Here is a 57,671-nt window from a genome sequence, read left to right on the forward strand (position 1 = left end):
TAAGCGTAAGTGAGTTGAAACACGCGGTGGCAGTCACGGCAGCGAAATCTGTCATAGCCTTTAGGGTTCTGACCATGGCGGTAAACCTGAACAGACTGACAACGGGGACAATGAACGTTAACGCTGGCCATAAGAGAACCTCAAAAGCCCGCATTATACATCAGATTCAACCAATTAGAGGCATCACCCAAAATTGAACCACAGGGGCAGGCATCTCCCCTGTAGCGCATCAATCAGAAACGGTAACCGATACCAAGGTTAACGCCATTGATTGCCCGTTTGTCACCTTCAACCCGGGTTTGAGAACCTTCATATCCCAGCGTCACCGAAAGGTAATCCAGCGGATTAATAATGATACCGGCAGCATACGCAAAGGCATTACTGTTATCAGAGTAATTAAATTGTAGTGACCCACCCTGGCCATCATAGCCATTATAATGCCGCGACATTTTTGTGTGAGACATACCCGCCAGGGCATACAAGCTGAAATAATCATTCAGCCGGTATGCCGGTCCGGCTAATAATGAATAATACTCTGCTTTCACGTTATCGGTGGTTCTCAGTCCCAGGAACTGCGACTCGCTGTCATTGTTATTTTCAAGGGTAGTAAAGGATGCCACCACGCTGAGCGGTGAATCCCACTCATAGCGATATTGCAGATTCACCCCTGGCATATTTTTAAAATTCTCAACTTTACTTTGCGCGTAACCAATCGAAATAGTATTACTGGCCTGCACAGGACATGCGCCAGCCATCATAAAGACACAAAGTCCGGAAATCGCTAATTTTTTCATAAGAAAGTCCTGATAAAGGTCATAAAAACGCATAAAACCAATGCAACAATACGAATAAGGACACCGCTTAGCTTAAGCGCTGATTAGCATCACGCAGAGTCCCTGAAAGCCAGTATGTTATCTCACTGATAAACAAAGGTTATACATATAAATATACAACAGAACGCCTCGCATTCACGTCCTCTCAGGGCATGTCAGTACTGTTCTCCCCCCATTTCATCACCGATAAAAACGAAGGGGATACGAAGATAACTGTATACTGGATTTGGTTAAGCTGCTATTTAGTAGCATGAATGCGATATGGATTATCACCATCATGTTATTGAAACCGACATGCTATCAACCGATCTCTGTAATCAGCACGGCAGTCGGTTTCAGATAAAACTTGTTATACTGCCGGTATTCGCTTGCAAGGTTCGCCACCAGTAAAAATGGTTGTGAAAAAGCCTGGCTCAGCGCAACACGAAAGCTTTGGATAACACGCTCAGAGATGACACCATGAGACCTTCTGCCACCTCCGTTTTCCCAGACCTGTTGATGCTGGGGTTATTACTCATTGTTTATTACTTCTCCGGCTTGCTGTCGATAAGATTCGATGATCCCCAGATGCACATTTCGATCGTCTGGTTTCCCGCCGGTGTCGCCACCGCTGCTTTTTTGCATGCCCGCTGGCGACTCTGGCCGGCACTGACGCTGATATTCATTCTGCTCAACCTGCTGATGGATATGCCGACGCTGGACAATCTGCCGATTAAAACCCTGTATGCCATTCTTGCCCTTCCTTCTTCACTGGCTATCGCCTGGATTGTCAGACGTTTTGCCCGTCCTGGCGATGACCTGAATATTATCACCCTGTGGTTTGGCGCCACGGTCTTCATCAGTTTTCTGGATGCATTATTATTTGCTCTGGGTTTTTCGCTGTCAGGAAAAAATGATTTTTCCGATCTTTTCTGGACCGGTTTCGTGTCTGATATTACCGGTATTTTCCTTGCCACAACGGTGATCATGGGCTTTATCAACAGTCAGTTGCGTACCACGATAATGACCTCGTGGAAAAATATGACGCTGGGTGCCCTGATCTGGCTGGCACTGGTAGCAATAACATTATGGGTCTTTAGCGGTAATGCAAAAGCTTTCAGCATTGATAACATGATTACCCACGATGAGAGCCTGATTTTTGCTTTCAGCGGGATTCCGATTATTCTTGCCGCGTTTCTCACCCTGTTCTGGGGTAACCAGGGCGGCTCTATCGCCTTACTCAGCTTATCGGCCATCGTGATTTACTACACGGAAAAAAGCATCGGCCCTTTTTTTCTCAAAGGCCTGCATAGTGGTGAACCACTGCTACTGGTACAAAGTTATCTGACCGCCACCGCGTTGTTGTTGGTCTTTCTGCGGGTTATCACCCATAACATCGGCCGCTTTAGCCCGGAAAATGGTTTACAAATCAGACAATTTGCTATTTATGAGCTTAACCTCAGCAATGGCAAGCTGCGCTGGGACAATCTGCCGGCCAATCTGGCCAGTCTTCATCCGCAAATCCTCAATGACAAAAGAAGGCTGCTGGCACAGCTTCATCCTGACGACCAGCACACGCTGGCAGACCACTGGCAGGCGTCACCCCGACAGCAGAAATTATCCACTATTAGCTTCCGATTACAGGACGCAATGGGACACTGGCTATGGGTAACCGATAGCGGCGCGGTATTGCTTGAACATAATGGCGCATTAATTATCCTGGGAAACTGGTCAGTTTCGGCCTGAACAAGCTGACTGATTGCTTGTATGAGAGGGTTACAGTGATACAGATAGCGATGTTGTTACTTGGCACAAAATATATTAAGAAAAACGCCCGGTATCTTTCTGTTGCCGGTGGCCTGTGGGTCATCGCCGGCATCCTGATTTTTATTGATGGACTCGACAAGCAGCTCTATTTCCCGTTAAAGACCTTTGGCTTAATTCTGATGCTGGAAAGCGTGATCACCCTTAGCGTAGCCTCTAACGGAGTGGGCACTAAAAAGGGCATTCTGTTTTTTAAAGGCGGCATCTTTCTGTTTGTTGCGCTGATTATTCTGGTTAACCAGAAATACAGCAACGTACTGCTGGCGGTGATCTTCGGCTTTACCTTCTTTATTATTGGCTTCTTTACCAGCTTTTCCTCTTTTATCGTACGCTTTCCTCACTGGAAGCTGACATTGCTTTACGGTCTGGTGCTGATCGCCTTTTCCTTCTTCCTGCTGCTCCATCATGCGGCCACCGTCTCTTTCTTTATCGGTTTTCAGATGATCAGTAGCGGGCTGAGTTGCGTCGGTATCGCCCGCAAAGCGCTACGCATGAAAAATGGCACCTCCATTTTTCAGCTGATACAACCCGGTGATGTGTTATTAAGCAGCGTACCGCTTAAACACGATACCAGACCGGCCGTTCCGCTGGTAAATACAGCACCGGCTGCGCCGCTGGTGGTACATGTCTGGACACCGGAAGAGTCGGCAGAGGCACGGCCTATTTCCCGGCCGGTGATCAATCGCTACATTGCCGCCGTGGATGAAAATGGGGTGATTTCCACCGGACACGCCTCGCTGGAAGTGCCGGGTCATTTATATATCAGCCTTTACCCCGCCGAAGATATTGACCGCTCGCCTTCTGAATTTCTTCGCACCCTGAAAGCCACCCATGATAATGACGTCGCCGGGCGCTTTTTGCCGGATTACGCCACCGAATCAAGCGAATGGTGCCATTCGGTACGTCAAATTGTTTTTGAACATTTTAGCATGCAGAAACTGAATAGCTTCTGGGAGTCTTACCGTCATAATGAAACCTACAATCTGACCTATCGTAACTGTTCGAGTAGCGTCGCCTATGCGCTTGAAGCCGCTCTGGATGGCGTGCTGGAACAATATAATCAGCCGGGCCAGCTGCTGAAAACGCTGCTGGTCCCCGAACTGTGGATTGCAGCACAGGTACGTAAGCGGGCACAGATGATGGCCTGGACTCCCGGTCTGGTGATGGATTACAGCCGGGCGCTTTACGCGCTGGTCCATCCGGCCCCGCGTCCCTGGTACCGGCGGCTGCCCTGGTCATCAGTTAGCGAAAAATAGCGCCAGTCGGTGCATAGCAGCCAGCAGTTACAAAACGATTTTTTTGGAAGGCCTGGCGTTGCCGGCAATATTGCCTGATAAGCGGCGCCAGTGAGTCGCAAAATACCACCGGGAAAACTGATAATCATGCCGTCACTGTTTAAAAACGCCCTTTATTGTCTGTTACTGTGCCGTGCGACCCTGACCTGGGCTGACGGGATTACCGTCGGTGTCCAGGGTGAAGCAAACTTGACCCCCTATCGCCAGTACAAAACCCAGTACTCCGGGTTACCCTACATTGGCTACGATAATCGCCATGTCTATATTGATGGTACCGAAGCAGGTGCTTATCTGATTAATAATGACAGCGATCAGCTCAAAGCCCGCTGGTGGTATCTGGATAATGAATTCGACCCTGATAAGTCCGGCAATTCAGCACTGCGCCAGCTGCGCGTCCGCCACAGTACAATGATGGGGGGATTAAGTTATCAGAAAATTACCCCGGCCGGCGCCTTTCGTGCCGAATTTTCCGCCGATACCCTGAATCAAAGCCGCGGTTTGCTGGCAACGGTGGCATGGCTGGGACAGGTGTCATTTCTGCAGGTCGATCTATACCCACAAGCCGGGGTTGACTGGCTTAACAAGCAGCAGGCGAGTTATTACTACGGTGTCAGCGGTGAAGAAGCGGCCCGCACCGGCTTAGCCAGCTGGGCGCACCAGGGCGTAACGCCGTGGCTGGCGCTGGCGTTTGACTGGCATCCGGTTGAACCGTTGCATATCTATCTGCAACCCAAACTGACACTGCTCACCGGGGCGCTGCGCAGCAGCCCCATGACCGATCAGCACTATTACTGGGTACTCTCGTCAGGCATCACCTGGACATTTTAACGCCGGCGCTACGGCCGGGGCGACTGGCTGGCAGCGGCCATCACCCGCAGACAGCCGGCGCTAACATAGGCAATAAGCGCACTATTTCAGCAGCGGCGCCAGGGCGCCAGCCAGCCCAGCCCGGCTTGCGTTACCCCCCTCGGCTGATATTCACAGCCAACCCAGCCGCAGTATCCGAGATCGTCGAGTTGTTTAAACAACCACGGATAATTAATCTCCCCTTCATCTGGTTCATGGCGTTCCGGCACGGAGGCAATCTGAATATGGCCATATCTGCCGGCAAAATCACGCAACAGATGGGTCAGATTGCCGTCCACCTGCTGGGCATGAAACAAATCCAGCTGTATTTTCACATTCGGCCGGTCAACTTTCTCAACAATCTCCAGCGCCTGATACTGGCTGGAAAGCAGATAACCGGGACGGATTTTCGGACTTAACGCTTCAACCAGTAGCTGGATATTGTCTCCGGCACAGCGCCGCGCCGCGTAGCGCAGATTTTCGACAAAAACAGCGCAGCTATCTGCAGCACGCACACCATCCGGTAGTACGCCTGCCATCACATGCAGCGAAGGGACATGGAGCGCCCGGGCATACTGTAATGCCAGATCAATATGTCGCCGTGCTTGTGCCTCGCGGCCAGGCAGTGCAGCCAGTCCCCACTCCCCTTTCTCTACCTCACCGGGCGGGGTGTTAAATAACACTACCCGGAGGCCGGTTTGTTTTAATACGCGCGTCAGGTCGGCGATGGGGTATGCATAAGGAAACAGAAATTCAACCGCCTCAAAACCGGCATCAGCGGCGGCAGCGAAACGCTCAATAAAGGGCACTTCATTGAACATCATCGATAAATTAGCCGCGAACTTTGGCATGGTTAATTCCTCAGCTCAGCAACTTCTGTCGACGTCAGATAGCGAACAGGGCGATCGCCAAGCGTAAATATCAATCGCGCGGTTTCTTCCAGCTCCTCCAGATTATCCGCCGCTTCCTGCAAACTTTTCCCCACCACCACCGGTCCGTGATTGGCAAGTAAAAATGCCCGGTAATCCGGTGCTAACCGGGCAAGGTGCTCCGCCAGTCGTCCGTCGCCCGGACGAAAATAGGGAACCACCGGGACATCGCCAATGCGCATAACCACATAAGGGGTAAAAGGGCGAATACAGTTATGCTGATCGAGATTTTCCAGACAGGAAAGTGCCGTCAGATACAGGCAATGGAGATGGACAACCGCTTTACACTGCGGATTATTCAGGTAAAGCGCACGGTGAAAACTCACTTCTTTAGAAGGCTTATCGCCGGAAATCCATTCACCGTCAAGCGTCACTTTTGCCAGCTTCTCTGCCTGCAGCTCACCGAGACAGGAGCCGGTTGGCGTCGCCAGCAAGGTATTATCATCCAGCCGCAGTGACAAATTACCGGCTGAGCCGGTGGCATAGCCTCGCTGAAAAAAAGAGCGTCCCAGCCGCACCATCGCATCCCGCATTTGTTGTTCGTTCATGGCATAAACTCCAGCTGCGCGCGGGCAAAAAAGTTTTCATCACCAAAATTACCCGATTTTAGTGCCAGCGAAATGGGTTTATCGCTGGCGCGGACCCAGGGAATACCCGGTGAAATTGTCGGACCAATATGCAGCCCGGTAATATTCAGTGCCTGGGTGACTACCCCGGACGTTTCGCCGCCCGCCACGATAAAACGCCGGATACCCTGCTCAGCCAGTAACGGCACCAGCCGGGCAAACAGCTGTTCGATAGCCTGACTGCTTTCTGCCGCCCCATACTGCTGCTGGATCTGCTGTAGTTTTTCGGCATCGGCGGTGGCATACACCATCGGCGCCAGCGTCGCATTACGCTGAGCCACCACCCAGCGACAGATCTCCCCGGCATAGCCAGCGCTATCTTCAATACAGCGGACAATATCCAGGGCAAAATGTGCAGCCTGGGAGGCATAACGGGCGACCTGCGCGTTGGTCATGGTGGAACAGGAGCCGGAAATGACCACCGCCGGACCGGCAACCGGCAGACCGCGCTGCCGGTCGGGTTGACTTGCATGGGTGGCCGCAAAATAGCGGGCCACACCCAATCCCAGCCCGGAACCACCGGTCAGCAAAGGCATTTCGCCGCAGGCCTCCGCCTGAGTGAGCAAATCGTCTTCACTGATGGCATCAATCACCACATAACGCGCCTTTTGCTGACGTAACGCTGTCAGCTGCTGTCTGACGGCTTCGCTACCCTGGCGCACCACGCTCAGTGGGATCAGTGCAGCGCGTCCGGCCGCCTGCTGTTCCATCAGTCGTATCAGCTGGCTGTCACGCATCGGCGTGACCGGATGATGGCGCATACCGGATTCAGCCAGCAGCTGCTGATGGACGAACAGATATCCCTGATAAACCGTGCGACCGTTAACCGGCAGCGCCGGTGAAATAACGGTCTGACTTTCCCCCAGCGCATCCAGCAGCGCATCGGTCACCGGGCCGATATTCCCTTGGGCGGTACTGTCAAATGTCGAGCAATATTTAAAATAAAAGCGCTGACAGCCCTGCGCTTTCAGCCAGCGCAATGCCGCCAGCGAATCACTGACAGCCTCCTTTGCCGGACAGGATCGGGATTTCAGACTGATCACCAGCGCATCAACCGCAGATGGTCGCAGGGTTTCTGCCGGGATACCGTTATACTGCATCACCGACATCCCGTTCTGCGCCAGAAAACTAGCAATATCTGTCGCCCCGGTAAAATCATCGGCAATCACGCCCAGATAACACATTTGACCTCCCACCGTTTTGCCTCTGCCAGGCCTGTGCCGGCATAATATGTGAAAAGTTCGCAATACTCACGCTTATTTTGTGAATAATTAACATTTATAACGCTAAATTCGCATTAACTTCACACTTTTTAACAGAATATATCCTCTCGGCCGCATTCCGGTGTCACAATAAGCCAGCGCTGACGAGGCAGGGATAACCGGGTTATGTGATAATGCCGTCAGAGACAGCAACCGGCTTACAGCTTCAGGAATCGCACTGACATGATACCTCTTGAGCGACAGGATAAGATTCTCGCGCTGGTGGCAGACAGAGATGCCATCAGTATCAACGAGCTCGCACAACAATTGCGGGTCTCACACATGACGGTAAGACGTGATATCAGGAAACTGGAAGATGAAGGACGGCTGCTGGCGGTTTCTGGCGGAGTACGTTCAATGCAGCGCCTGCAACGTGAACCTTCTCATCTTGATAAAACCCTGATGCACAGCCCGGAAAAACAGGCGATTGGTCATTATGCAGTGCGGCAGATACCCCCTGACAGCTGTATTTATCTTGATGCCGGCACCACCACGCTGGCGCTGGCGCGTCAGCTCGGCGCGCGTAGTGACCTGCTGATCGTAACCAATGACTTTGCCATCAGTGATTTTCTTATTCAGCACGCTGAATGCCGGATGTTACATACCGGTGGCATGCTCTGTCGGGAAAACCGCTCATGCGTTGGCGAAGCGACTGCGCAGGCGTTGCGCAATATCTGCATTGATATTGCTTTTGTTTCCGCCTCCTGCTGGAACACCGGCGGCCTGTGTACACCCGATGAAAATAAAGTCGCAGTGAAACGCGCGGCACGTGCAGCCAGCAGTAAATGTATTTTACTCAGCGACAGTTCGAAATATGGCAAGGTCGCAACCTGGCGGGCGCTGCCGCTGAACGAATTCGATGAAATCATTACCGATCAGCATCTTGCCAGCCACGGACGGGATGCGTTACAGCAAACGGGTGCCAGAGTGGTGATGGTGCCAGTTGAACCGCCGACATCGGGCAAACCGGCGCAGTCTGACTAACCGGCCCGCAAGGGCAATGACGACCAGGGTACACGTATGAGCAAAAATCTGGCTACGGTCTCTCCCTTGACAGAAGAGCGCAATGTTTATCGTTTGTCTTCCGGCATCCGTTGCGATTTAGTGACACTCAAACTGTTTGTCGCCACCGCCGAACTGGGCGGCATCACCCACGGCGCCGCCCGCCTGCATCTGGTGCCTGCCGCAGCCTCCAGACGCATTCGCGAGCTGGAAGACCAGCTGGGCATTGCGCTGTTCGTTCGTTTACCGCATGGCATGGCACTGAACGATGCCGGACGCGCGGTTCTGGCCCACGCGCGTTCCATTTTACATTCAGCGGAACGGATGCAGGATGATATGCAGGCTTTCCTGCAAGGTAATCGTGGCGTGGTCCGCATCGCCGCCTGCACGTCTGCCGTATTACAATTCCTCACCGACGACCTGCGCCGAAGCCACCAGCGCTATCCCGATATTCACATTGATTTACATGAGATGAACAGTGAAAGCGTCATTCAGGCGGTCCAGCGCGGCGTAGCCGATATCGGGATTTATGAACAAACAGTCAGCCACGTGCCGCTTTCTGTTATCCCCTATCGCAAAGACCGGCTGTGCGTGGTCACGCCAGCCAGCCATCCGCTGGCACAGCGGGTCGCCAGCGGCCAGCCGCTGACCGCCGCCGTGCTGCTGGAACACGACCTGGTTGGCCTGACGGAGGGCGCCGCTATCTCAATTATGCTGAGCGCGCTGGCACGACGGCTGGAAATACCGCTGAAAATGCGTATCCGGGTTGGCAGCTTCGACAGTATGGCCGCCATGATTTCCTGCGGTATTGGTATTGGGGTGATGCCAGAAGCGGTTGCCCGCCAGATTATTCCTTCCCCCAACTTTGCCCATTTGGCGCTGCACGATCCCGCCGCCAGCCGCCAGTTTGTTCTGTGCTATCAGCCTCAGAGTAAATTAGCCATGGCAGCTGACTCCATCCTGACGCTGTTCAGCAACGGTGCCGTGGCGCCGTATTGACGAATTGTTAATGCTGTGTGTCTAAATAGCTAATAGCCCGCCGTTATTGATTGCCTCATAGTTGTCAGGGTTACGTACCCTACTGCTGCCCCAAAAACAACAATCAGGAGGCAATCTTGAAAAGTCAGTCCCATATCAGCAGAAATATGCTGATTATCTTCTGTGCAATGTCTTTTATTCTCTACCTGGATCGGGTTAACCTCGCCGCCGCCGCCGGCCCACTCAAAGCCGAACTGGGTCTGACCAACACCGAACTCGGCATTGCCTTTTCTGCCTTTGGCTATACCTACGCCATTTTCCAGCTGGTGGGTGGCTGGGTTGCCGACCGCTTTGGCGCCCGCCGGACCATTATCGCCTGCGGCATTATCTGGGCAGTCGCCACCATCTGTACCGGACTGATAGGCGGCCTGATCTCACTGTGTCTGGCGCGCCTGCTGCTGGGTATTGGTGAAGGTGCGGCGCTGCCAGCCCAGGCCAGAGCAATTACCAACTGGGTGCCAAAACCAAAGCGCGGAATGGCGCAGGGACTGACTCACTCCTTCTCACGGCTGGGTAACGCCGTGCCGCCACCACTGGTTGCCGTTCTGATCGCCTGGCACTCATGGCGGGCATCTTTTATTGTGGTAGGGATTCTCTCAGCCCTGTGGCTGGTAGTCTGGCTGGTTTATTTCCGCGAAACGCCGGACCAGCATCGCGGCGTGTCAGCGGAAGAACTGGCCCGGCTGCCTCAACGCGAAAACGTCCAGCAAAACGGGCATGCACTGCCGCATTCATGGTGGACCATTCTGCGACGGATGCGCGCCACGGTCGCCGTCTACTTCTGCATGGTCTGGTCAAACACGCTGTTTTTCAGCTGGATGCCGATCTTCTTTATGCAGTCACTGCACCTCGACATCAAAAGCTCCGCCCTATACTCCTCCGGCGTCTTTTTTGCCGGCGTGGTTGGTGACCTCACCGGTGGGGTGGTCAGCGACTGGATTTTACGACGCACAGGGCGTCTTGCGCTGGCGCGTCAGGGCGTGATCACCATCAGTTTGCTCGGTGGACTGGCCTTCTTTATTCCGGTACTGATCAGCCATGACGTGGTCACTATCGCCCTGTGTCTGAGCGCCGCATTTTTCTTCCTGGAACTGACCATTGGCCCCATCTGGGCGGTACCGATGGACGTTGCGCCAAAAGCAGCCGGCACCGCCAGCGGCATGCTCAACTTTGGGGCCGCGATGGCAACCATCATTTCACCGATTATTTTCGGCCTGATGATTGATATGACCGGGAGCTGGACTTTGCCCTTTGCCGGCGCAATTGGCTTTTTGATCCTGGGCATTGTGCTAACCCAATGGATTCGTCCGGACATCAGCGTCGAGCACATTGAACAGGCACAACCCGGCCAGCATTCGCTGGTGAGTTAACGCAAACATTATTCTTTTTTCCAACATTACCGGCAGGGGTGCGCCTCTGCCAGCTATGACCCGAGGAGCATCAAATTATGACGAGCGCAGCAGCCCGTTCCCCTTTCGCCACATCAGACAAACCACATATCGTACTGGCCGTAGGCGACCCTGCGGGAATTGGTCCTGAAATTATTGCGACCCTGCTCGCCGACCCACGCACTGCCAGCAAAGCCAATGTCACCCTGATTGCCAATATGCCGGCGCTGGAAGCCGCTGCCGCCAGCCGGGGTGTCACCCCGCCCGTGGAATCTGACTGGCTGACCATTCCGCAATGGCCTGGCTTGCAGCGCCACCTTACCCCGGCGGTGGTGGGCGCAGAAAACGGCCGTTACATTCTGGAATCGCTACAAATTGGTACCCGGATGGTGGCAAGCGGGCAAGCCGATGCGCTCTGCTTCGGACCACTGAATAAAGGGGCGATGCGACTTGGCGGTATGCAACAACAGGATGAAATGCGCTGGCTGGCCAATGAACTCCATTACGATGGCGTCTGTGGTGAATTTAACGTTCTGGATACGCTGTGGACGGCGCGTGTTACTTCACATATTCCCCTGTCGGCAGTCTCTTCCCAGCTCAGTAAAGAAAAGGTGGCCAGAGCCATTGGCATGCTCACCCAGGCACTGAAGGACGCGGGAGTTGCCCAGCCAAGAATTGGCGTCTGTGGCCTTAATCCACACAATGGCGATAACGGCAACTATGGTGATGAAGAAGGCCGGATTATTACCCCTGGCATTCAGCTGGCTGCCAGCCAGGGTTACCCGGCGGACGGCCCCTATCCGGCGGATACCATTTTCCTGCGGGCCAGAGACGGGCAATTTGATGGCATCGTTTCGATGTATCACGATCAGGGACAAATCGCCACCAAGATGATGGGCTTTGATATTGGCGTCACCGTACAGGGTGGGCTGCCAATCCCGGTTACCACGCCGGCCCATGGCACCGCCTACGAAATCGTGGGCAAAGGTATTGCCCGCACCACCGCAATGGAAAATGCATTCGATCTGGCCTGCCGTATGGGACTGAGCCACCGGCAAAAACAATTGCACAATCTCAGGTAAGCCCGGCCAGCGTAAGACGACAACGCGTCCGTCATCACCCGCGCTGTAACCAGACCCTGATGGCCGCCGGACAAAATGCAAAATGCCCGCAGAACATTCTGCGGGCATTTTTGTAGCCTGCGACAAAGAAGTGAAAGCAAAGGGGCTGAGCCAGTCCAGGGCGGCGCTTGAATTGGGTTTGAGCCTGCCAACAATCAAACGTAACTGAAACATCAAAGATGCGTAAAACTGTGTGATTCATAGTCATCGTTTCAATTTTCTCAGTGCTCGTTCAAGCCTGTAATTCTGTTCCTGTATATGCTCTTCATTGAGCTGATAGTTTGTCTGAACGACATCATCGTATGGTGTTTGCTCAGCAAGTTCGAAGTAGCGCTCTATCGGAGTTTTACCGTTGTGGGCGCTATGAGGATGAGGACGTTCCCACTTTGGGCAAGATCGGTCAGGCAAACTGGAGCGCCTTCGAGCATATTAAGCCGCACGGAGGAAGCCATGTGTGATAACAAAAACGATCGTTACGCCAGACGTTTTAAACTGGTCTTTGATTATATTGACTGTCATCTCGATGACACATTATTACTGGAGAAACTCAGTGAAGTGGCTCACTTCTCGCCATTTCATTTCCATCGTCAGTTTTGTAGTTATTGTGGGATGCCACCTGGTCGTTACATCCAGATGATGCGCTTAAAACGCGCATCTTATCGGCTGGCTTTTAATCCGTTAGAGAAAATCACCGATATCGCGTTCGACGCCGGTTTCCAGCATTCTGAATCATTTAGCCGAGCGTTCAGACAAATGTTTGGTCTCTCACCGACGCAATTTCGCCAGCAGCCCCTTTGGGTAGAGTGGCATAAGCGCATATCCGAACCTTATAAAGCCAGGAGACAAACGATGCAATACCAGATCAAGATCATCAATTTTCCCGCGACATCAGTCGCAATGCTGACTCATTATGGACAACCGGAGCTAATAAACAAAACTGCGGCGCGCTTTATTGAATGGCGAAAAACCACGGGTTATTCGCCTGTTGCCAGCAGCCAGACATACGGTATTGCACCACACGATCCTACCTTAACACCGCCGGATGAATTTGAGTTCCATATCTGTGGAACAGTGACGTCACCGATTGCCGAAGACAATCACTTCGGGGTGATAAATAGTGACATACCTGCTGGTCGATGTGCGGTACTGCACCATCAGGGATCGCATGATGCGTTAACCGGGTTGGCTAAGAGCCTGTATCGTGACTGGTTGCCTGAGAGCAAAGAGGAACTTCGCGACTTCCCGCTTTTCTTTCATTATCATAACTTTGTGCATGATGTAGCGGAACATGAATTACTCACGGATATCTATTTGCCGTTGAAATAAACTGATTTAGCGTCATGTTCATAGTCTCCTCAGGTGTGAGACGCGTCGGGTAATATCTGTAACTGGTGTATCAGAGCCCAGTTGCCCAAAAGCAAACACATTGCTTTTTTCATGGGCTAATGAACCTGATTATCGCAAGGTGCTACGCACTGTTGAGGGGATTTTTTTGCAGCGTCGTAAAAAACTGCCTGAACTTTAAGCAAATAACTGTCACTATCGTCTTGCGCTAACTTCTTCATTTCCTGCACTATATCCATTAATAGCGTTGGTTCCATCCTGGACGATTTTGCAAGAGAAATGAATTTGCTCTGCTGGCAAAATCGCAGCGAAGAGAAGCACGAAAGAAACGCCCTGCTGGTAATCTGAAATGAAGGCTGTAGCGGTTGCCACACTTGAGGATATTGGGGATGGAACAACCGTTGGTGTGCCTCTTTTGTATCACAGTCTGTGTCACATTTTCACCTTTAAAGGCCTGAGACACACCAACGTATTGTTTTTGAATGAGTCGAAGCTGACCGGTAAGCCGGGTTCTGTCGTGGACAGTCATTCATCTAGGCCAGCAATCGCTCGCTGGCTCAAGCAGCCTACCCGGGTTCAGTACGGGCCGTACCATGTGAACCCCTATTTGGCCTTGCTCCGGGTGGAGTTTACCGTGCCGCGAACTGTTACCAGCCGCGCGGTGCGCTCTTACCGCACCCTTTCACCCTTACCTGATCCCTTACGGGCCATCGGCGGTTTGCTCTCTGTTGCACTGGTCGTAGGCTTGCGCCTCCCAGGCGTTACCTGGCACCCTGCCCTGTGGAGCCCGGACTTTCCTCCCCGATATCGCTAAAAAGCAATAACGCGGCGACTGTCTGGTCAGCTTCGGCGCGAGATAATAGGGGATTTCCGTCGTTTTGTCACTCCCCTTGCTGCGCCAGCGCGAACTTATACAGGGCATTTTTTTTAACCCCATGAATTTCCGCAGTAAGTGCCGCAGCTTTTTTTAGCGGCAGCGCTGTCTGAAGTAACGACAGGGTTCGCAACGCGTCCGCCGGCAGCGCCTGTTCATCTCCCCGATAACCTTCAGCAATCAGCACCATTTCCCCTTTACGCCGGTTCTCATCGCCTTCAACCCAGGCAAGCAGTTCTGCCACCGGCGCACCGTAAATTGACTCCCAGGTTTTTGTTATTTCACGCGCCAGCACCACATAACGCTGGTTTCCCAGCTGTGTGACCATATCCTGCAGGGTCTCCAGTAAGCGATGGGTAGATTCATAAAAAATCAGCGTGCGTGGCTCCTGCGCTAGCGCCCGCAGCCGGTCCTGACGCCCTTTACTTTTGGCAGGCAAAAAACCTTCATAGCAAAAGCGATCGGACGGCAGGCCCGCCGCACTTAGCGCGGCAATGGCCGCGCAGGGACCGGGTAAAGGTACCACCCGAATCCCCGCCTCACGGCAGCGCCGCACCAGGTGATAACCGGGATCATTAATTAACGGTGTCCCGGCATCAGAGACCAGCGCCAGACTCTGCCCTTCCTGCAGTTTCGCCAGCAATACGTCGGTTTTTTGTTGCTCGTTGTGATCATGCAATGCGAACAAGCGCGCATTGATAGCGAAATGTTGTAGCAACAGTCCGGTATGACGTGTATCTTCCGCTGCAATGAGATCAACCTGTTCCAGCACCGTTAATGCACGCTGCGTTATGTCGCCCAGGTTACCAATGGGGGTCGGCACGATATAGAGCGTGCTGGCAGAAATCTCTGCCCGATGGTGTTGTTTCATTGTTTGATCCGCATTGCCGATTTAATATTGTGCATCTTGAAAAAAACCTCACTGGATACAGTATGCTTCCTTCAAAAGTCGTTCGTAATAAAGCAGGACGAGCCGTTCCGCTTCTTCTTGCCGCACTGATTTTTGCCGGTTGCTCCGGCCGGGGTCCGACAGACAATGGGGCAGATATTAAGGGACCGGCCACCGGTACCTCTGATTATTACCTGCAACAGATGCAGCAGAGCGGGGATAATAGCAAGCTTAGCTGGCAATTACTCGCAATTCGGGCGCTGCTTAACGAAGGTAAAACCGAACAGGCAAAACAGCTGCTGGATAAACTGCCTTCTCAGCGCGATGCCGATCAGCAGCAGGAAGTATTACTGCTGGGTGCACACTATTACGTACTGACCAAAGACCTGAAGGGCGCCAGTGCCTTACTCAATCAGGTGACCCGAGACCAGCTGTCTAAAGATCAGCTGGCACGCTATTATCAGCTGATTATTGCCGCCCAGCATGACACCCCTTCTCTTCAGCTCATCCGCGCCTATATCGCACAGCAACCCCTGCTGAGCACACCGCAGGATAAGCAGAAAAATATTGATGCTACCTGGCAGGCGCTAACCGGTCTGAGTAAAGCCCAGCGCGACAGTCTGGTGATTAATGCCGATGAGAACGTGCTCCAGGGCTGGCTGGACCTGCTGAATACCTATAGCGCTAATCAGAGCCAGCCGGACCAGCTTAAATCCGGCATCCGCGACTGGCAGACGCGTTATCCGGACAACCCCGCGGCGAAAATGCTGCCCGGTGCACTCAGCGGCGTACAAAATTTTCAGCCGGCCTCCACCGGCAAAATTGCCCTGCTGCTGCCGTTAAGCGGTCAGGCACGGGTCTTCGCTAACGCCATTGAAAAAGGGTTTGACGATGCGCGCAACGGCACGCTGGTCACCGCCGCCAGTGAACCACTGCAGCAGGCCCAGGCACAGTCCGGTGCCGGTCAGGACACACAACAGTCCGCCGGACAAACTCAGGCAGATGCCGCGCAACAGGATGCCGCTCAGTCCAGCAGCCTGCCGCCACAAGGCAGTGAGAACAACCCGATAGTGGCGCCAGAAGACGCCGCGCTGCAGCCGGATAACGAAGCAAAGCCGGCGGAGGCCAGCCCGTCAGCCGCACCGGCACAAAACAACGATACTGCGCCCCCTTCGTCTGCGGCGCAGGTGCAGCTATACGACACCAGCAGCCAGCCGCTTGATCAGGTGATTGCCCGCGCCCAGCAGGATGGCGCCACGCTGATAGTCGGGCCGTTATTGAAAAATAACGTAGATAAACTGGCCACGCTGCCAACCGCCGTTAATATTCTGGCCCTGAATAAACCCGAGCAGCTGCAGAACCGTGCAAACATCTGCTACTTTGCGCTTTCTCCTGAGGACGAGGCGCGTGATGCCGCGCAACATATCTGGGACCAGGGCAAACGCCAGCCGCTTCTGCTGCTACCGCGCAGTGCACTGGGAGATCGCATCAGCAGAGCCTTTGCCCAGCGGTGGCAACAGCTGGGTGGGGCAACGGTATTGCAACAGCGTTTTGGCTCCGTGGCTGAACTCAAGCAAGAGATTAACAGCGGCGCGGGTATCCGGTTGAGCGGCACAGCGGTAGACATGCCCGCGCAAGCCCCCCAGCAAGTGACGATTGCCGGCCTGACCATTCCGGCACCGGAAAGCGACAGCCCGGCAAACGTGGCAACAACTGAGGGTAATCCGGATGCGGTCTATGTGATTGCCACACAAAATGAAATGCAGCTGATTAAGCCAATGATCGCCATGCGTATCAGCAGCCGCGATAATATTGCCATTTATGCCAGCTCACGCAGCAATCAGGCTGGTGATGGCGCAGATTTTCGCTTTGAAATGGAAGGGCTGCAGTTCAGTGATGCACCGCTGCTAACCGGCGCGAATCCGCCGTTGCTGGCGCAGGCGGCCCGTAATTTTAATAACGACTATTCACTGATACGCCTGTACGCCATGGGCACTGATGCCTGGACGCTGGCCAACCATTTCAGTGAAATGCGGCAAAATCCCGCTTTTCAGATTAAAGGCAATACCGGTGTGCTGAGCGCCAGCCAGGATTGTGTCATCAACAGGAAGTTAACGTGGAGTCAGTACCGTCAGGGAAGAATTGTTGCGGTCAACTGAGCCGGCAACAACAGGGGCAACAATATGAACAACGGGCGCGCCGCTGGCTGGAACAAGCAGGTCTGCGTTTTATTGCCGCTAACGTCCGCTTTCGTAGCGGCGAGCTTGATTTGATCATGCGTGACCGGGAAACCATCGTGTTTGTTGAGGTGCGCTATAGACGCAACGACCGTTTTGGCGGCGCGGCGGCCAGCGTCACCGAACGCAAACAACAGCGGTTAAAGCAGGCAGCAGCCTGCTGGCTGGCGGGCGAAGGGGCCCGCTTTCACAGCGCCCCCTGCCGGTTTGATGTCATCGCCATTACCGGCAGTCAGATACAGTGGCTGCGCAGTGCTTTTTACGCGGACCTTTAACCCCGCGACAGATAACCAGGTGAATGACGTGCTGGAAAGAATTAAAGTCTGTTTTACTGAGAGTATTCAAACGCAAATCGCGGCAGCAGAAGCGTTACCCGATGCGATTTCCCGCGCCGCCGCCGCTATGGTACAGGCGCTGCTTAATGGAAATAAAATACTGAGCTGTGGCAACGGAACCTCCAGCGCCAATGCCCAGCATTTTGCTGCCAGTATGATTAATCGTTTTGAGACCGAACGGCCAAGCCTGCCGGCTATTGCGCTCAGTGCTGATAACGTACTGCTCACCGCCATTGGCAACGATCGTCTGCACGATGAAATCTATGCCAAACAGGTGCGCGCACTGGGCAGCGCCGGCGATATTCTGCTCGCCATTTCATCTCGCGGTAACAGTCGTGATATTGTGAAAGCCGTGGAAGCTGCCGTCACACGTGATATGACCATTGTTGCGTTGACGGGCCATGATGGCGGCGAACTTGCCGGACTGCTGGGACCTCAGGATGTGGAGGTCCGCATACCGTCGCATCGCAGTTCCCGAATTCAGGAGATGCACATGCTAACGGTGAATTGCCTGTGTGACTTAATAGATAACACCTTATTTCCCCATCAGGATGTTTAAAGGAGCTTAAATGAAGGCCTTATCTGTTTTTGCCATTGCGCTCTCTGCGCTGCTTTTACAAGGTTGCGCAGCGGTAGTGATTGGCAGCGCGGCAGTTGCCACCAAAACCGCGACCGACCCACGCACCATGGGGACTCAGGTTGATGACGGTACGCTGGAGCTACGCGTAAATAATGCGCTGGCAAAAGACAAACAAATCAAAAATGATGCACACATCAACGTAACCGCCTATCAGGGCAAAGTCCTGCTGACCGGTCAGGCGCCGGATACCGCCCTTGCCAGCAGAGCGAAACAAATCGCGATGGGCGTTGAAGGCACCACCGAGGTGTACAACGAAATCCGTCAGGGAGAAAAGGCCTCACTTGGTACAATGTCTTCTGACACCTGGATTTCCACCAAAGTCCGCTCACAGCTGCTGACCAGCGATCTGGTGAAAGTGTCAGATGTGAAGGTGACTACGGAAAACGGTGAGGTATTCCTGATGGGGCTGGTGACACAGCAGGCCGGTCAGGCGGCGGCTGAAATAGCCAGCAAGGTAAGTGGCGTCAAGCATGTCACTACCGCCTTTACCTACGTCAAATAACCCCTGCGCCTCCCTATCCAGGGAGGCCTTCTATAACCGGCTCAGGCAATCCATCGCCACCGCTTTAAAACGGCTAAAATCACCACAATCGCGCAAACGCGGCATGGCGCGCTCGCGCAAAAACGTTACGAATAAATCGTAAATTGCCATGGCTTCTTCGTAATCCTCTTTGCTGATAGCCAGCAGAAAGACAACATAAGCTACCTCATCGCCCCACGGGATACCTTGCGGAGCCAGCACGGTAAATACCGCGGTTTTCCGCGCCTGTAGCCCCAGCGAGTGCGGCAGGGCGATGCCATCACCGAGCAGGGTACTGACAATTGATTCACGTTCTTCCACCGAAGAGTAAAACGTTGCGTCAACAATGCCCTCCTGTTCCAGCTGGCGGCACAATCGCTGAAACAGCGTAGTACGGTCAACGGGCTGGTCAATGATACAAAAATGATCGGCATCGAAATAACGGGACAACATATAGGGCCGGGTGCGATCGATCAGCACCAGTTTGCCAATCTGCTCCAGCTGATAGTCGGTGGGAAAAGGCGATATCAGTACCACTGGCTTCTCTTTTTCGCTAATCCGCACCGTTGAAATGACAAAATCTGCGGCAATCTCACCCATCTGCTCATAATCACGCTGCGATACAATAGCCTCAACCACAATCTGCGGGTATTTACGCAGCAGCATCGCCTGAATCATACGCAGCGTCGAGTTGCCGGTATCACACACCAGCAGTACCTGCGGATGCCGCTGATATCCCACGTTATAATGGCGTTCAAGACCAACGCCAATATGCAGTACCAGGAAACCCACTTCGTTTTCATTAATCACATAGGGACTGTACTTTCCCCAGTGACTGACAGCGGCCAGCGTAACATCCCACGCCATCGGATAATGCTGTTTGATGTTGCTGAGCAGCGGATTAGGAAGCGTAATCTGGTAGCGTACCCGGGTGATCATGGTTTTAATGTGCGTCAGCAGGTCTGCCCGCAGCTGGGGATCGTTTTGCAGATTGTAATTGTAGTGAAGATTGATGTAGCTGAGGATATAGTCCACCAGCTGCTCGCTATCATCGGCATTGATTGCGCTTGGCGCCAGTACCTCAATGCGCCGGGCAGCAATGTTTACCCTTAAATAGGCCTCTTCGGCCGGCGAAACAGCTTTGCCGCATAGTGGTCGCAGCAAATTGATAATGTGGCGCGCCGCTTCACGCACGTCATCGTCGACATCTTCAGCAAAAAAATCGTGGAGCGGATAGCCTTCACTGATACGTCGCACGGCGACGGCACAATAGAGCCGCAGATAGCGCTCGCTGTCATCACTCATCCGGATACCGAAACGGCTGAAACAGTCCTGTAATAATGGCGCCAGCTTAACCAGCATCCCGCGATTCAGCGCCTCCTGATTTAACAGCGGATTGTCGCTATCACCCAGCGCGATGTCATAGAGCAGGTCAGTCAGACAGGTACGGATAGCCAGTTCGCTGCCAAAAAGCTTCATGCCGTAACGCGGCTTGGTTTCAATCGCCAGCTGATAAGCTGCCAGCGTTTCCCTCACCCCGGCCATATCGTTTTGTAACGTTGCCCGGCTCACCAGCCATTCGTCAGCCAGGTCTTCCAGTTTGAGCGAAAAAGCCGAGGTCAGAAAACGGATAAGCAGATAATTAACCCGTTCAGCCGAAGTCCGCGGGACGCGTAACTGCGCCGGCTGTTCGGCCTGCAGGCGACGGTAACGGTCGGCATCCTCAATTTTAATCTGATAACCTTCGCCACGGATCAATACCAGCTGAACGCCGTGTCCGGCCAGCAGCATATTCAGTGCGCTGATATCAGTACGTACCGTGCGGGTTGAAACGGCGAAACGCCGCGCCAGTTCTTCCTGGGGCAGCGTTTCATTTTGCAGCATTTCAAACAGTTGAGCCAGGCGCTGGTTAGGAAATCTCACCCGATAGTCCACCGTTGATTAAATTAACTCCATCCTGCCTTTTCCCTGCCAGCACGGAAAAGAAACCTGAGTAACGCGGCCCGCTACCCGGCGTTAATGCCGCGTGGCCTGCGGCTTTTACTGCCGGGCCGGGCCGCTATCCTGATGATGATTACCCCCTCACCGGGCCAACCGTCTTTCGCAACTGGCCGCACGCGGACTGGATGGCGGTCTCAGCAAAGGTGGCGACCAGTTTATCATCATCAACCATTTGCAACAGCGTCAGGTTGCTGCCGCCAGCGTACCCCATTCACCACTGTGCCCAACGTCATCTTCACGCAAGGAAGTGAAGACTAATCTATCCTTGAGCAATAGATGTGTATCAGCAATAGTGATTTGTTCTTTTTCAAGACCATGGGAATTAAAAAGCATATTAATATCGACCCTGGACGAAAGATAACTTTGCTTATATGACGAGGGTGACAGGTTGCTGATATCGTCGCCAAACTCAGTCACCGGCCATTTCAGATTAACTGCAATATCAACACCCTGATCCTTTTTCACTTCAAAACTGACCTCTGGCTTTCCGACCTTCATCCATACATTATCAACATGGATAAGATTCGGCTCCTTATGTGCAAACTGGCTAAAAATGATTTGCTGGAAACGCGAGGCGACGCTATCAGGGATCAAATAACGGCTCAAAGCCAGCATGCTCATTGGGTTATTTTCTACCATCAAGGATAATTGCTCTAACTGCTGCTGTTTCAGTGGCGATAACCCCGTTCCTTCCCCCCAGCTGCGGGTATATAGCGTAATAAATTGATTCCCCATATCAAATAGCCTCTGGCCATAGCTCAGATGACTGTTATCGATTTTAAGGTCAATCCCTTTTTTCAACGACTCAATAAACTCTCCGTCTGCCACCACAGTACCGCTGGTCTCCGGGTGATGTGCAGGCGCCTGCAATTGCGTATTTATAAAACTTTGTAATTCAGCGGGTGCGGGAAACGAACCGCTTTGCTCCACAGAAACGGCATTGATACCACCAGACCAGGTCTGCTCAACTTTAATCTCTTGTCCAGGCAGCCGTGTCAGTAAAGCTCTGACTTTTTCAGCCTCCTGATGCAGGGCCTGACGAATACCCTGCGGCAATAAATCAATATTTTGGTTCACAATAGCATTTTGGTTTGTGGTATGTCCCATCACAACAACCCGGGCAAAATCTTTACATGAGATATCTTCCGGAACGGCTAAGTCGCTGACACTACTCTTCTCGAAAGCGGTTGAAGCCATCTGTTCGGCATACGGAATCTGCAGATATTGTTGAATATTGTCGAGCTGTTGGTAGACAGTGCTCACCATGCCAGGAGTCTGGTTTACCACAAAATCAACCGTCTGCAATAACATGCCAGGTGGCGCAACCCTGGAATCGGGGTTTAATGTCTGATAGAGCTTCCACGCGACGATATGCTGTGCCCAGGTGCTTTCACGATATTCAGGTCTGTCAAGTATGGCGCGTTTTAGGACTGACATGAATGTGTTGGAAATCCATTTCTCCACTTTTTGCCCACAGACGCCGGATAGCGTATTACGTAACGCTAATTTAATCACATTTTCACCGCCATCAAATTTAGTTAATGCGGCTAATATGCGTTCAGCACAATGGTCCTGGGTTAACATCGGGCCAAGATACTGGGCCAACGTTGTTGCAATATTACATGCAGATTCACTCATTCCTTTAGATTGTAAAATGAGTTCGACCAGGGGGCCTAAACCGTTTTCAGCCTGTGCCCGGGTATTATCGAAAAACGTCGATCTGCCAAGCTCTACTATTTTTGCACTATTTTCACCGAAAACCTGGTTACTGATTGCATAGTTCTGCGCCAGGGAAACCGTACTTGAAATGATATTTTTAGCAAGGCTGTCCCGTGTAATGCTGCCCCGACTAATATAACTTACGCATTTATCCAGTTTGCTGCTGTTATCCAGGCAACTGTACGTCAAAAACTGAAAAAAGAGTTTGGTTGAGGAAACATTATTCATAGCGGGAAACTCTTCTTAAAATTTGGGGTTAAAGAATAATCCAGTAACTGATTCTGCGTTGCCTGAGCTATTTGAGGTAAGTTTTCCTTCCAGTATCGAACCTGTTCTACCAATATTTCAATACGCTTCAGGGAGGCATCAGCCGTTTGTGTCGATAATTCTATCAAACAAAAAAGAATGACACGTTGACCGCCTGCATCATAGCCAAACCAACAGCGATTAGTGGCAATACCAAATAACTGCATCTGCAGAAGAGAGGAGAAAAATTCTGGTGATAGTGGTTGCGTAACCTGCATTACCGGTGAAAAAAGATACAGATGGTTTTCATGATTTTCAAAAGTAATCTCTATATGATCATCAAAACATATTGTACACCCACCACTCTCGACTGCGGCCTGGGTATCAAAATGTGCATCAGTATTAATTAATTTAAGGATTTCTAAAAAAGTCATCTAATTATCTCTGGTGAGTCTATTTATTTATTAGTTCGGCAATGACTCAAATGGGAGAGAGTAGTGTTAATAGCAACAAATTAGAAAAATGATGTTGCCATTAATTAAGGCAGCCAGAGGCTCAAGGGCTGTTCGGTGGATTCCATTAATTGAACGCCAATCAGCAGTAGCTTTATCTCCATTTGCTATTACCGAATCATCCTGGTGTTTGCTGTTTTGGCGATCTGAACATAAGGAAATGTTTTTCGCTTAAACAACGCGTAGGAATTATAACCAGAGGAAGTTAATTTGTAATTTATGCTTAAGTATTATCTGACCTGTGCTTTAGTACAGTTTTTATCACACTGTGACAAAGTTTTATTCTTGCAGAAAAAAACAGTGCTGTTGTCGCCACTATATTTGTGATGTTTTGAATTGAAATGTCGGCTCAATGTGCCAGAAAAATCATCTTTCAACAAAACTTTACAACAGTACCATTATAAATGCCAGACCAGGAAAACCGGGTCCAGATCAGCCAGAGCGGCCGGCAGGGCATATTCAGTAGCAGCAAGCGCATTTTTTACACGTTTTTACCTCGCGTTGTGATTAGCGCGAAGAAAAAAGCGGGCCTGAGCCCGCCGTAAAAAGGATTATGCAACTAATTTCTTTGTCATTGCCAGTAGCGCCGCAACATCATCAGGCCGGGTATTACCGCTTGCCTTATCAATAATTGAGCTGTAAATGTGCGGAATAATTTTGCTGACACCCGCCTCCAGCGCAATGGTGAGTATCGCCTCATAGTTTTGCAGGTCGATGCCACCGGTCGGCTCCAGCCAGAAGTCATTAGCAGCACAGGCCTGCGCCACCGCGCGAAATTCGTCTGCGGCGTCAAGCCCCCCCATCGGAAAATATTTCACCGAACTGCCCCCCATATCCTTCAATAAAGCGATGGCCGTTGCTATTGGCACAATGGCGTCACTGGCAGCACTGCTCAGCGGACCGGTGGAAATTTTGACCTGGCCGACGCGCCCGGTCGGCGAAACCAGACCATTAACCACGGTGTCATTTTGTCCCAGTAACGCGCGGCTGGCGCCGACGCCGGTAAACACCTGATTAACATGCTGCGGCTGTAAGCTGGCCGAAATTGCACTGACCATCGCCGACTGACGCGGATCGCCGGCCCCCAGCCCCACCGACAGCGCATTATCAATCAGTGCCGCGTATTCGCGCATATCACTGACCGCGCTATCGATACTGTCATAATTTTTCGACAACACCCCAACCAGTACGTAGCCTTCAGCAGCCTGCCAGATTTCGCGGGCATTGGTTTTAGAACCAGCCAGTACGTTAAGACAAACCCGATCCTGATAAAAATTTGGCGTTAGCTTCATGCGGTTTTTTCTCCCTGTAGCAGCGTGCGTATACGACGATAAATAATAGCCAGTTGCTCAGCGCTCACGCTGCGCACATCCACCTCAACAATCCCCTCATTCGCTTTATAACCGCGAAAATAAATAGCGATATCGCCGTCACGCAGACGCCCGACCAGTTCACTGGTGGTCAGACCGATTGTCGCTTCATCAAAATGGATTTCGCTGCGAGCGATATCGCGTCCGGCGCTGTCCCATACCACCCTGCCCTGCACGCCATCAAGGGTATTAAGGCTGTCAATAAAGGGCGTCATTTTTTCCACCATCTGCGCGCCGGTCACCTTCGCCTGGGTCAGATAGTTTTCAATCGCCCAGGTCAGCCCCAGAATGCTCTCTTTACCGGCCTTCATGGCCCGGCCAATACCGCCGCTTTGTCGCTTAACCCAGTTAACATAAGGCTGACGTCCAACCACCAGTCCGCTGGTAGGCCCTTCAATCGCTTTGGCGCCGCTGTATATCACCAGGTCGGCACCATACTGGTAGTAGCATTGCAAATCTTCTTCCGCCGCGGCATCGACAATCAGTGGCACCTTATGCTGACGGGCGACCTTCGCCGCCTGCTCCACGCTGAGGTGGCTTTTCTGCACGCAATGGTGCGACTTGATATACAGGATTGCCGCCGTTTGCGGTGTGATAGCCGCCGCCAGCTGCCCGGGTGAACATTCGTTGGCATAGCCCGCTTCCACCAGCCGACCACCACCTAAAGCCACCATAGTGCCTACCGGCGCGCCAAAATTCACATTATGGCCACGAGGCAGAACAATCTCATGCGGCACGGTCAGCGGGGCCGCATGCAGATTTTCCAGTAGCCAGTCGTTATCCTGAACAATCACCGCCGCCACCGATTGCGCCACGCCAGCAGAAGCGCAGGAAACCACCACAGCGTCTTCTGTACCCAGCAAGCGGGCAATATACGCCCCGGTCTTGTTGACCAGATCTTTCATTTCAAAATAGTGATTCAGGCCGGTGTTAACGCTTTCAACTACTCCGGCTGCCGGGGTTGACACCCCCAGAATGGTCATACGACCGGATGCATTAATGACCTGTTTCAGGCCATATTTTTCATAAACTGAAGACATGGTTAGCTTTCCCTTGATCCGTCGTCACCCACTCACCGGCCACCACCGCAGCCAGAGGGGTGAAATGTGTAGCGCCCGTTTCGCTGATACCCTCGGCATCCACCAGCGGGCGGGATTCTTCACTGAGCGTAAAAATAGTGAAATCGGCGTCTTTGCCCACTTCCAGACAGCCTTTGTCGCGCAGCCGCAATCCTTCTGCCGCCTTGCGGGTAACACAATCAATAATTTGCGGTAACGTCATGCCAAGATTAAAAAATTTCGACATCACTGCCGCCAGACCATAAACCGGCCCGTTAAGACGGTTACGGCAATAAATATCCGAACTGATGCTGTCAGGCAAAATACCCTGTGAGATAGCGGCCCGTGCCACGGCAAAACTAAAACTGGCACTGCCATGACCGACATCCAGCCGCACACCGCGTTCTATCGCGCGCTTAACCGCCGCACGCAGCTCGCCGGCTGGCGTCAGAATGCGATTAGGCTTGCCGTTATAACAGTGAGTAATAATGTCACCGCTGGTTAGCAGCCCGGCTATCTCATCAAGATCCGGCGGATTATTACCCACATGAACCATCAGCGGTAAACCACCGATGGCCTGCTGAATTTCTTTGGCTCGCACCAGCGGTTTGATACCATTAGCCCCCACCACGCTGCTGCTCATCCGCGCTTTAATCCCCAGCAGAAAGTCGGGTAAACGCTGTACCGCATCACATACCGCAGCCTTATCCAGGTGGTTCATATCCGCCAGCTCATGCTGCACTACCAGCCCGGTACGCGAAATGTTAAGCAAGGCGTAAACCTGGGTAGTGGCACTGCGGGTAATCTGGTAAAAGTCATCGACCTCATCGGCACCGGTACTGCCGGCATCAATAACCGTGGTCACCCCGTGTGCCACCCCGATCTTGTCCGGCTCGTCATGATAAATGGGGGATTTGGCATAGCAATGTACATGGGAATCGATCCACCCCGCGCTGAGATACCTGCGGCCACCCAGGTCGCGCTCTTCGTGCGCCTTGCCGTTGACGCTGCCGATGGCGGCAATTTTCCCGGCGCTGACGGCGATATCAACCAGAGTTTCATCCGGCAGACGAGCGCGGCGAATAATCAGATCAAACATCGGTTACTCCTGAATTTTCCGGCGCAATTAGCGCCGGTTTAACCGGCCCGGCCAGCGCCAGACCGGTTCAGCTTACAATGCCACCGGAAAGATGGCCCCCAGCACCATTGCACCAAGGATAGCGCCACCGGTGATAGGTTTATTCCACAGATAAAACAGTAGCGCCCCGGCCAGCGACCCCAACCCAATGGGAATCGAAGCGGTCATAGCAGAGAGAATAATCAGCGGGCCAAGAAAACGGCCCGATGCGTTACCGGCCCCCATCATCACGTCGGCACCATAGGTTGAATCACTCTGGCCAATGGTGAACTTACGCGCCAGGATAATCAGATAACCAATTGCCAGACCGAGAATCAGGCCGGTAACCAGCGAAGCGGCAAAGTTTGATACCGGGAAAATAATGCCGGAACCCAGGAACAGAGCGGGAACGCCAAGACCGACACCGGTCTGGATTGCCCCGCCAATATCCAGGATACCCACCAGCGAACCTTCAATAATGCGGGCGAACAAAAAGCTGGCACCGAAGGCGGCAACGGCGCCATATACGCCGGTATCAATCCCCGAACGCAGCATAGACACAAAAGCCACTTCGTTAAACGCGCCGATACCATAGGTGTAATACATATGAGTACCCGCAAACACACCGGCTGACAGCAAACCAACAAAGATCGGGAAAGACCAGTCGGCATACCAGAATCCGCTTTTCGACTCTTCCATTTTGCTTATCCTCGTTATTTGCCGCTCAACGCGTTGTGGATCATATTCAGCCAGCCCGGCACACCCAGCTGGAAGGACTGCAACGCTTTCATATCGAAACCGCGGAAGAACCCGCTCAGCACAAACAGCAGCACGATGGCGAACATCATGACTTTGGTCACTTTGTGCCAGCCACTCTCCTCGACGCCTTTGCCAATCAAAATCCCCAGCACCAGCCCCGGTACCGCATTGCCCATAATCAATTGCGCCAGACCGCCGAAAATCGTGGCCCAGAAGCCTGACTTCCTGCCGGCATCAATAGCCGCCAGCCAGAAAATCACCGGCATCACGGTGTTTACCAGCAGGTTGGCGGCAGGCACCAGCACTTTAACCGCGGTCACCTGAAGCGCCGCCGGCACGGCCGATGCAGTACTGTTAAGAAATGCCACCACCACCATGCCAATCAGGCCACAGACCAGCGCCATTTTTTTCGGATTGTGCAAGGTTTCAGCAACGTTGCGATTCTTTACCATCAGCGCCGCCGCGCCCCAGTTCGGAATAATGCGATGGTCAACGTCCTGAGTGAAGGAGCCAGCGGCAACAGATGACGCCCAGGCATTAAAGAAAAAGCCGAGACCAAAAGAGAAGTGAGAAGCCGGGTCGCCTTCGCACGAGTTCAGTTCACCGAGGGTACGAAATGCCCCCATTCCCTGGGTAGTCGGTGCATGAAACATGCGTGCAGCGCCTGCACCCACGCCAACACCGACCAGGCCGCCGATAATAAGCGACTTAAATAAAATAATTAAAAACATCAGTCTATCCTTTCAGGCTTGCGCCAACGTTTTTAAGTTGTGGTTATAGTTCCCGCTGACTGCCAGGAACGGTCATTGCGTGGCGAATTCAACGTTATCGGTATCAATTGCGCTCACGTTGACGGTCACCTCCAGCTCAACGCTGTAATGACGTCGCTGCCGCGCCAGAAAGAGAAACAGAAATTTCTCGCTGGTGACGCGTTGCTGCGCGCGCAGAACCCTGACCTCCTGAGGTTCAATACGCAACAGTACTTTATTGCTCGATTTCAGTACGCTACTCTGTACCCGACTCAGCGCGTCGGCGAACGCTTTGGCTTTACTGTCGCCATGTCCGCTGACGGTGACCCGGGTGGTGAATTGCTCTTTCATGGGTATTTTTTATTCCATGCCTGAACCAGTCGTTCACCCAGCTCCTCTTTATCCATAAAGCCAAAGCCGAGTACGTTAGCGCCTTCGTTAATCGCGGTGACGCCTTCATCAATTGAGCGCATGCCGTGCCGGGCTTTGTAACCATGTTTGTTCTGTGCCGTAATTGCTCCGGCGCCGCCGCTGCCGCAAAAAGAGATACCAAAGTCTGCGTTTTCCGCTTTCATCACATCCCCCAGCTTCATATCTGCCGCCACGCCAGGCACCACAATGGCCTTACCACCCGCCTTTTCAATGCCAGCTGCAACCTTCTGTCCTTTACCTAACCGATCGCCGATGACTACCGTTACCATGTGATGCTCCTTAGCCTGTTGAACTGAATCTGGTGTCACTCTCATTAACGGCGGGCTACCCGCCGCACAAAAACTACTCTGCGTTTTTCGCCACTTCAAAATGCACCGACAGCAGCCAGGTTTCTTCCAGCGGCAGATTGCCAAACAAATCGACCACCTGCTGGGCCAGCTGCATCGAATCCGACGAAATATCCTCAAACAGCCCGGCTTCCACTTCCGGCAACGCCTCACCGGTAACCGAACGCAGGGCCATTGCCCGTACGTGAGAGGTCAGCATCTGCTGTTGCACCGCATCTGGCTGAATACCCCTGGCGCTAAACAATTGTGCGATCTGGGTCATTACCCGCCCGGCCAGAATCTGAATTTCCTGCTGCGTGGCGCTATCCACCGCGACTGCTCCGTTACTCACGCTTTCACCTCTTCACTCAGCACTGGCGCCGTACCAGCAATATTTATTCGTCATTCAGATAAGGTAGCGCCAGGCAGACGGCCTGTGTAGACGCACTTTTTCCACTTCAAAGTGGAAATCATCTGGAGTCGGGTGATATGGGCCACAGAAAACGCAATGCATGCGTGAAAAATGCAAAAAAATGGGAGATCAGCCACAAATTAGCCAGAATATTCACAGTCTGTGCATCTGATGCCGGCCATTGTTTGATTGCCCGTCAGCATTTGATGATAAAAATAACAAAAACTGATGGTGGTCGAAAAATTGATACCTGGAGTAACAGAGCGAGGAAAAACCGTGAGTGATAATGTCAGGAGCCCGCTACCCAGGTGGCCGTAGCGTCGACCGCGCAACCGGGCGCGGACATCGCCACGGTTGCCGGTTATTAACATTAAGGGCGGCCCAAAGGCCGCCCTTAATGTCAGACTGAACTGATATCAAACCTGCTTACTGCCCGGCGATTTTCATCTCTGGCAGCAGTACAGAACCACACTGGATATTACTGCGGGTTTCAATATCACTGCCGACGGTGACAATATCGCGCCACATTGCTTTCAGATTACCGGCAATGGTGATCTCACTGACTGGATACTGTATCTCACCGTTTTCCACCCAGAATCCCGCCGCACCGCGCGAATAGTCGCCAGTGATCCCGCTAACGCCCTGCCCCATCAGCTCAGTAACCACCAGGCCTTTATCCATTTTTTTCAGCAGCGCGTCAAAACTTTCCCCCTGACCGGCAATATGCCAGTTATGGATGCCACCAGCATGACCGGTGCTGCTCAATCCCAGCTTACGCGCCGAATAACTGGTTAACAGCCAGGTTTGCAATACACCGTTTTCCACGATATTACGCCGCCCGGTACGCACACCCTCGCTATCAAATGGCGACGAAGCCAGTCCTTTTAACAAATGGGGTTGTTCTTCAATCGTCAGCCACTGCGGTAAAATTTGCCTGCCGAGATCGTCGAGCAAAAAAGTGGCTTTACGGTAAACGCTGCTGCCGCTAATCGCCCCCACCAGATGACCAAACAGCCCGGTTGCCACCTCTGCAGCAAAAATAACCGGCGCTTTCATGGTAGGTAACTTGCGTGGCGCCAGGCGAGACAGCGTCCGTCTGGCACATTCAGCACCGACCCATGCAGGTGATTTGAGATCGCCAATTGCACGGCCAATGGTATAAGCGTAATCGCGCTCCATATCACCATTCTGTGCGGCAATCACGCTGCTGGAAAGGGAATGACGGCTGGAAGCATAGCCTTGCAGCATGCCGTGACTGTTACCAAAAACTTTTACCCCGACGTGGCTGTTAAAACTACCGCCTTCGGTATTAGTGATACGCGTGTCCGCCTGCAACGCCGTCTGTTCTGCCTCAGCGGCGAAGGCAATCGCCTGGTCGGGATCGATCTCCCAGGGATGGAACAGATCGAGATCCGGCGCGTCAAAAGCCAGCAGTGCCGGATCGGCCGGTCCGGCAAAAGGGTCCACCGAGGTATACCGGGCGATATCAATTGCCGCCTGTACAGTACGCTGAATAGCCTGTGGCGTTAGATCGGTCGATGAGGCACTGCCTTTACGGTTTTGATGATAGACCGTAATGCCCAGTGCACCATCGCTGTTGAACTCCACGTTTTCAACCTCACCGTAGCGGGTGCTGACGCTAATGCCGGTGCTTTTCGTCACGGCAACTTCCGCTGCGTCAGTATGCGGCTTTGCGAATTCCAGGGCCTGAGCGACCGCCTGTTCCAGAATCTTGCGCTGTTCGGTAACTTGTGAGAGTACTTTCATCGGCCTGCCATATAATAAAACGGAAACTTAATGCTGAGTCTAACAGAGTCAGAGAACAATTTCGCAGTAGCGCGCTAACCTGTTAGCATGTGCCTCTTTTTAGGGAGCCAGAAATGAGTAAACAGCCTGAAGAATGGCTCGATGAGCTGCCGGATGAAAGTCCGGACGAAGATGAGGAAATCATCTGGGTCAGTAAAAGCGAAATTAAACGCGACGCAGAAGAACTGAAACAGCTTGGTGTGGAAATGATCGAGCTGGGCAAAAATGGCCTGGAGAAACTGCCGCTGGATGAAGCGTTGCGCGAAGCCATCGGGCTGGCGCAGCGCATTAAGAAAGAGGGACGTCGCCGGCAGGTACAGCTAATTGGTAAAATGCTGCGTCAGCGTGACGTGGAACCAATCCGCCAGGCACTGGATAAACTGAAAAACCGTCACAATCAGCAGGTCGCGCTATTTCATAAACTGGAAGCGCTGCGCGATCGCCTGGTGGATCAGGGAGACGATGCCATTCCCGAGGTACTGGCACTCTACCCCAGCGCCGACCGCCAGCAGCTGCGCGCCCTGATTCGCAACGCGCAGAAAGAGAAAAACGCCAGTAAACCGCCAAAATCCGCCCGGCAGATTTTTCAGTATCTGCGCGAGCTGGCGGAAGCCTGACCGCCCGGCTTACTGCGCCAGACGATCCAGTAGCTTCTGGTGAATACCGCCAAAACCGCCGTTACTCATCACCAGGATACTGTCTCCGGGCTGTGCGGTTTTGGCGATCATCTCCACCAGCGCATCAACATCGGCGCTCCAGTGTGCCGGCTGTATGCACTGGTCGGCAACCTGAGAAACCTGCCAGGGAATATTGGGTGGCTGCAGCAAAAAGACTTCATCAGCCCGTCCCAGTGACGGCGCCAGTTCATTCTTACTGATGCCCATTTTCATGGTGTTTGAACGCGGTTCAAGCACGGCAAGAATGCGCGCGGTGCCCCCCACTTTGCTGCGCAGCGCCGCCAGGGTCGCGAGGATGGCAGTTGGGTGATGGGCAAAATCATCATAAACCCGGATGTTGTTAACGCTTCCCCGCAGTTCAAGACGGCGACGGGCGTTAATAAACCCGCCGAGTGCCGCTGCGGCATCTTCCGGTTTAATCCCAATATGACGTGCGGCGGCAATCGCCATCAGGCCATTATGCATATTGTGCTCGCCGACCAGTTGCCAGTTGACTTCACCCACGCACTCTCCGTGCAGCCAGACCTGCCAGCCTGCGGCATCCGGTGAGAGTTTTTTCGCCTGCCACTGCCCCTGGTCACCCCCTACCAGCGCCTGTTCGCTCCAGCACCCCATGGCGATAACCTGTTTAAGGTTGTTATCGTTATCCGGCAGCAGGATCTGTCCCTGACCGGGCACAATACGCACCAGATGATGGAATTGCTTCTGAATGGCTTTCAGATCGTCAAAAATATCCGCATGATCGAACTCAAGATTATTCAGAATCAGCGTGCGAGGGCAGTAATGCACAAATTTGGAACGCTTATCAAAAAAAGCGCTGTCATATTCGTCCGCCTCAATAACAAAAAATGGGCTTTTTCCTAAAGTGGCTGACACGTCAAAATTACCCGGCACCCCGCCAATGATAAAACCGGGCTGATAGCCGCATGACTGTAAAATCCATGCCAGCATACCGGCAGTGGTGGTTTTACCATGGGTACCCGCTACCGCCAGCACCCAGCGATCGCGCAGCACGAAGTCATGCAGCCATTGCGGGCCGGACATATAGGGAATATTACGCTCAAGCACCGCTTCAACGCAGGGATTTCCGCGCGTCATGGCGTTACCAATGATAACTAAATCTGGTGCCGGCTCGAGCTGACTTACCTCATAACCCTGAATTAAATCAATACCTTGATTTTCCAGCAGCGTACTCATGGGGGGGTAAACATTGGCATCTGAACCAACAACCTCATGCCCCAGCGAACGCGCCAGCATTGCCAGCCCCCCCATGAAAGTGCCACAGATACCAAGGATATGAATACGCATAAGAAGATCCATTTTCAAAAAAAAAGTTCGCGCACAGTGTAGCGTTCTCGTGACCATGAAGAAACGGATTTAGCCTATGGCCTTTGTCATTCAATCCGCTAAACTGCCGGGGTACGTTAATGCATGTTATCAATGCTGCCCCTCAACCGTAGATTCAGGGATTGTGTTATGAAAACGTTAGGCGAATTTATCGTCGAAAAGCAACACGACTTTCCTCACGCCACTGGCGAACTGACGGCGTTGATTTCCGCTATCAAGCTGGGCGCCAAAATTATCCATCGCGATATCAATAAAGCAGGATTAGTGGATATCCTTGGCGCTAATGGTGAAGAAAACATTCAGGGCGAACAGCAAATGAAGCTCGATTTGTTCGCCAACGAAAAACTTAAAGCCGCCCTGAAAGCCCGCGGAATTGTCGCCGGTATTGCCTCAGAAGAAGAAGACGAAATTGTTATCTTTGAAGGCGTTGAAAACGGTAAGTACGTGGTGCTGATGGACCCACTGGACGGTTCGTCTAACATTGATGTTAATGTCTCGGTAGGCACCATTTTTTCTATCTATCGTCGCATCACGCCGCCGGGAACCCCGGTGACCGAAGAAGATTTCCTGCAGCCCGGCAGCGCACAGGTTGCTGCTGGCTATGTGGTTTATGGTTCTTCCACCATGCTGGTTTACACCACCGGCTGCGGAGTACACGCGTTCACCTACGATCCATCCCTTGGCGTATTCTGCCTGAGTCAGGAACAAATGCGTTTTCCGGCGAAGGGAAAAACCTACTCAATTAATGAAGGTAACTACATTCGCTTTCCGCAAGGGGTGAAAAAGTATCTGAAATTCTGTCAGGAAGAAGATAAGAGCACCGATCGCCCCTATACCACCCGTTATATTGGATCGCTGGTGGCCGATTTTCACCGCAACCTGCTGAAAGGTGGCATCTACCTGTATCCCAGTACTGCCAGCCATCCTACCGGCAAGCTGCGTCTGCTGTATGAATGCAATCCAATGGCGTTTCTGGCAGAGCAGGCTGGCGGAAAAGCCAGCGACGGCGCGCGCCGTATTCTTGACCTGCAGCCAAAAGCCCTGCACGAGCGCTGTCCATTCTTTGTCGGCAATCAGCACATGGTAGAGGATGTTGAACGCTTCCTGCGTGAGTATCCCGACAACTAAGCCCCTGACGCCAGCATTACGCCTTAACCCGCCTGAGTATTTTACCCAGGCGCAGCCGGGGTTACCCTAACCCGGCTTATGGTGCAATCCGAAAACGTAAAAAGGGGAAGAAAGTTTGGCGGGGGGTTGGCTATAATGAGCGTCACTTTTGAGACTACGTAAAGGAATTTATCATGAGTTTGAACCAGGTGCCTGCGGGTAAAGACCTGCCAGAAGATATCTACGTTGTAATTGAAATCCCGGCAAACGCCGACCCGATTAAATATGAAGTGGACAAAGCGTCCGGTGCGCTGTTTGTTGACCGTTTCATGTCTACCGCCATGTTCTATCCCTGCAACTATGGCTATATCAACCACACCCTTTCTCTGGACGGCGATCCGGTTGACGTGCTGGTCCCTACGCCTTATCCACTGCAGCCGGGTTCAGTGGTACGTTGCCGCCCGGTTGGCGTGCTGAAAATGACCGATGAATCTGGTGAAGACGCCAAACTGGTTGCCGTTCCTCACAGCAAACTGTCGAAAGAGTACGACCATATTAAAGATGTTAACGATCTGCCAGAACTGCTGCGCGGTCAGATTACCCACTTCTTTGAGCACTACAAAGATTTGGAAAAGGGTAAATGGGTAAAAGTCGACGGCTGGGATAACGCTGCCGCGGCTAAAGCGGAAATCCTCGCCTCTTTTGAGCGCGCGGCAAAAAAATAACCGCCCGCTTCTGATTAACACCGCGGCCTGCCGCGGTGTTTTTTTCCATTGCGGCGGCGGAGACGCTTTTCACAGGATCAAACCATCAACAGTATCCGCGCCCCGGCGGCCCGCTGTTGTCATCTGTTGCATAACGCAGCCAATCGCCTGCGGCGCCAGGGTTTATAATTATCACCTATGCTGTTTCCAACCCCGAGGAGAGTCATTATGCAAAAGCTGATGGTTGCCGCATTGCTATTTCTGCCTTTAACTCCGGCTCTGGCCGTGGATTGTGATAACGCGTCCAGCCAGTCAGAGATGAATCAATGTGCCAGTGAAGAGTATAAAAAAGCCGACGATGAACTGAATTCAGTCTATAAACAAACCCTGAAATCCACCTCCGGCAAGCAAAAAACGCTGCTACAGCAAGCGCAAAAAAAATGGATTAGCTACCGTGATGCGGACTGTCATTTTCAGACGTTTAAATCAATGGGCGGCTCGCTGTGGTCAATGAATGTCTCTGGTTGTCTCAGAGATAAAACCCGTCAGCGAACCTCCGAGCTAAAAAACATGCTGAATTGTCCTGAAGGAGATGTCAGCTGCCCGCTGTGAAAAAAAGCGGCTAACGCCGCATGTTACAGTCGGTGTAAATCACCTTATCATCACAAAGGTGACGCCTGCTGCGGCGTGCAGCGTCACGATGCTGCCCCCGCCGCCCCTTTAAGCCTCTTTATCGCGCGCCAGCCAGTCACCGCTGACAATGCGTTTGCGTCCGGTTACCGGCCGCTGATAAACGTACAGCCAGGCAGACCCAAAGGGGGTGGCGATCAGTTCGCGCTTATACTCTCCCCCCTTACTGCGTAATGCATCGAGCTCTGCCAGCATGGTGGCATCAATGCGATAGACTTCGCAGTAGACGTTACCTGTCCCTTTAATCACGCCCGGATAATGCCCCAGACTGTAGAGCTCATAGCCATCGATCACATGATCGCCAAGCCATTGCCCATTCGTCATCCAGTGGCTGTTGCCCTGCTCACGCCGTAAACTACCGTAGACAATAATTCGCATTGCTAAAACTCAAACTGATAGAGCACATCAAGTGCCTGGTCGAGACCAGAGACCGCTTCAAGATACAGCTTAGGCATCAGCCGGTATCGTAATGTTAATGTTGCCAGAGAATCAAATATGCCAACACCGTATTTAACCTGCAAGCCCGGAAGAACATAACCACTGACCTGAACCTGCTGACTGTCACCAACACCGGTGGTATCGAGCGCCAGATTGCTGACACCGAAGGTTTCACCGATTTTCCCCATAACCTGCCCCGTCTGGGCAACGCCTAAGCCCAGCAGAGCGGAAGTCACAGCGCCGTCACCACCGCTACTGTCAAGCCCCTGGCCACGCAGAAGATAGGAAAGCGCCTCCTGCTGCGACATTGCCGGGTCTGAAAACACTTCCGCTTTCGGCTGATCCGCCAGCCCGGTAACCCGCAGTCCCGCTACAACATCGTTTTCAGTGGCTTCCGGATTACGGATAGCTTCAATGTTGAGATAAGGCTGGTCAGGCGGCCCGGCAAACTGCAATTCACCTTTACGAATAATCAGATCCTGACCATAGGCGCGAAAACGACCATCAGGGATATTAATCTGGCCATTCAGACCCAGCCCACGCCGATCCTGCACCAGTTTAAGATCGCGATTAAGCTTCGCTTTAAGTCCAAAAGCATTAAGGCGCACATCGTTACCCACATGGATTATCAGGTTACTGTTAATTGGGATCGCCGTGGTTTTCGGCGCGACTGGCTGCAAATGCTCATCCAGCAGCACTTCATCAGACGACACGCCCACCGCGCTCGGCGGTACATCCTGCACCGAAATCCGTGCCCAGGGAATATCCACCCGGCCATTGAGATTCAGTAAATCTGGCGTGGCTTCAAAAACCAGATCCGGTGAAACGTCCATCCGCACCATCGGCGGGACGATGACCCGGATTCTGTCGCCTTTTGCCGCAACACGCGCACGCCAGGCCGCCAGATTGCTCCAGTCAGCATCGCCATTAAGATTGAGCTGGCCTTTTGCTGTCTGTAATAACCCTTCCAGCGTCGAACGCATGCCGTTAAACTGCATCGTGATATTTGCATTCCTGAGGTCAACAGGCATCACGCTGGCATCAACCCGGGCATCCCTCAGCGCCAGCTGACCAAACACCTGCGGACGTTGCAAATTGCCGCCAAGCCGTAGCTGACTGTTGAGGGTACCGCTGATTGATTCCCCCTTCGCCAGCGCCGGATTAAGCAGAGCCAGCGACAGATTCTGTATGTTAACGTTGCCACCGAGCTGACGCCGCCCCTGCGGGTCGGTAATCTGCAGATTACCTGTCAGCTGCCCGTTGTTGGCAATATGTATCAGCCAGTCAAGCTGTGCACGATTATTACGCAACGCGGCATTCAGGTTCAGGGTATCAAAGGCGACCGGCAGCTGATTACCCTGAACATTCTGCGTCACCTTAACCCCGTTGCCTTTTAGCGAAACCTGTCCCTGTGGCAGACCGCCATCTGCCGTCCAGCTCAGGTTTGCCGAGCCATTAAATACCCCGGCAAGCCGGGTATCTTCGCTAAGAAAGGGCTTTAGCATTGCCAGGTCAAAGCGTTTTAAATCGATACGGGCATGCCCAGCCGGCCCGGCTTCAATAGTTTGCGGCACGCAAAGTTCAGCGTCAGGATTCAGCCAGCAATGCGGGCCGATACTGACCGTCTGCTTTTTGTTGAGATAGTCCAGTGCTATTGCCCGGGTCAGCCGCCACTCGCCGACCGGTGTGTTGAAAAAAGTATTATTCAGCGTCCCGCTCCAGCGTTCAGCATGGCGATCAAAGTGACCATTGAGCGCCAGCTGACCGGAAACCGGTTGCCCCTTAACCGACAGGTTAAGCCGATGCTGTTTTTCGTTACCCTGCGCCTCCAGATTAAGTTCGCTAATCTCCAGCGCATCCTGTTTGATCTGCCCGATATGCAAAGCCAGTTTACCCTGTATCTGATCGCCGGATGTCACATCACCGTCCAGCTTAATACCGGCAATATTCAGCTGCTGCCAGCGCAGATTACGGGCGCTCAGATTAGCCAGCAGCTGGGGTTTTTGCAAAGAACCCCGGGCTTTCAGGGTACCTTCCGCGTGCCCGCCAAGACCGGGCAGAGCATTATCCAGCCGCGGCGCATTAATGATGGCATCCAGCGCCAGCGTCTGTTTAAGGCTACCTTTAACATCAATATGGTTTGCACCCAGCGCAATACTGATGCCCGGAATGTCCCACTGGTTGTAGCTGTTACCGTACAAGGACCCCTGCACCTTCACCGCGTTTTGTTTCACGTTGCCTTTTAACGCCAGCTCCGGCATGCGCAGCTGCCAGCTATCGCCATACAGGCTGCCGCGCGTGGTCATTTTGCCGTCCAGTTTTGCCGGCCAGTCCGGATAGTGCTTTGCGGTATTAATGTTGTTAAGCGTCAGCTCACTACGCCAGCTTATTGACTTGCTCCAGTCAACCAGCGCCTTGAGATCAACGCTGCCCTGTAAAACGGCAACGTGTAGCTTATCCAGCGCAAACTGATTCAGGTTGCCTTTACCATCCAGATTAACGTTAGCAGGCGGTAGTCCGGCACCATTTACAGCCGCTTTCAACGCCATGCGATAATCAGTGGCTTTACCGGTAAAGTTGAAAGCAAAATGATCAACCTGATATTGCGCCTGACCACTCAGCGGCCAGCGCAGATGCGGACTGTTTAACGCCAGCGTCAGCGGCAGCCCCGGCGTTGCCAGCTCAGTTTGTCCCTGTAACGTAGCAGCCAGTGGACCAGACAGATTTAGCGCCAGCCGGGTCTGTTTTCGCATTGCCCCGCTCAGCACCAGCTTCAGCTTTTCCCCTTTCAGTGGCGCCATGTTAAGTATGCTGTTAAGGGTCAGATTCAGCGGCCAGTCGCCGCTCAGCTCGGCCTCGCCGCTGGCGTTAACCTGTCCCATGGATGAATCAACATCCAGCGTGGTTAACTGCAGATGGCGTTCACTGGTTCGTGCTTTAATCTCCAGCCGGTTGATGGCCAGATCGCTGCCACCGGTAACACGCAGCTGCTCAGCCAGAATCTGCTGAACATCAATATCCAGCGGTAAGCGGAAGTCAGGCAGTGGCGGTAACAACGGCCCGGCAAACAGCGCATTGAGTTGTTCACCCAACGGCGTGGCGTTGGGATCTTTTTTCTCCGGCGGCGGTGCGGCGGCGTTTTTCGGCAGGCTGACCAGCAGACTCTGAAGATGGCCAGGCGTCAGCGTCAGGGAACGTCCCTGCCAGGCCATGCCAATGCTAAAATCAGCCAGTGAGATTGCCGTTTCATCAACCTTAACATTGACATTGTGCAGCGCCAGACGGGTCAGCGTTAGTGGCCATGGCGTACTGATTTCGCCCGCGCTTTGCGTCTCCTCCTCTGCCTCCGGGGCCGCCGGGGCCGCCGGGGCGAGTTTTTTACTGTCAACGCTGATATCCACGTCGCTGAGCGACAGATCATTAATACAAAATGCACTGTGTTTCAGGCAGCCGAGGTTTAGCGCCAGATGAAAACGGCCCACCGAAGTCGTCACCCCAGGCATCTCATAACGCAGGTTGCTGACGGTCAGGTCACGCCAGCCTCCCTTAACGTTCTCAACGGAAAACCCTGGCACCCAGCGGCCCGCAGCATTGAATAGCAGATGTAATCCCGGTGCGGTGCCTATCAGAAATGCAAAACCGGCCAGCAACAGCAGTAAAAAAATCATCACCCCGATCAGGGCCTTTTTCCATCGCCTCATAGTTCAGGCCCCAGACCGATATAAAACTGCACGTCACGTTCCTCATCATCACCAATCGCCCGGGCGATATCCAGCTTGATGGGGCCAACCGGCGACTGCCAGCGCACGCCAACCCCGGCACCGGTTTTAAAATTACTCTGCCGGATATCATTCACCGCTTCGCCAGAATCAATAAATACCGCCCCCCACCATTTTCCGGTCAGGTTGTACTGGTATTCAAATGAGCCGGTTGCCAGTTTAGATGCCCCGGTCAGCTTACCAGCCGCATCGCGCGGGGAAATACCTTTGTATTTGTAACCACGGATACTGCGATCGCCACCGGCAAAAAAGCGCAGGTCCGGCGGCACCCGGTCGAAATCGCCGGTTTCGATCCAACCAAGGTCGCCACGGATTACAAAACGGTTTTTCTCGCCAAGGGTGCGAATCCACACATTCTGCGCCTGCAGCACCACGAAATTGATATCCGATCCCCAGCTGGTATCAGAAACATCAATCGAGTAACGCTGCGTGTCCCCCCAGGTCGGCATCAGGCCGCCACGCGAACGGGTGCGGTTAACGCTGACGCCCGGATAAAGCAGCATAGTCGTATTGGTGACATTAGCCTGGGTAAAGTGGTCCAGACTCCAGCGCAGATTGATGGCACGCTGCCAGCCGCTGGCAGCATCCCAGTAGCGTGATGCCGCCAGCGTGGTGGTATCAGAACGGGTATCGTTAAGGTCGGTTCGTTTCAGGCCGCCCTGCAGCAGGTAATATTGTTCCAGCGGACTCTTCAGCAATGGAATTTTATAGCTAAAACCAAGCTGTTGTTTCGGCGCTGAGATATTGGCGCTGGTGCTGAAACTGTGGCCACGGGAATTCACCCATGGGCGTTTCCAGGTCGCTTTTACCCGTGGGCCAACGTCGGTTGAGTAACCAACCCCGGTTTCAATGGTATTCTTAGTGCGAGGCGTGAGCACGCCTTCAAGCGGCAGTATTTTACTTTGACGACCGCGTTCAAACTCCGGGGCGACTACCACGGAATTAAACCAGCCGGTGGCCGACAGCCGGCGATTAAGTTCAGCAAGATCGGCTGAATCGTAATAGTCACCGTGGTGAAACGGCACCAGATTTTGCAGATAACGCGGATCAATCTGGCCGCCGGTAAATCTGACATCGCCAAAACGGTAGCGTTGTCCGCTATCGTAATCAATATTCCAGAACGCTTCATCAAGCGGCACAGAGACGCCCAGCTCGCTCCTGAGATAGGTGCCATCAAAATAACCTTTACGCAGCGCCAGGTTACTCAGCGAGGTTTTAAAACCGTCGTAAGTACCGTGATTAAGGATAGTCCCCGGTTTCGGTTGTCCGTTGCTGACCAGCGTCTGAAAATCTCCATCGTCACGCGCACCACCGCGCAAAATCACCGTAGTTTTAGCTATATGCACCGGGGTTCCGGGATTGACGCGCGCATACAGCACCTGGCGCTTACCCCCTGCCGGTGGTGGACTTAGCTGAAAATTGATCGTCGGCTGATAGTAACCAAGAGCTTTCAGTCCCTGTTTGATCGCCTCACTAACACGGGCACGAAAACGCCCATCTGCGGTGACTTCATCACCACTTATCGTGGAAAGGCGTGCCCTGACATTTTTTTCTAATTCGCCGGATAATCCTTCAACCTGTAACCGGACGGCCGCCTGCACCGACGGAACCGCCATAGCCAGGCAGAACATGCAATACAGATAAATTCGTGGCACGCTTACTCCTGTTATCGTCGCCAGCCCTGATACCAGGGAATTTCTTGTCATTAAATCGCAATTTACAGCGGCGTGCGGCAAAAGCGCTGCCACAACAGGTGATAACTCAGTGAAATTACTGCTGTTAAGACCCTACCGGTGAGGTAAGAAAGTCTCATATTGTTGCCTATTGTGGTCAAAGTGACCACAGGACACAACCGCAGATAACGCAATTCTCAATGCCGGGTGGTAAACGACTGCGATAATTTTTACCACCGACACCAGCGGCAACGCCCCGGCTCTCCAGCCAGTCAGGCCCAATGCCGGCGAAAAAAGAGGGATTTTCACCCGAAACATTATCGGTAAAAATAACGATGACAGCGCCATTCTGTAGCGAAAAGGATAAATAACGGTGCCGCCTGCATAAAATCCTGGCAGCGTCCGGGATGTGGTTGCCAGCGACGGCAATTGTAAGCCGCCCCCGGCAAGGCTATAATCTGCTCACAAGTTGCAATCGCGACCTGTCAATCCTCTCTGCTCCGACCGCCAAAGCGTGTCGTACTGGCGCAGACATTTTTGGCACGGATAGCTGAGACACCCGGATTTTCACCTCCAGTTGCCCAGGCCAAAGATGACAAGTTTACGAATGATGGAATGGATATGTTAAATAGCTTGCTTGTCATACTGCTATTGATCGTAGTGAGTGCTTTTTTTTCACTGTCAGAAATTTCGCTGGCTGCCGCACGGAAAATTAAGCTGAAGTTACTGGCCGATGAAGGCAATATTAACGCCCAGCGTGTACTGAAAATGCAGGAATCACCGGGCACCTTTTTTACCGTTGTGCAGATTGGCCTGAATGCGGTGGCAATCCTCGGTGGTATCGTCGGCGACGCCGCCTTTTCGCCGGCATTTCGCACCCTGTTTGTCCGGGTTATGTCGCCAGAGCTGGCGGAGCAACTGAGCTTTATCTGCTCGTTTGTACTGGTGACCAGCCTGTTTATCCTGCTGGCGGACCTGACGCCTAAACGTATTGGTATGATTTCACCGGAAGCCATTTCGCTGAAAATCATTAATCCGATGCGCTTTTGCCTGCTGGTGTTCAGCCCGATGGTCTGGCTGTTTAACGGCCTGGCAAACATGATTTTTCGCCTGTTTAAAATTCCGATGGTGCGTAAAGATGATATCACCTCCGATGATATCTACGCCGTTGTGGAAGCCGGCGCGCTGGCCGGGGTATTACGTAAGCAGGAACATGAGCTGATTGAGAACGTGTTCGAACTGGAATCTCGCACGGTTCCCTCGTCGATGACATCCCGTGAAAACATTATCTGGTTCGATCTGCATGAGGACGAATCCAGCCTGAAAGGCAAAATTGCCTCCTATCCCCACTCCAAATTTCTGGTGTGTAATGAGAACATTGATAATGTCGTCGGCTACGTTGATTCAAAAGAGCTGCTGCTTAGAGTGCTGGGCAGCCAGAGTCTGACCCTTAACAGCGGGGTACAAATTCGTAACGCGCTGATCGTACCGGACACCCTGACGCTCTCCGAAGCGCTGGAAAGTTTTAAAGCTGCCGGCGAAGATTTCGCCGTCATTATGAACGAATATGCGCTGGTGGTTGGCATTATTACCCTCAACGACGTGATGACCACACTGATGGGTGATCTGGTCGGTCAGGGTATGGAAGAACAAATCGTCACCCGTGATGAAAACTCATGGCTGATTGAGGGCGGCACGCCGATCGATGACGTAATGCGCGTGCTGGATATTGATGAATTTCCACAGTCCGGTAACTATGAAACGATTGGTGGCTTCATGATGTTCATGCTGCGCAAGATCCCCAAACGTACCGACTTCGTCAAGTTTCATGGCTATAAGTTTGAAGTGGTCGATATTGACAGCTACCGCATCGATCAGCTGCTGGTGACCCGGATTAACCCACGGCCAATAACAACCAGCGTTCTGCCCAAAGCACTGGAAGAGTAAAGAAGCCACAGAGACGATGGCTTTTCATCATTCAATCCCGACGTACATTCCCGGCGTTGATTGCACGCCCGCGAGCCGCAGACTGTGGTAATTCTCTGCCAGAAACGACCAGCATAGAAGGTATTCCGGATTGCCATGATCCGGAATACCTGTCAGTAAGAAGAAGAGGTTTTCAACCGCATCGCCGCAGGGCGAGGGCTTTATGACTAGCACTCCAGCTGCAAGCGCAGAACGTGGCGGTTTATCTCGGACATGACCGAGAGATGCTGTTTATCCTTTACGCGCGGGATAAGAATTTTACCTTTATCAAATTCAAAAGCACCGACGTTATGGATATACAAACGACCGCGAAACAAGGTCTTAACGTACTTGGCGATTTGCAGCGGATTATATTTCTTAAATATTTTCATTATATCTGACTCCGGATTCAAGCTCGCTCCGGCATTGCCAATTTGGCATGCACTCCAGGGAAGCGAAAGCAGCATAACTATAGAACATGCAGAACGTCCGTTGTTCCGAAAAGCCATAAAACTTACTGTTTTTACATTTCATTACAGAGGAATCTCTCGCCAGAGACCCCGCAGGCAGTATAGAGCAATAAATGTTGCAAAATTGTGCTAACTACCGCAAAGCAGGCAACTTGCCAGGACAACCTCAGTATTCCCGTTTATTATTACAAAAAGACGAACAACTGGTCGGATCACGATGTGAAAGGAAATATTATGAAGATGACTTACCTCCCCGCGTTATTACTCGGACTTAGCTTACCTTTCACCGCCATTGCGCATAATTTTATTGAAAATCAATATGTTCCTGCTGTAGGCATTCATGATAAAGGCGAGCTTATGTTTACACAGGATAAATTCAGTTACCAAAACTGGAACAGCGCCAGGCTGGCGGGCAAGGTGCGGGTAATACAGCACATTGCCGGGCGTTCTTCCGCCAAAGAGATGAACGCCGCCTTGATCGAAGCCATTAAGGCAGCAAATTTTCCGCACGATCGCTATCAGACGACGACTATCGTCAACACCGATGATGCCATTCCCGGCACCGGCATGTTCGTACGCAGCAGCATTGAAAGTAATAAAAAGCAGTATCCCTGGTCACAGTTTATTGTCGACAGCCTCGGGATTGCCAAAAAAGCCTGGCAGCTTGATGCTGGGGGGTCCGCTATCGTCGTGCTGGATAAACAGGGGCGGGTTCGTTTTGCCAAAGATGGCGCACTGACGCAAAACGAAACCCAACGGGTTATTTCGCTGGTTAAATCGCTGCTTAAAGCGTAAACCCAAGGCTGTCCGGCAGCCCGCCATTATTAGCCGCCACTCAGAACAGCGACACGCGAAATCCTGGATTAAGAAATGATTCGCGAGGCGTGTAATCCAGCGTCTGGCCAGTCCAGTCACGCACATGGGCGCCCGCTGCCACAGCAACGGCATGACCTGCCCCGGTATCCCAGATGTTGGTAGGCCCAAAACGGGGATAAAGCTGCGCTTTGCCTTCAGCCACCAGACAAAACTTGAGTGAAGAACCGATGGAGATGGTCTGATGCTCTCCCAGCTGCCGCAGGTATTCATCCAGCTCGCTGTCATCGCGATGTGAACGGCTGACCACCACTAAAGGAGGGATCGCATCGCAAACCTGTATCTGACAACGGTTACCCTGTTGTTCTTTCCAGGCTTTGCCCTCTGCCGCCAGATACATTACACCCGTGGCCGGCGCATAAACCACGCCCATCACCGGTTTGCCCGCCACAATCAGCGCAATATTAACGGTAAATTCGCCGTTACGACGGATAAATTCCTTGGTGCCATCCAGTGGATCCACCAGCCAGTATTGCTGCCAGTGCTGGCGGACTTCCCAGGCGGCTGGCGCCTCTTCAGAGAGTACAGGAATGTCAGGCGTCAGGGTATTAAGGCCTGCCAGAATCACCCGATGGGCAGCCAAATCAGCAGCAGTAACCGGCGAGTTATCAGACTTCTGATTCACTGTCAGCGGTGCATCGGCCTGATAAATTTCCATAATGGCGTCACCCGCCTGAGCCGCCAGCCCGGCAATCTGCTCTAACATATTCCACCTCATTAATGTTGCGTTTCCACCATCCCTACCTGCTGCCATAGCGAAATATCTATGATCATAGCATTTCAGGTTATTTAACGTGGGAAAACGCCAGATTACAGCGAAAAATCATGATTACTCATTGATTTTACTGATATATTTATTGAAAAACGCCAGCGTCGCGCAAAGTCAGCGAAACCCATGGCGTCCCCCTGGCGGCTATCTGTACAGCCACCAGGCTGAATGTCCGAAGGGCACAAACAACAACGAGGCCATCAGCGCCGGAACGCTCTTAGAGGATGTCCAGTAATTCCACTTCGAATATCAGGGTACTGAACGGAGGAATCGAGGCACCGGCTCCGCGCTCACCGTAGGCGAGATGATGCGGAATAACCAGCTGCCAGGTTGATCCTACCGGCATCAGCGTCAGCGCTTCAATCCAGCCGGCAATAACACCGCTGACCGGAAACTCTGCCGGCTCACCGCGGGCGATGGAACTGTCAAACACGCTGCCATCAATCAACTTACCAGTATAGTGAACCCGCACCCGGTCCTGACGGGAAGGAATCGGCCCCTCTCCCTGGGTAATCACGCTAAACTGCAGGCCGGATTCTGTGCTGCTGACGCCCTGGCGTTTGCTGTTCTCTTCAAGAAATTTCTGGCCATCGGCCGCCGCCGCCTGCTGCTTTTCACGACGCGCCGCGTCCGCCCGCTCATGCACCTCACGCAGTGCACGATGCACCACATCGACAGGCACTGCCGGGGCATTCCCTGCAAGAGTATCGCGCAGACCGGCGAGCAGGGCTTCTGGCTGAAGGCCCTGTAAACCGGACTCCAGCAGCTGCTGTCCTACCTGTAAACCGATGCCGTAGCTTGCCTGTGCTTCGGTGCTGTCAAAAGAAGGGGTCGTCATGAATTTACCTTTATCAATAATCAAACTGAAGGCGCAGCATAGCAGTGCGTGAGTCAACCGTAAAATATCAACGGTGAAAGATGACATTTAACAGAGAAAAGGAAACAATAATGTCCTAAATTTTAATATGTTGACCATTTATCGCAGGGGTAAGATGGGACGAATAGCCCGGCGACGAAGGAAACGTCGCCGGTTGCTCCTGCGAACAAGGTTGCAAAAAGCGGGAATCATTACAAATGTGCGTAAATTACGCCAACAGGAGGATGCCATGCCCCGCAAAGGCCTGAGAGAAACACTGTGCCAGCTTTGGCTGCTGCCTGGTGAGATAAGCTGGATGGACCCGTTACCCCTCGCCCACCGGCGCGGGATCATCGCGGGCGTCGTATTGATTCTGCTGGCGTTTCTCTGGCCTTCGCCAGCTCCACGCCAGCAGCCGGCCTCCCCTGCTGTCAGTACGCGACAGCAGCATAATGATGCCACCCTACAGGCAAATATTGTCGATAACAATACCCGTCAGCCCAGCGCCGCTGACAACAACCCGCCGCCGCAAACCAGCGCTAAAAATGACGTCGAAGGCGACTGGCGTGATTACCAGATAGCCCGTGGTCAGACGCTGGCACAGCTGTTCCGTGATAATAATTTGCAGGTAAGTGATGTCTTTGCAATGGCGAGAGTAGAGGGGGACGGTAAACCTCTGAGCAATTTACAACAAGGGCAGACGGTTAAAGTCCGTATTACGCCCCAGGGGGTGGTAACCGGTCTGACCGTCGAAGGCAGTAACGGGCCGGCGTTGTTTACCCGCCAGTCTGATGGCAGTTTTATTCGCGTCAGATAGCCTTATCGGGTTAACCCGCGGCCAGCTATCCGGCCCGGCTGACTTAACAGCAAAAGGTGCGGATTGAACACAATCCGAAAGGTCAGTCCCTCTGCCAGTCGCAACCGCAGGCACTGCCCGGGGGGTTACTGCAGGCATAAAAAACGCTGGCATACGCCAGCGTTTTTCCATTTTTACCCGACGGTAAAAACTTAGGCAGCTACGATGTTCACGGTAAGCTTAGCGATCACTTCGCTGTGTACCTGGAAGCTGACTTCATGCTCACCAGTGGTACGCAGAACGCCTTCCGGCAGACGCACTTCACTTTTCGTGATTTCAACACCTGCCACTGTAACTGCGTCAGCAATGTCGCGAGTACCAACAGAACCGAACAGCTTGCCTTCGTCGCCCGCTTTAGAAGCGATAGTTACGTTGCCCAGTGCATTGATTTTCTCTGCACGAGCGTTGGCCGCTGCCAGGGTTTCAGCCTGTTTAGCTTCCAGCTCAGCACGACGCGTTTCAAAGAACTCAATGTTCTTTTTAGTAGCCGGGACAGCTTTGCCTTGCGGTACCAGGTAGTTACGGGCATAGCCCGCTTTAACATTTACCTGATCGCCCAGACTGCCCAGGTTTGTTACTTTATCAAGCAGAATAACTTGCATTACCTTATCCTCTTAAAGTCGTTAATGGACAGCAACCGATTACTGATGGCGATCAGTGTACGGCAGCAGAGACAGGTAACGCGCGCGCTTGATAGCACGAGCCAGCTGACGCTGGTATTTAGCGCGAGTACCGGTAATACGGCTCGGTACAATCTTACCGCTTTCGGTGATGTAGTTTTTCAGCGTTGCGATATCTTTATAGTCGATCTCTTGAACGCCTTCCGCGGTGAAACGGCAGAACTTGCGACGACGGAAATAACGTGCCATTTGGCTAGTCTCCAGAATCTATCAAATCAATCTGCTCGGCATGCAATACCAGTTTATTCAGGCCATTACTTCCCTGATGGGTTGTAAGAAAACCTGAAACAGTAAGCTGCGTGCCGACCGTTATACTGTGAGTAATGGCCTGATGAGTGCTACCGCTGATAACAACGTGCATTCTGCACCATGCCTGCCGGTTAAAACCGGCTTCCACCTGCATTGAGCGGTGTTCAAGCACCAGCTGGCAATGTGGAATACCTGACGGACTGACTTTCCGTACCGGGGTCTTGCAGACGCTGCCGGACAGTTGCAGTCGGTTAGCCGCCACGGCAATTACTCTTCAGAATCCCCAGCATCAGCATCGTCTGAGGTTTCATTAGCGAAATCTTCACGACGCTCACGGCGCTCGTCTTTCGCTTTAACCATCGGAGATGCTTCAGATACCGCGTGCTTAACGCGCATAACCATGCTGCGGATAACGGCGTCGTTGAAGCGGAAGTTGCTTTCCAGCTCATCGATCACTTCCTGCGGCGCTTCAACGTTCAGCAGAACGTAGTGCGCTTTGTGCAGTTTGTTGATCGGGTAAGCCAGCTGACGGCGGCCCCAGTCTTCCAGACGATGGATCGTGCCTTGTGCACCGGTAATAGCACCGGTGTAACGCTCGATCATGCCAGGAACCTGTTCGCTCTGGTCAGGATGGACCATAAATACGATTTCGTAATGACGCATCAAATTTGCTCCTTACGGATTATTCAGCCTCCTGTCAGGGTCAGTCGCGGCCCATGGAAGCAAGGAACGTTGTAGGCTGTGTCCCGCTGCCGTCTGGGAGAAGACAAACGGCGCCGGGACACAGCCTGTAAATGCGACTGAAAAAATTGACGCGTAATCATACTGGCAGCGGGGGGGGAAACTCAAGGTGAAATAACGCTAATTAGCTGAATTGAGCGCGGGCAGGACGTTACCCACCCACAGTGAAAGCACGGCACTGGATTAGAGATGATGTGTAAAAAACCGGCTAAAGGCCGCCAGCGCTGCCGGCGTGATACGATGGCCCACGCCGCTTTCAGGCAGCCAGGTCAGATGACGATCGGCGCCAGCCTCACGCATTGCCTGTACCAGCCGTTCGCTTTCCGCTATTGGCACAACATCATCGGCATCACCATGCCAGAGCAGCAGCGGTCTGTCAGACAGTTTGTCCAGCTGATGGCTGATTTCATATTCCGCCAGCGGCGCCATAATCTGCTCAAAACGCTGCTGTTGCTGCGCTGAATCCACTACCAGTGGCGGAAACAGCTGGTGACACAGCGACATAAAGTAACCTGAGCCCATCAGACTGGCCCCACAGCGCAGGGCGGGATAACGTGCCATGGCTGCCAGCGCCGTCATCGCGCCCTGTGAAGCGCCGCCAATGGCAATACGTCCCTGGGCAATAAGCTGTCGTTGTTCCAGCGCCGCTATCAGCAGCGGTACCTCATCAATATTATTTTGCAAAATTGACCAGAAATGGCCTAGCCGCATTGCGCTGTCGCCGTTGTATCTGGCTCCATGCATCTGAGCATCGGGTAACAGTGCGCGAAATCCCTTTTGTGCCAGCGCAACCGCAAAATAGGCGTAAACTTCTTTTGAAGAGGTAAAACCATGCCAGAACAATACCGTCGGTAATGGCGTGTGCTGCTGACCGGCAGGCGTCGCATGCAGGCATTCAATGCCAGCCAGCGTCTCGACGTTCACTTCAATCATGATCACTCCTTCATACAACAAAAAACCTTCACACCGCCGCCCGGCCGGTTTAGCCGCAGCTTAGCGCCACTGTGGTTATCGGTTATCATTTTGCCGGTATTCGGTAGCGAATGCGGCAAGAACGGTACGCTCAACAGGCTGAATAAAATAGCGTACACTGGCGATTAGCCTGTCTGCCGGGAATAATATTATGCGCACTTCGCTCCTTCTCCTGCTGTTACTCAGCGGCTGCAGTGCTTTTAAAAGCACGCCACAGCCACCGCCGCCGCCTGCAGCCAGTGCCCAGGAAATCAACAAAGCTCAGCGCTTCAACCTGCCGGTTCTCGGTAACGACAGCGTCACCGTTTCTGGCTCACCAGATGATGCGCTGCGGGCGATAAAAGCCAGAGCCAATGCCGTTCATGCCACTTATTACCTGATTCTGGCGCTAGACGAAACCCTGCGCCCGGGTTTCTGGTATGCTACGGCAAAATTCTACGGTCCCCCGCCGTCAACCGCCGCAGGCACGGCTGAGTAACCGACGACACAGCGTGGCCGGTAGCACTTCGCCGCCACCAGCGGTCAGATGCTGGCGACACCAGGCATCCGCCAGCGGCGGTTCAAGGCTTTTCACCAGCTGAATACCGGTGGCCAGCGCCAGCAAATCCCGCGTCAGCATCCGCGCATAGCGTTCATCGGTTTTCATCATTAATCTGCTCACGCGCTGACCAAAACGGTCCAGATGGCGGTTAGCGCCTCTGACCCCGGCCAGCTGCTGTGCCAGCAGTTCATCCTGGCCACGTTGTTTTTTCACCACCCGCAGCACATCCAGGCACATCACGTTGCCAGAACCTTCCCAGATACTGTTCACCGGCATTTCACGATACAGGCGTGGCAGTTCATTTTCTTCACAGTAACCCACTCCCCCCAGCACCTCCATCGCTTCCGCAACAAAAGCAATGCCACGCTGGCAAATGACATATTTCGCCGCGGGCGTCAGTAAGCGCGCCAGCAACGCTGAATCGGGATCCTGCTGCTGCTGCCAGGCGCCGGCAAGGTGTAAGAGTAAGGCCGACTGTCCTTCCAGCAACAATGCCTGTCGGCTCAGCAGCTGGGTCATTAACGGCTGATCCACCAGGGTTTTCCCCATCACCTGACGCTGCTGAGCATGATTAAGCGCAACGGAAAAAGCGCGACGCATCAGACCATGGCTGCATAAAGCACAGTCCAGCCGGGTTCGCCCGGCCATTTTCAGTATCTGCCGGACACCTTCGCCTTCTTCGCCAATCAGCCAGGCCTGAGCCTGATGAAACTCGACTTCACTGCTGGCGTTTGCCCGGTTACCCAGCTTATCTTTCAGTCGTTCAATATGCAGGGCATTACGGCTGCCGTCCGCCAGCAGTCGTGGCAGAAAGAAACAGGAAAGCCCGCCTTTTGCCTGTGCCAGCACCAGATGGGCATCACTCTGCGGCACCGAAAAAAACCATTTATGCCCGCTCAGCAGATAACACTCTCCGCCACCCCGCCGCGCAAGGGGTTCGGCGCGACTGGTGTTAATCAGTACATCCGTTCCCCCTTGTTTTTCAGTCATCCCCATCCCAATCAACAGCCCACTTTTTTGAGCGCCTGGTAGTAAATGCGGATCATAACGATCCGACAGCAATCCACTGCGCCAGCCGCTGAAACTCGCCGGCAAATAGTCAAATAACAGAGGAATAGCGGCAAACGTCATGGTCAGCGGACAAAGTGAGCCGGCTTCAACCTGAGCATGTAAAATCAGACGGGCGGCCCGCGCCACCATTGCAGTTGGCGCGACATCAGCACACCAGGGCAGGTTATGCAGGCGATTTGCGCACAGTCCCTGCATCAATACATGCCAGGCCGGATGAAAACGTATCTCATCCAGTCGCTCACCCTGCGAATTAAAACGCAGCAGCTCCGGCGGGTTGGCATTCGCCAGTCTGCCAAGCTCCAGCGATTCAGCACATCCCAGCTGCTGGCCGATAGATATCAGCCGATCGTCATCCCAGCCGGCCCCTTCACGCAGCAACGCTTCACGTAACGGGACATCGGACAGAAACAGGTTACTGTTGTTCAACGGGCGAGGTTGATTAAAAACACTGTGGGTATCCCAGGCCATCGTAATCTCCGTTATCGGGATGACTGAGATAAGTGTAGCTGGCCACGGCGTCAGGCGTGGAAAAAGGAAAAATAGCCAGGCCGGTTGCAGCGCCGGCAACCGGCAGGCATTAACGGGCTATTCGCTGGCGCACCGCCTCAAACAGGCAAATACCGGTGGCAACAGAAACATTGAGGGAAGAGACGCTGCCAGCCATTGGAATGCTGATAAGTTCGTCGCAATGTTCCCGGGTCAGACGGCGCATCCCCTCTCCTTCGGCCCCCATCACCAGCGCCATCGGGCCGGTCATTTTACTCTGATAAAGATCGTGGGTTGCTTCACCGGCAGTGCCAACAATCCAGACATCGGCATCCTGCAATAAGCGCAGCGTTCTGGCCAGATTGGTAACGCGAATTAACGGCACATTTTCTGCGGCACCGCTGGCCACTTTTTTGGCGGTGGCATTCAGTGGGGCTGCGCGATCTTTCGGGACAATCACGGCATGGACCCCCGCCGCATCCGCACTGCGCAGGCAGGCGCCCAGATTGTGCGGATCGGTTACGCCATCAAGCACTAATAAAAAAGGCGTCTCCAGGGTCGCCAGCAGGTCAGGCAAATCCCCTTCCTGATACTGACGGCCAGCTTTTACCCGTGCCACAATCCCCTGATGCACGGCGCCTCCGGCTGCTTTATCCAGCCAGGGACGACTGGCCAGATGCACCACCGTTCCCTGTGCTTCCAGCGCCGAAATCAACGGTTGTAAGCGGCGATCATCGCGGCCTTTCAATACAAAAACTTCCTGAAAACGCTGTGGATCGCGCGCCAGCAGGGCCTGAACAGCATGAATACCAAAAATTATTTCACTCATTTCTTTCCTGCACTGACAGACGGGGAGCCAGAATTACTCCGCCGTTTTATTTTTCTTTGCTGCACGCTTTGCTTTTGTGGCGGCGGCTATCTTACGGGTTTTAGCGACATTTTTCGGCGTTTTTTTCTCTTTTTTACCGCCGCTCCCTTGCGCCGTTTTAGCCGGTTTTTTATCACCGCGAAACGCGTTGTCAGGCTCAAAGTTTACCCCGCTGCGCATTTGCTTACGCCGCCTGGGCGCGCTTTCCGTACCGGTTTTTTTCTCGCGGCTGCGGGCGGTTTTCCCGGCTCCACGCACCTTACGGCTGCTGGATATCAGGGCAAAATCAATTTTCCGTTCATCCATGTGCACCGCTTCAACCCGGACCTCAACGCTGTCGCCAAGACGATACGTCTGCCCCCCTGATTCACCAATCAGGCGCTGTCCGACGGCATCAAACCGGTAATAATCGTTATCCAGCGTCGACACATGCACCAGGCCATCAATAAACAAATCGTTTAAACGCACAAAGAAACCAAAGCCGGTGATGCTGGCAATGACGCCGGCAAACACTTGACCAACCTGATCCTGGATAAAATCACACTTTAACCAGTCCGCCACGTCGCGCGTCGCCTCATCGGCCCGGCGTTCAGTCATCGAACAGTGCTGGCCCAGCTGCAGCATTTCCTCGAAACTGTAGTGATAGCCCCCGGTTGGCGTACTGTTACCGGCAAGCTCACCGGCCTGCTTTGCCAGCTGGTATTTAATTGCCCGATGTAATAACAGATCAGGATAACGGCGGATCGGCGAAGTGAAGTGCGCGTAGGAAGTTAATGCCAGGCCAAAATGCCCACGATTTTCAGGATCATAAACCGCTTGTTTCATGGATCGCAGTAACATGGTTTGCAACATTTCCCGATCGGGCCGATCGGCTATCTGCTCAAGCAAAGCGGCATAATCAACCGGCTGTGGTTTACTGCCGCCAGGCAGCGTCAGCCCCAGTTCATTTAGCACTGTGCGGAAACTGGTGATGCTGTCATCGCTGGGACGATCGTGGTCACGAAAGAGCGCCGGTTCGTTATGCTTTTCCACAAAACGGGCGGAGGCGATATTAGCCAGAATCATACATTCTTCAATCAGCTTGTGCGCGTCATTGCGCACCACCCGCTCCACGCGCTCAATCCGTCGTTCGGCGTTGAAGATGAACTTCGCTTCCTCGGTTTCAAAAGAGATACCCCCGCGCTGTTCGCGGGCCGTTTCCAGCACCTGGTACATGCTGTGCAGCGTTTCCAGATGTTTAACCAGCGGTTGATATTGCTCACGCAGTCCGGCGTCGCCCTGTAAAATATGCCAGACCTTGGTATAGGTGAGACGTGCATGGGAACGCATCACCGCTTCATAGTGCTTAAACCCTGTCAGTTTGCCGCTAGCAGAAATGGTCATTTCACACACCATGCACAGGCGGTCAACGTCCGGATTCAGCGAGCAAAGGCCGTTTGACAACACTTCAGGCAGCATCGGCACAACCTGCGACGGAAAATAAACCGATGTACCGCGGCTATGTGCCTCACGATCTAACGCGCTGCCCGGCCGCACGTAATAGCTGACATCGGCAATTGCAACCCATAGTCGCCAGCCGCCACCACGTTTTTTTTCACAAAAAACGGCATCATCAAAATCACGGGCATCTTCACCATCAATGGTGACCAGCGGCAGGTTACGCAGGTCTGCGCGCCCTTTTTTTGCTGATTCAGGTACCTGTTCGCTAAGGCTGGCAATCTGTTGCTCCACCGCTTCCGGCCAGAAATGAGGAATTTCATGGGTGCGCAGCGCCATATCAACCGCCAGGCCAGTGCCCATATTTTCGCCGAGTATTTCAATAATGCGGCCAATTGCCTTGGTACGCCGGGTTGGGCGTTTTTCAAGTTCCACCACTACCACAGCACCCATATGGGCGCCCATCACGGCTTCTGACGGGATCAAAATATCAAAACTCAACCGGCTGTCGTCAGGGACAACAAAGCCAACGCCGGCATCGGTAAAATAGCGACCAACAATCTGACCATTACGCGGCTCCAGTACCCGCACCACGCGGGCCTCACGCCGGCCTTTGCGATCGGCCCCCATTGCCTGGGCCAGAATCACATCACCGTGCATGCACATTTTCATCTGCTCAGCAGAAAGATAAAGATCGTCTTTGCTGCCTTCAATACGCAGGAAACCGAAGCCATCACGGTGGCCAATCACCACACCGCGTAATAAATCAAGGCGTTCGGGCAAGGCATAGCACTGGCGGCGGGTAAATATCAGCTGGCCGTCACGCTCCATCGCGCGCAGGCGGCGACGCAACGCCTCAAGTTGCTCCTCACCCTGAATGTTCAGTTCGTGGGCCAGCTCTTCACGACTGGCTGGTTTTTCGCGCTTATCTAAGTGCGCGAGGATAAATTCACGGCTGGGGATCGGGTTTTCATATTTTTCCGCTTCCCGCTGCTGAAAAGGATCCTGTGACATATCGGTTCTCCGTTGTCGCTCAACTGCTAAGCTGCGGCCGTTCCGCCAGCAAGAGCTTAAAAAGTGGCTGATTGTTATCAACTAAATCAGCCAGAGTGTAATTATCAAGCTCTTCAATAAAGCGCCTGGCGGCTTCATTAAGGGCTTTTTTTAGCCGGCAGCCGGGGGTAATCAGACAGCCCGAGCAGTCGACCAGTTGCAGTGGTTCCAGCTGCCTCACCACATGACCAATAATAATCTGATGCGCCGGCTGACCTAAACGGATGCCCCCTTTTTTACCCCGCACCGCACTGACATAGCCTTTACGACTAAGCTGATTAATAATTTTGACCATATGATTTCTTGAAACACCATATATATCAGTAACTTCACTGATATTTGTCATTTGGCCTGCCGGCAAGGTCGCCATAAAAATCAGTGCTCGCAGGCCATAATCGGTGAAACTTGTCAGCTGCACATAATCCTCACACTGGTACCTGGCTGTCCCTGCATACTGAGTATCCGTTTGAATTCGCAGTTACATTGATGATAAACCAACCTGCTAAAGCGGGCTATTTTTTGAATATACGGCAGACGAAAGAAAAGGCAGGCGCCCCTGAAAAGAACAAAAGGCCGGTCAGAAAACCGGCCTGGCATGATTAGGCGTCGAACGGGTCACGCAGGATCATGGTTTCACTGCGGTCAGGGCCGGTTGAGATAATATCCACCGGAACGCCTGTCACCTCTTCAATACGTTTAATATAATCACGGGCGTTTTTCGGCAGGCCATCTAACGCCTTCACGCCGAAGGTGGTTTCACTCCAGCCCGGCAGCGTTTCGTAAACCGGTTCAATGCCTTCCCAGCGCTCAGCGGCCAGCGGCGTGGTGGTCACTTCGCGGCCGTCCGGCAGACGATAAGCCACGCAAATTTTCACTTCTTTCAGACCATCAAGCACATCCAGCTTAGTCAGACAGAAGCCAGACAATGAATTAATCTGTACCGCACGGCGCACTGCAACGGCATCCAGCCAGCCAGTACGGCGACGACGGCCAGTGGTGGCACCGAATTCCTGACCTTTTTCGCTCAGGTACTCACCGGTGTCATCAAACAATTCGGTCGGAAACGGCCCTCCGCCTACTCGCGTTGAATATGCTTTAACAATACCCAGCACGTAATCGACACAGCGCGGACCGATACCGGAACCGGTCGCCACGCCACCCGCCGTGGTGTTTGATGAGGTCACGTAGGGATAAGTGCCGTGGTCAATATCCAGCAGCGTACCTTGCGCCCCTTCAAACATAATCAGGTCGCCCCGCTTGTGCGCGCGATCGAGCAGATCGGAAACATCCACTACCATAGCGGTCAGAACGTCAGCAATTTCCAGCACATCGTTCAATACTTTTTCGTAGTCGACGGCGTCGGCTTTGTAATAGTTAACCAGCTGGAAATTATAGTAATCAACAATCTCTTTGAGTTTACAGGCAAAGGCATCTTTATTGAACAGATCGCCCACCCGCAGGCCACGACGGGCAACTTTATCTTCGTACGCCGGCCCGATCCCGCGACCAGTCGTGCCAATGGCTTTGTCACCGCGCGCTTTTTCCCGCGCCAGGTCCATCGCAACATGGTAATCGAGGATAAGCGGACAGGCTTCCGAAAGCAGTAAACGATCGCGTACCGGTACACCACGCGCTTCAAGCCCTTTCATTTCTTTCATCAATGCGGCAGGTGACAGCACAACGCCATTACCAATAATGCTGATGACATTGTCTCGCAAAATTCCGGAGGGGATTAAATGAAGGACGGTCTTTTCACCGTTAATAACCAGTGTATGACCAGCGTTGTGGCCACCTTGATAGCGCACAACATAATTAGCGCGTTCAGTCAGAAGGTCTACGATCTTACCTTTACCTTCGTCACCCCATTGGGTGCCCAGTAC

General features: G+C 53.0%; 56 protein-coding genes, 1 other RNA gene and 1 pseudogene (1 of these 58 running past the window's edge). 20 read left to right on the forward strand and 38 right to left on the reverse strand.

The features are described 5' to 3' along the window. Positions 1–131 (reverse strand): IS1 family transposase (locus tag BL249_RS11720; RefSeq protein ID WP_342633895.1); only part of this gene is annotated, 131 nt, incomplete at its 3' end. A 102-nt stretch (positions 132–233) separates the two neighbouring features. After that, positions 234–794, reverse strand: coding sequence for an Ail/Lom family outer membrane beta-barrel protein (locus tag BL249_RS11725; protein WP_099704647.1), 561 nt, complete (start codon positions 792–794; stop codon positions 234–236). Between the two features lie 498 nt (positions 795–1,292). Between BL249_RS11725 and BL249_RS11730 the strand changes: the two genes are divergently transcribed. The 3 genes from BL249_RS11730 (at position 1,293) to BL249_RS11740 (ending at position 4,759) form a co-directional block, all read left to right on the forward strand. Continuing rightward, positions 1,293–2,558, forward strand: coding sequence for an MASE1 domain-containing protein (locus tag BL249_RS11730; protein ID WP_099704648.1), 1,266 nt, complete (start codon positions 1,293–1,295; stop codon positions 2,556–2,558). Between the two features lie 35 nt (positions 2,559–2,593). Further along, complete coding sequence (locus BL249_RS11735; protein WP_099704649.1) at positions 2,594–3,892, forward strand: MFS transporter; 1,299 nt, start codon at positions 2,594–2,596, stop codon at positions 3,890–3,892. A gap of 126 nt (positions 3,893–4,018) precedes the next feature. Further along, positions 4,019–4,759, forward strand: coding sequence for a MipA/OmpV family protein (locus BL249_RS11740; RefSeq protein WP_099704650.1), 741 nt, complete (start codon positions 4,019–4,021; stop codon positions 4,757–4,759). 86 nt (positions 4,760–4,845) lie between these two features. Here the strand turns inward: BL249_RS11740 and otnI are convergent, their stop codons facing one another. Genes otnI through otnK form a run of 3 tightly spaced genes read right to left on the reverse strand, consistent with a single transcriptional unit; the run spans position 4,846 to position 7,516 of the window. Beyond that, entirely contained in the window at positions 4,846–5,628 is a 783-nt protein-coding gene (otnI, locus tag BL249_RS11745; protein WP_099704651.1) for a 2-oxo-tetronate isomerase, read from the reverse strand. Positions 5,629–5,630: 2 nt separating this feature from the next. After that, positions 5,631–6,254, reverse strand: coding sequence for a 3-oxo-tetronate 4-phosphate decarboxylase (gene otnC, locus BL249_RS11750; RefSeq protein ID WP_099704652.1), 624 nt, complete (start codon positions 6,252–6,254; stop codon positions 5,631–5,633). Then, the gene (gene otnK, locus BL249_RS11755) at positions 6,251–7,516 is read right to left on the reverse strand and encodes a 3-oxo-tetronate kinase (protein ID WP_099704653.1); all 1,266 of its coding nucleotides are present in this window, start codon (positions 7,514–7,516) and stop codon (positions 6,251–6,253) included. The genes otnC and otnK overlap by 4 nt, the downstream gene beginning before the upstream one ends. A 261-nt stretch (positions 7,517–7,777) precedes the next feature. On the opposite strand from otnK, the gene BL249_RS11760 reads away from it, so the two are divergent. The 4 genes from BL249_RS11760 to BL249_RS11775 all read left to right on the forward strand — a co-directional run bounded on the left by BL249_RS11760 (position 7,778) and on the right by BL249_RS11775 (position 12,104). Further along, positions 7,778–8,578: a DeoR/GlpR family DNA-binding transcription regulator gene (locus BL249_RS11760; RefSeq protein WP_099704654.1), complete on the forward strand. Its 801-nt coding sequence runs from the start codon at positions 7,778–7,780 to the stop codon at positions 8,576–8,578. Positions 8,579–8,614: 36 nt separating this feature from the next. Next, positions 8,615–9,595: a LysR family transcriptional regulator gene (locus BL249_RS11765; RefSeq protein ID WP_099704655.1), complete on the forward strand. Its 981-nt coding sequence runs from the start codon at positions 8,615–8,617 to the stop codon at positions 9,593–9,595. 116 nt (positions 9,596–9,711) lie between these two features. After that, entirely contained in the window at positions 9,712–11,004 is a 1,293-nt protein-coding gene (locus tag BL249_RS11770; RefSeq protein WP_241898880.1) for an MFS transporter, read from the forward strand. Between the two features lie 77 nt (positions 11,005–11,081). Further along, positions 11,082–12,104, forward strand: a complete 1,023-nt coding sequence (locus tag BL249_RS11775) for a 4-hydroxythreonine-4-phosphate dehydrogenase PdxA (RefSeq protein WP_099704656.1) — start codon at positions 11,082–11,084, stop codon at positions 12,102–12,104. Positions 12,105–12,347: 243 nt separating this feature from the next. On the opposite strand, the pseudogene BL249_RS11785 reads toward BL249_RS11775, so the two are convergent. Then, positions 12,348–12,527: pseudogene (locus BL249_RS11785) on the reverse strand (IS481 family transposase); the annotation flags it as partial. Between the two features lie 66 nt (positions 12,528–12,593). Here BL249_RS11785 and BL249_RS11790 point away from each other — a divergent pair. Continuing rightward, entirely contained in the window at positions 12,594–13,469 is an 876-nt protein-coding gene (locus tag BL249_RS11790; RefSeq protein ID WP_099704657.1) for an AraC family transcriptional regulator, read from the forward strand. 503 nt (positions 13,470–13,972) lie between these two features. Here the strand turns inward: BL249_RS11790 and rnpB are convergent. Beyond that, positions 13,973–14,335, reverse strand: an RNA gene (gene rnpB / locus BL249_RS11795) — RNase P RNA component class A. A gap of 33 nt (positions 14,336–14,368) precedes the next feature. Next, a complete protein-coding gene (rsmI, locus tag BL249_RS11800; RefSeq protein WP_099704658.1) occupies positions 14,369–15,232 on the reverse strand; it encodes a 16S rRNA (cytidine(1402)-2'-O)-methyltransferase in 864 nt (287 codons plus the stop codon). Positions 15,233–15,294: 62 nt separating this feature from the next. On the opposite strand from rsmI, the gene BL249_RS11805 reads away from it, so the two are divergent. From BL249_RS11805 to dolP, 4 genes are read left to right on the forward strand one after another with little or no spacing between them, the layout of a single operon-like run. Next, positions 15,295–17,409: a penicillin-binding protein activator gene (locus tag BL249_RS11805; RefSeq protein WP_099704659.1), complete on the forward strand. Its 2,115-nt coding sequence runs from the start codon at positions 15,295–15,297 to the stop codon at positions 17,407–17,409. After that, positions 17,367–17,762, forward strand: a complete 396-nt coding sequence (locus tag BL249_RS11810) for a YraN family protein (protein ID WP_099704660.1) — start codon at positions 17,367–17,369, stop codon at positions 17,760–17,762. The genes BL249_RS11805 and BL249_RS11810 overlap by 43 nt, the downstream gene beginning before the upstream one ends. A 28-nt stretch (positions 17,763–17,790) precedes the next feature. After that, positions 17,791–18,381 (forward strand): DnaA initiator-associating protein DiaA, encoded by a 591-nt coding sequence (gene diaA, locus BL249_RS11815; RefSeq protein WP_099704661.1) that lies wholly within the window; start codon positions 17,791–17,793, stop codon positions 18,379–18,381. 10 nt (positions 18,382–18,391) lie between these two features. Continuing rightward, positions 18,392–18,964, forward strand: coding sequence for a division/outer membrane stress-associated lipid-binding lipoprotein (dolP, locus tag BL249_RS11820; RefSeq protein ID WP_099704662.1), 573 nt, complete (start codon positions 18,392–18,394; stop codon positions 18,962–18,964). A gap of 30 nt (positions 18,965–18,994) precedes the next feature. On the opposite strand, the gene BL249_RS11825 is transcribed toward dolP, so the two are convergent. The 12 genes from BL249_RS11825 to pmbA form a co-directional block, all read right to left on the reverse strand. Then, positions 18,995–20,905 carry a BglG family transcription antiterminator gene (locus BL249_RS11825; protein ID WP_099704663.1) on the reverse strand — a complete coding sequence of 637 codons (1,911 nt, stop codon included), beginning with the start codon at positions 20,903–20,905 and terminating at the stop codon, positions 18,995–18,997. A 261-nt stretch (positions 20,906–21,166) separates the two neighbouring features. Then, positions 21,167–22,930, reverse strand: coding sequence for a hypothetical protein (locus BL249_RS11830; RefSeq protein WP_099704664.1), 1,764 nt, complete (start codon positions 22,928–22,930; stop codon positions 21,167–21,169). After that, the gene (locus tag BL249_RS11835) at positions 22,927–23,382 is read right to left on the reverse strand and encodes a type III secretion system chaperone (protein WP_099704665.1); all 456 of its coding nucleotides are present in this window, start codon (positions 23,380–23,382) and stop codon (positions 22,927–22,929) included. The genes BL249_RS11830 and BL249_RS11835 overlap by 4 nt, the downstream gene beginning before the upstream one ends. A gap of 629 nt (positions 23,383–24,011) precedes the next feature. Beyond that, complete coding sequence (gene dagF / locus BL249_RS11840) at positions 24,012–24,752, reverse strand: 2-dehydro-3-deoxy-phosphogluconate aldolase (RefSeq protein WP_099704666.1); 741 nt, start codon at positions 24,750–24,752, stop codon at positions 24,012–24,014. After that, complete coding sequence (locus tag BL249_RS11845) at positions 24,749–25,870, reverse strand: DgaE family pyridoxal phosphate-dependent ammonia lyase (RefSeq protein WP_099704667.1); 1,122 nt, start codon at positions 25,868–25,870, stop codon at positions 24,749–24,751. Before BL249_RS11845 ends, dagF begins: the two co-directional genes overlap by 4 nt. Beyond that, positions 25,854–26,987 carry an amidohydrolase/deacetylase family metallohydrolase gene (locus BL249_RS11850; protein WP_099704668.1) on the reverse strand — a complete coding sequence of 378 codons (1,134 nt, stop codon included), beginning with the start codon at positions 26,985–26,987 and terminating at the stop codon, positions 25,854–25,856. The genes BL249_RS11845 and BL249_RS11850 overlap by 17 nt, the downstream gene beginning before the upstream one ends. Positions 26,988–27,059: 72 nt before the next feature. Further along, positions 27,060–27,704, reverse strand: a complete 645-nt coding sequence (locus BL249_RS11855) for a DUF4310 family protein (RefSeq protein ID WP_099704669.1) — start codon at positions 27,702–27,704, stop codon at positions 27,060–27,062. A gap of 14 nt (positions 27,705–27,718) precedes the next feature. Then, entirely contained in the window at positions 27,719–28,495 is a 777-nt protein-coding gene (locus tag BL249_RS11860; RefSeq protein WP_099704670.1) for a DUF4311 domain-containing protein, read from the reverse strand. A gap of 72 nt (positions 28,496–28,567) precedes the next feature. Further along, positions 28,568–28,864: a DUF4312 family protein gene (locus tag BL249_RS11865; protein WP_099704671.1), complete on the reverse strand. Its 297-nt coding sequence runs from the start codon at positions 28,862–28,864 to the stop codon at positions 28,568–28,570. Further along, positions 28,861–29,214: an SFCGS family glycine-rich protein gene (locus BL249_RS11870; RefSeq protein ID WP_099704672.1), complete on the reverse strand. Its 354-nt coding sequence runs from the start codon at positions 29,212–29,214 to the stop codon at positions 28,861–28,863. Before BL249_RS11870 ends, BL249_RS11865 begins: the two co-directional genes overlap by 4 nt. A 73-nt stretch (positions 29,215–29,287) precedes the next feature. Then, on the reverse strand, positions 29,288–29,623 hold the full coding sequence (locus BL249_RS11875; protein WP_099704673.1) for a glycine dehydrogenase: 336 nt from the start codon (positions 29,621–29,623) through the stop codon (positions 29,288–29,290). Between the two features lie 486 nt (positions 29,624–30,109). After that, positions 30,110–31,450, reverse strand: coding sequence for a metalloprotease PmbA (gene pmbA, locus BL249_RS11885; protein ID WP_099704675.1), 1,341 nt, complete (start codon positions 31,448–31,450; stop codon positions 30,110–30,112). Between the two features lie 113 nt (positions 31,451–31,563). Here pmbA and yjgA point away from each other — a divergent pair, with 113 nt between their 5' ends. Further along, complete coding sequence (yjgA, locus tag BL249_RS11890) at positions 31,564–32,106, forward strand: ribosome biogenesis factor YjgA (RefSeq protein ID WP_099704676.1); 543 nt, start codon at positions 31,564–31,566, stop codon at positions 32,104–32,106. A 9-nt stretch (positions 32,107–32,115) separates the two neighbouring features. Here yjgA and mpl read toward each other — a convergent pair whose 3' ends face one another. Beyond that, positions 32,116–33,474: a UDP-N-acetylmuramate:L-alanyl-gamma-D-glutamyl-meso-diaminopimelate ligase gene (mpl, locus tag BL249_RS11895; protein WP_099704677.1), complete on the reverse strand. Its 1,359-nt coding sequence runs from the start codon at positions 33,472–33,474 to the stop codon at positions 32,116–32,118. Positions 33,475–33,642: 168 nt separating this feature from the next. Between mpl and fbp the strand changes: the two genes are divergently transcribed. From fbp to BL249_RS11910, 3 genes are all read left to right on the forward strand, one after another. Further along, positions 33,643–34,641, forward strand: coding sequence for a class 1 fructose-bisphosphatase (gene fbp / locus BL249_RS11900; RefSeq protein ID WP_099704678.1), 999 nt, complete (start codon positions 33,643–33,645; stop codon positions 34,639–34,641). Between the two features lie 173 nt (positions 34,642–34,814). Next, the gene (ppa, locus tag BL249_RS11905) at positions 34,815–35,345 is read left to right on the forward strand and encodes an inorganic diphosphatase (protein WP_099704679.1); all 531 of its coding nucleotides are present in this window, start codon (positions 34,815–34,817) and stop codon (positions 35,343–35,345) included. 207 nt (positions 35,346–35,552) lie between these two features. Continuing rightward, a complete protein-coding gene (locus BL249_RS11910; RefSeq protein ID WP_099704680.1) occupies positions 35,553–35,936 on the forward strand; it encodes a lysozyme inhibitor LprI family protein in 384 nt (127 codons plus the stop codon). Positions 35,937–36,044: 108 nt separating this feature from the next. Here BL249_RS11910 and BL249_RS11915 read toward each other — a convergent pair whose 3' ends face one another. Genes BL249_RS11915 through tamA form a run of 3 tightly spaced genes read right to left on the reverse strand, consistent with a single transcriptional unit; the run spans position 36,045 to position 41,862 of the window. Further along, positions 36,045–36,392: a gamma-glutamylcyclotransferase family protein gene (locus tag BL249_RS11915; protein WP_099704681.1), complete on the reverse strand. Its 348-nt coding sequence runs from the start codon at positions 36,390–36,392 to the stop codon at positions 36,045–36,047. A 2-nt stretch (positions 36,393–36,394) separates the two neighbouring features. Further along, positions 36,395–40,153, reverse strand: a complete 3,759-nt coding sequence (tamB, locus tag BL249_RS11920; RefSeq protein WP_099704682.1) for an autotransporter assembly complex protein TamB — start codon at positions 40,151–40,153, stop codon at positions 36,395–36,397. Continuing rightward, complete coding sequence (tamA, locus tag BL249_RS11925; RefSeq protein ID WP_199073469.1) at positions 40,150–41,862, reverse strand: autotransporter assembly complex protein TamA; 1,713 nt, start codon at positions 41,860–41,862, stop codon at positions 40,150–40,152. Before tamA ends, tamB begins: the two co-directional genes overlap by 4 nt. Positions 41,863–42,525: 663 nt before the next feature. Here tamA and BL249_RS11930 point away from each other — a divergent pair. Then, positions 42,526–43,851, forward strand: coding sequence for a hemolysin family protein (locus BL249_RS11930; protein ID WP_099704684.1), 1,326 nt, complete (start codon positions 42,526–42,528; stop codon positions 43,849–43,851). A 206-nt stretch (positions 43,852–44,057) separates the two neighbouring features. Here the strand turns inward: BL249_RS11930 and BL249_RS11935 are convergent, their stop codons facing one another. Beyond that, positions 44,058–44,261: a DUF1107 domain-containing protein gene (locus tag BL249_RS11935; RefSeq protein WP_099704685.1), complete on the reverse strand. Its 204-nt coding sequence runs from the start codon at positions 44,259–44,261 to the stop codon at positions 44,058–44,060. A gap of 312 nt (positions 44,262–44,573) precedes the next feature. Between BL249_RS11935 and BL249_RS11940 the strand changes: the two genes are divergently transcribed. Next, positions 44,574–45,134 (forward strand): YtfJ family protein, encoded by a 561-nt coding sequence (locus BL249_RS11940; RefSeq protein ID WP_099704686.1) that lies wholly within the window; start codon positions 44,574–44,576, stop codon positions 45,132–45,134. A 40-nt stretch (positions 45,135–45,174) separates the two neighbouring features. Here BL249_RS11940 and cysQ read toward each other — a convergent pair whose 3' ends face one another. After that, positions 45,175–45,918, reverse strand: coding sequence for a 3'(2'),5'-bisphosphate nucleotidase CysQ (gene cysQ / locus BL249_RS11945; protein WP_099704687.1), 744 nt, complete (start codon positions 45,916–45,918; stop codon positions 45,175–45,177). 280 nt (positions 45,919–46,198) lie between these two features. Continuing rightward, positions 46,199–46,819 carry a peptidylprolyl isomerase gene (locus BL249_RS11950; RefSeq protein WP_099704732.1) on the reverse strand — a complete coding sequence of 207 codons (621 nt, stop codon included), beginning with the start codon at positions 46,817–46,819 and terminating at the stop codon, positions 46,199–46,201. A gap of 268 nt (positions 46,820–47,087) precedes the next feature. Between BL249_RS11950 and BL249_RS11955 the strand changes: the two genes are divergently transcribed. Then, a complete protein-coding gene (locus BL249_RS11955; RefSeq protein WP_241898881.1) occupies positions 47,088–47,654 on the forward strand; it encodes a LysM-like peptidoglycan-binding domain-containing protein in 567 nt (188 codons plus the stop codon). A gap of 191 nt (positions 47,655–47,845) precedes the next feature. On the opposite strand, the gene rplI is transcribed toward BL249_RS11955, so the two are convergent. The 6 genes from rplI to BL249_RS19390 all read right to left on the reverse strand — a co-directional run bounded on the left by rplI (position 47,846) and on the right by BL249_RS19390 (position 50,494). Further along, entirely contained in the window at positions 47,846–48,295 is a 450-nt protein-coding gene (rplI, locus tag BL249_RS11960; RefSeq protein ID WP_099704689.1) for a 50S ribosomal protein L9, read from the reverse strand. Positions 48,296–48,334: 39 nt separating this feature from the next. Then, positions 48,335–48,562 (reverse strand): 30S ribosomal protein S18, encoded by a 228-nt coding sequence (rpsR, locus tag BL249_RS11965; protein WP_000135199.1) that lies wholly within the window; start codon positions 48,560–48,562, stop codon positions 48,335–48,337. A 4-nt stretch (positions 48,563–48,566) separates the two neighbouring features. Further along, positions 48,567–48,884 (reverse strand): primosomal replication protein N, encoded by a 318-nt coding sequence (gene priB, locus BL249_RS11970; protein WP_099704690.1) that lies wholly within the window; start codon positions 48,882–48,884, stop codon positions 48,567–48,569. Between the two features lie 5 nt (positions 48,885–48,889). Next, complete coding sequence (rpsF, locus tag BL249_RS11975) at positions 48,890–49,285, reverse strand: 30S ribosomal protein S6 (RefSeq protein WP_099704691.1); 396 nt, start codon at positions 49,283–49,285, stop codon at positions 48,890–48,892. Between the two features lie 261 nt (positions 49,286–49,546). Continuing rightward, complete coding sequence (gene yjfP / locus BL249_RS11980) at positions 49,547–50,296, reverse strand: esterase (protein ID WP_099704692.1); 750 nt, start codon at positions 50,294–50,296, stop codon at positions 49,547–49,549. Between the two features lie 75 nt (positions 50,297–50,371). Next, positions 50,372–50,494, reverse strand: coding sequence for a hypothetical protein (locus BL249_RS19390; RefSeq protein ID WP_256385406.1), 123 nt, complete (start codon positions 50,492–50,494; stop codon positions 50,372–50,374). On the opposite strand from BL249_RS19390, the gene bsmA reads away from it, so the two are divergent. Next, the gene (gene bsmA, locus BL249_RS11985) at positions 50,487–50,813 is read left to right on the forward strand and encodes a biofilm peroxide resistance protein BsmA (protein ID WP_099704693.1); all 327 of its coding nucleotides are present in this window, start codon (positions 50,487–50,489) and stop codon (positions 50,811–50,813) included. The two genes, BL249_RS19390 and bsmA, sit on opposite strands and share 8 nt — an antisense overlap. Here bsmA and BL249_RS11990 read toward each other — a convergent pair. From BL249_RS11990 to BL249_RS12010, 5 genes are all read right to left on the reverse strand, one after another. Beyond that, positions 50,787–52,415: an isovaleryl-CoA dehydrogenase gene (locus tag BL249_RS11990; protein ID WP_099704694.1), complete on the reverse strand. Its 1,629-nt coding sequence runs from the start codon at positions 52,413–52,415 to the stop codon at positions 50,787–50,789. The genes bsmA and BL249_RS11990 overlap by 27 nt on opposite strands. Positions 52,416–52,524: 109 nt before the next feature. After that, positions 52,525–53,262, reverse strand: coding sequence for a 23S rRNA (guanosine(2251)-2'-O)-methyltransferase RlmB (gene rlmB, locus BL249_RS11995; protein WP_099704695.1), 738 nt, complete (start codon positions 53,260–53,262; stop codon positions 52,525–52,527). 33 nt (positions 53,263–53,295) lie between these two features. Continuing rightward, entirely contained in the window at positions 53,296–55,752 is a 2,457-nt protein-coding gene (gene rnr / locus BL249_RS12000; RefSeq protein WP_099704696.1) for a ribonuclease R, read from the reverse strand. A gap of 19 nt (positions 55,753–55,771) precedes the next feature. Next, complete coding sequence (nsrR, locus tag BL249_RS12005) at positions 55,772–56,209, reverse strand: nitric oxide-sensing transcriptional repressor NsrR (RefSeq protein WP_099704697.1); 438 nt, start codon at positions 56,207–56,209, stop codon at positions 55,772–55,774. Positions 56,210–56,390: 181 nt separating this feature from the next. Beyond that, positions 56,391–57,671, reverse strand: the 3' portion of a protein-coding gene (locus tag BL249_RS12010; RefSeq protein ID WP_099704698.1) for an adenylosuccinate synthase. The gene runs 18 nt beyond the window's last position; 1,281 of the gene's 1,299 nt are visible here — the last part of the coding sequence; the start codon falls outside the window, past its right edge — the gene reads right to left on this strand; its stop codon occupies positions 56,391–56,393.

It is taken from the genome of Erwinia sp. OLFS4 (genome assembly GCF_002752165.1).
GTDB lineage: Bacteria > Pseudomonadota > Gammaproteobacteria > Enterobacterales > Enterobacteriaceae > Izhakiella.

Excerpts from the sequence above, each read along its gene's own strand:
- BL249_RS11725 (WP_099704647.1), bottom strand. The coding sequence starts at position 794 with ATGAAAAAATTAGCGATTTCCGGACTTTGTGTCTTTATGATGGCTGGC.
- BL249_RS11730 (WP_099704648.1), top strand. The coding sequence starts at position 1,293 with ATGAGACCTTCTGCCACCTCCGTTTTCCCAGACCTGTTGATGCTGGGG.
- BL249_RS11740 (WP_099704650.1), top strand. The coding sequence starts at position 4,019 with ATGCCGTCACTGTTTAAAAACGCCCTTTATTGTCTGTTACTGTGCCGT.
- otnI (WP_099704651.1), bottom strand. The coding sequence starts at position 5,628 with ATGCCAAAGTTCGCGGCTAATTTATCGATGATGTTCAATGAAGTGCCC.
- otnC (WP_099704652.1), bottom strand. The coding sequence starts at position 6,254 with ATGAACGAACAACAAATGCGGGATGCGATGGTGCGGCTGGGACGCTCT.
- otnK (WP_099704653.1), bottom strand. The coding sequence starts at position 7,516 with ATGTGTTATCTGGGCGTGATTGCCGATGATTTTACCGGGGCGACAGAT.
- BL249_RS11760 (WP_099704654.1), top strand. The coding sequence starts at position 7,778 with ATGATACCTCTTGAGCGACAGGATAAGATTCTCGCGCTGGTGGCAGAC.
- BL249_RS11765 (WP_099704655.1), top strand. The coding sequence starts at position 8,615 with ATGAGCAAAAATCTGGCTACGGTCTCTCCCTTGACAGAAGAGCGCAAT.
- BL249_RS11775 (WP_099704656.1), top strand. The coding sequence starts at position 11,082 with ATGACGAGCGCAGCAGCCCGTTCCCCTTTCGCCACATCAGACAAACCA.
- BL249_RS11790 (WP_099704657.1), top strand. The coding sequence starts at position 12,594 with ATGTGTGATAACAAAAACGATCGTTACGCCAGACGTTTTAAACTGGTC.
- rsmI (WP_099704658.1), bottom strand. The coding sequence starts at position 15,232 with ATGAAACAACACCATCGGGCAGAGATTTCTGCCAGCACGCTCTATATC.
- BL249_RS11805 (WP_099704659.1), top strand. The coding sequence starts at position 15,295 with ATGCTTCCTTCAAAAGTCGTTCGTAATAAAGCAGGACGAGCCGTTCCG.
- dolP (WP_099704662.1), top strand. The coding sequence starts at position 18,392 with ATGAAGGCCTTATCTGTTTTTGCCATTGCGCTCTCTGCGCTGCTTTTA.
- BL249_RS11830 (WP_099704664.1), bottom strand. The coding sequence starts at position 22,930 with ATGAATAATGTTTCCTCAACCAAACTCTTTTTTCAGTTTTTGACGTAC.
- BL249_RS11835 (WP_099704665.1), bottom strand. The coding sequence starts at position 23,382 with ATGACTTTTTTAGAAATCCTTAAATTAATTAATACTGATGCACATTTT.
- dagF (WP_099704666.1), bottom strand. The coding sequence starts at position 24,752 with ATGAAGCTAACGCCAAATTTTTATCAGGATCGGGTTTGTCTTAACGTA.
- BL249_RS11845 (WP_099704667.1), bottom strand. The coding sequence starts at position 25,870 with ATGTCTTCAGTTTATGAAAAATATGGCCTGAAACAGGTCATTAATGCA.
- BL249_RS11850 (WP_099704668.1), bottom strand. The coding sequence starts at position 26,987 with ATGTTTGATCTGATTATTCGCCGCGCTCGTCTGCCGGATGAAACTCTG.
- BL249_RS11855 (WP_099704669.1), bottom strand. The coding sequence starts at position 27,704 with ATGGAAGAGTCGAAAAGCGGATTCTGGTATGCCGACTGGTCTTTCCCG.
- BL249_RS11860 (WP_099704670.1), bottom strand. The coding sequence starts at position 28,495 with ATGTTTTTAATTATTTTATTTAAGTCGCTTATTATCGGCGGCCTGGTC.
- BL249_RS11865 (WP_099704671.1), bottom strand. The coding sequence starts at position 28,864 with ATGAAAGAGCAATTCACCACCCGGGTCACCGTCAGCGGACATGGCGAC.
- BL249_RS11870 (WP_099704672.1), bottom strand. The coding sequence starts at position 29,214 with ATGGTAACGGTAGTCATCGGCGATCGGTTAGGTAAAGGACAGAAGGTT.
- pmbA (WP_099704675.1), bottom strand. The coding sequence starts at position 31,450 with ATGAAAGTACTCTCACAAGTTACCGAACAGCGCAAGATTCTGGAACAG.
- yjgA (WP_099704676.1), top strand. The coding sequence starts at position 31,564 with ATGAGTAAACAGCCTGAAGAATGGCTCGATGAGCTGCCGGATGAAAGT.
- mpl (WP_099704677.1), bottom strand. The coding sequence starts at position 33,474 with ATGCGTATTCATATCCTTGGTATCTGTGGCACTTTCATGGGGGGGCTG.
- fbp (WP_099704678.1), top strand. The coding sequence starts at position 33,643 with ATGAAAACGTTAGGCGAATTTATCGTCGAAAAGCAACACGACTTTCCT.
- ppa (WP_099704679.1), top strand. The coding sequence starts at position 34,815 with ATGAGTTTGAACCAGGTGCCTGCGGGTAAAGACCTGCCAGAAGATATC.
- BL249_RS11910 (WP_099704680.1), top strand. The coding sequence starts at position 35,553 with ATGCAAAAGCTGATGGTTGCCGCATTGCTATTTCTGCCTTTAACTCCG.
- BL249_RS11915 (WP_099704681.1), bottom strand. The coding sequence starts at position 36,392 with ATGCGAATTATTGTCTACGGTAGTTTACGGCGTGAGCAGGGCAACAGC.
- tamB (WP_099704682.1), bottom strand. The coding sequence starts at position 40,153 with ATGAGGCGATGGAAAAAGGCCCTGATCGGGGTGATGATTTTTTTACTG.
- tamA (WP_199073469.1), bottom strand. The coding sequence starts at position 41,862 with ATGTTCTGCCTGGCTATGGCGGTTCCGTCGGTGCAGGCGGCCGTCCGG.
- BL249_RS11930 (WP_099704684.1), top strand. The coding sequence starts at position 42,526 with ATGTTAAATAGCTTGCTTGTCATACTGCTATTGATCGTAGTGAGTGCT.
- BL249_RS11935 (WP_099704685.1), bottom strand. The coding sequence starts at position 44,261 with ATGAAAATATTTAAGAAATATAATCCGCTGCAAATCGCCAAGTACGTT.
- BL249_RS11940 (WP_099704686.1), top strand. The coding sequence starts at position 44,574 with ATGAAGATGACTTACCTCCCCGCGTTATTACTCGGACTTAGCTTACCT.
- cysQ (WP_099704687.1), bottom strand. The coding sequence starts at position 45,918 with ATGTTAGAGCAGATTGCCGGGCTGGCGGCTCAGGCGGGTGACGCCATT.
- BL249_RS11950 (WP_099704732.1), bottom strand. The coding sequence starts at position 46,819 with ATGACGACCCCTTCTTTTGACAGCACCGAAGCACAGGCAAGCTACGGC.
- BL249_RS11955 (WP_241898881.1), top strand. The coding sequence starts at position 47,088 with ATGCCCCGCAAAGGCCTGAGAGAAACACTGTGCCAGCTTTGGCTGCTG.
- rplI (WP_099704689.1), bottom strand. The coding sequence starts at position 48,295 with ATGCAAGTTATTCTGCTTGATAAAGTAACAAACCTGGGCAGTCTGGGC.
- rpsR (WP_000135199.1), bottom strand. The coding sequence starts at position 48,562 with ATGGCACGTTATTTCCGTCGTCGCAAGTTCTGCCGTTTCACCGCGGAA.
- rpsF (WP_099704691.1), bottom strand. The coding sequence starts at position 49,285 with ATGCGTCATTACGAAATCGTATTTATGGTCCATCCTGACCAGAGCGAA.
- yjfP (WP_099704692.1), bottom strand. The coding sequence starts at position 50,296 with ATGATTGAAGTGAACGTCGAGACGCTGGCTGGCATTGAATGCCTGCAT.
- bsmA (WP_099704693.1), top strand. The coding sequence starts at position 50,487 with ATGCGCACTTCGCTCCTTCTCCTGCTGTTACTCAGCGGCTGCAGTGCT.
- BL249_RS11990 (WP_099704694.1), bottom strand. The coding sequence starts at position 52,415 with ATGGCCTGGGATACCCACAGTGTTTTTAATCAACCTCGCCCGTTGAAC.
- rlmB (WP_099704695.1), bottom strand. The coding sequence starts at position 53,262 with ATGAGTGAAATAATTTTTGGTATTCATGCTGTTCAGGCCCTGCTGGCG.
- rnr (WP_099704696.1), bottom strand. The coding sequence starts at position 55,752 with ATGTCACAGGATCCTTTTCAGCAGCGGGAAGCGGAAAAATATGAAAAC.